The 56057-nt window shown below is 66.5% G+C and carries 54 protein-coding genes (2 of these 54 cut by a window edge); 30 read left to right on the forward strand and 24 right to left on the reverse strand.

Translation table 11 applies throughout. From position 1 onward, the window contains the following. Positions 1-489 carry the 3' portion of a flavin-containing monooxygenase gene (locus tag KQ910_RS18020; RefSeq protein WP_216963297.1) on the forward strand. It extends 1011 nt beyond the left edge of the window, so the window shows 489 of its 1500 coding nt (coding positions 1012-1500); the start codon falls outside the window, past its left edge; it ends in the stop codon at positions 487-489. A 128-nt stretch (positions 490-617) separates the two neighbouring features. Further along, positions 618-1874: an MFS transporter gene (locus KQ910_RS18025; RefSeq protein WP_216963300.1), complete on the forward strand. Its 1257-nt coding sequence runs from the start codon at positions 618-620 to the stop codon at positions 1872-1874. An 8-nt stretch (positions 1875-1882) separates the two neighbouring features. Here KQ910_RS18025 and KQ910_RS18030 read toward each other — a convergent pair whose 3' ends face one another. The 5 genes from KQ910_RS18030 to KQ910_RS18050 form a co-directional block, all read right to left on the reverse strand. Continuing rightward, positions 1883-2668 carry a transglutaminase-like domain-containing protein gene (locus KQ910_RS18030; RefSeq protein ID WP_216963301.1) on the reverse strand — a complete coding sequence of 262 codons (786 nt, stop codon included), beginning with the start codon at positions 2666-2668 and terminating at the stop codon, positions 1883-1885. A 184-nt stretch (positions 2669-2852) separates the two neighbouring features. Beyond that, positions 2853-3830 carry a Bug family tripartite tricarboxylate transporter substrate binding protein gene (locus KQ910_RS18035; RefSeq protein WP_216963305.1) on the reverse strand — a complete coding sequence of 326 codons (978 nt, stop codon included), beginning with the start codon at positions 3828-3830 and terminating at the stop codon, positions 2853-2855. Then, positions 3827-4798: an NAD(P)-dependent oxidoreductase gene (locus tag KQ910_RS18040; RefSeq protein ID WP_216963307.1), complete on the reverse strand. Its 972-nt coding sequence runs from the start codon at positions 4796-4798 to the stop codon at positions 3827-3829. Before KQ910_RS18040 ends, KQ910_RS18035 begins: the two co-directional genes overlap by 4 nt. A gap of 11 nt (positions 4799-4809) precedes the next feature. Continuing rightward, positions 4810-5775 carry a peptidyl-alpha-hydroxyglycine alpha-amidating lyase family protein gene (locus KQ910_RS18045; protein WP_216963308.1) on the reverse strand — a complete coding sequence of 322 codons (966 nt, stop codon included), beginning with the start codon at positions 5773-5775 and terminating at the stop codon, positions 4810-4812. A 9-nt stretch (positions 5776-5784) separates the two neighbouring features. Further along, positions 5785-7488, reverse strand: a complete 1704-nt coding sequence (locus KQ910_RS18050; protein WP_216963311.1) for a GMC family oxidoreductase — start codon at positions 7486-7488, stop codon at positions 5785-5787. 119 nt (positions 7489-7607) lie between these two features. Here KQ910_RS18050 and KQ910_RS18055 point away from each other — a divergent pair, with 119 nt between their 5' ends. The 5 genes from KQ910_RS18055 to KQ910_RS18075 all read left to right on the forward strand — a co-directional run bounded on the left by KQ910_RS18055 (position 7608) and on the right by KQ910_RS18075 (position 13792). Continuing rightward, positions 7608-8018: a nuclear transport factor 2 family protein gene (locus KQ910_RS18055; RefSeq protein ID WP_216963314.1), complete on the forward strand. Its 411-nt coding sequence runs from the start codon at positions 7608-7610 to the stop codon at positions 8016-8018. Continuing rightward, positions 8018-9736, forward strand: a complete 1719-nt coding sequence (locus KQ910_RS18060) for an N-acyl-D-amino-acid deacylase family protein (RefSeq protein ID WP_216963316.1) — start codon at positions 8018-8020, stop codon at positions 9734-9736. Before KQ910_RS18055 ends, KQ910_RS18060 begins: the two co-directional genes overlap by 1 nt. 111 nt (positions 9737-9847) lie before the next feature. Beyond that, positions 9848-10564: a class I SAM-dependent methyltransferase gene (locus tag KQ910_RS18065; RefSeq protein ID WP_216963319.1), complete on the forward strand. Its 717-nt coding sequence runs from the start codon at positions 9848-9850 to the stop codon at positions 10562-10564. 10 nt (positions 10565-10574) lie between these two features. Then, positions 10575-11633, forward strand: a complete 1059-nt coding sequence (locus KQ910_RS18070) for a glycosyltransferase (RefSeq protein WP_216963322.1) — start codon at positions 10575-10577, stop codon at positions 11631-11633. Further along, positions 11630-13792, forward strand: a complete 2163-nt coding sequence (locus tag KQ910_RS18075; protein ID WP_216963325.1) for a hypothetical protein — start codon at positions 11630-11632, stop codon at positions 13790-13792. Before KQ910_RS18070 ends, KQ910_RS18075 begins: the two co-directional genes overlap by 4 nt. On the opposite strand, the gene KQ910_RS18080 is transcribed toward KQ910_RS18075, so the two are convergent. Then, positions 13789-14820: a uroporphyrinogen decarboxylase family protein gene (locus tag KQ910_RS18080; protein WP_216963328.1), complete on the reverse strand. Its 1032-nt coding sequence runs from the start codon at positions 14818-14820 to the stop codon at positions 13789-13791. The genes KQ910_RS18075 and KQ910_RS18080 overlap by 4 nt on opposite strands. A gap of 67 nt (positions 14821-14887) precedes the next feature. Here KQ910_RS18080 and KQ910_RS18085 point away from each other — a divergent pair, with 67 nt between their 5' ends. Then, entirely contained in the window at positions 14888-16678 is a 1791-nt protein-coding gene (locus KQ910_RS18085; protein WP_216963331.1) for a phospholipase D-like domain-containing protein, read from the forward strand. Positions 16679-16684: 6 nt separating this feature from the next. Here the strand turns inward: KQ910_RS18085 and KQ910_RS18090 are convergent, their stop codons facing one another. From KQ910_RS18090 to KQ910_RS18100, 3 genes are read right to left on the reverse strand one after another with little or no spacing between them, the layout of a single operon-like run. Further along, positions 16685-18091 (reverse strand): amidase, encoded by a 1407-nt coding sequence (locus KQ910_RS18090; RefSeq protein WP_216963334.1) that lies wholly within the window; start codon positions 18089-18091, stop codon positions 16685-16687. A gap of 11 nt (positions 18092-18102) precedes the next feature. Then, positions 18103-18465 carry a VOC family protein gene (locus tag KQ910_RS18095; RefSeq protein ID WP_216963337.1) on the reverse strand — a complete coding sequence of 121 codons (363 nt, stop codon included), beginning with the start codon at positions 18463-18465 and terminating at the stop codon, positions 18103-18105. After that, the gene (locus KQ910_RS18100; protein WP_216963340.1) at positions 18462-19334 is read right to left on the reverse strand and encodes a LysR family transcriptional regulator; all 873 of its coding nucleotides are present in this window, start codon (positions 19332-19334) and stop codon (positions 18462-18464) included. The genes KQ910_RS18095 and KQ910_RS18100 overlap by 4 nt, the downstream gene beginning before the upstream one ends. 93 nt (positions 19335-19427) lie before the next feature. On the opposite strand from KQ910_RS18100, the gene KQ910_RS18105 reads away from it, so the two are divergent. From KQ910_RS18105 to KQ910_RS18115, 3 genes are all read left to right on the forward strand, one after another. Continuing rightward, entirely contained in the window at positions 19428-20501 is a 1074-nt protein-coding gene (locus KQ910_RS18105; RefSeq protein WP_216963343.1) for an NAD(P)H-dependent flavin oxidoreductase, read from the forward strand. A gap of 239 nt (positions 20502-20740) precedes the next feature. Continuing rightward, positions 20741-22345: an arylsulfatase gene (locus KQ910_RS18110; protein WP_216963345.1), complete on the forward strand. Its 1605-nt coding sequence runs from the start codon at positions 20741-20743 to the stop codon at positions 22343-22345. 86 nt (positions 22346-22431) lie between these two features. Beyond that, on the forward strand, positions 22432-23379 hold the full coding sequence (locus KQ910_RS18115; protein ID WP_229600445.1) for a formylglycine-generating enzyme family protein: 948 nt from the start codon (positions 22432-22434) through the stop codon (positions 23377-23379). Here KQ910_RS18115 and KQ910_RS18120 read toward each other — a convergent pair. Next, positions 23357-23953, reverse strand: a complete 597-nt coding sequence (locus KQ910_RS18120; protein WP_216963347.1) for a TetR/AcrR family transcriptional regulator — start codon at positions 23951-23953, stop codon at positions 23357-23359. The genes KQ910_RS18115 and KQ910_RS18120 overlap by 23 nt on opposite strands. Positions 23954-23998: 45 nt before the next feature. Between KQ910_RS18120 and KQ910_RS18125 the strand changes: the two genes are divergently transcribed. Then, positions 23999-24466 (forward strand): VOC family protein, encoded by a 468-nt coding sequence (locus KQ910_RS18125; protein ID WP_216963349.1) that lies wholly within the window; start codon positions 23999-24001, stop codon positions 24464-24466. Here the strand turns inward: KQ910_RS18125 and cutA are convergent. The 4 genes from cutA to KQ910_RS18145 are packed head-to-tail and all read right to left on the reverse strand — an operon-like array spanning position 24463 to position 28664. Next, complete coding sequence (gene cutA, locus KQ910_RS18130) at positions 24463-24777, reverse strand: divalent-cation tolerance protein CutA (RefSeq protein ID WP_216963351.1); 315 nt, start codon at positions 24775-24777, stop codon at positions 24463-24465. The two genes, KQ910_RS18125 and cutA, sit on opposite strands and share 4 nt — an antisense overlap. 29 nt (positions 24778-24806) lie before the next feature. Further along, on the reverse strand, positions 24807-26237 hold the full coding sequence (locus tag KQ910_RS18135; RefSeq protein ID WP_216963353.1) for a glutamine synthetase family protein: 1431 nt from the start codon (positions 26235-26237) through the stop codon (positions 24807-24809). Between the two features lie 2 nt (positions 26238-26239). After that, a complete protein-coding gene (locus KQ910_RS18140) occupies positions 26240-27571 on the reverse strand; it encodes an aromatic ring-hydroxylating dioxygenase subunit alpha (protein ID WP_216963355.1) in 1332 nt (443 codons plus the stop codon). Positions 27572-27602: 31 nt separating this feature from the next. Continuing rightward, the gene (locus tag KQ910_RS18145; RefSeq protein WP_216963358.1) at positions 27603-28664 is read right to left on the reverse strand and encodes a protein kinase family protein; all 1062 of its coding nucleotides are present in this window, start codon (positions 28662-28664) and stop codon (positions 27603-27605) included. 44 nt (positions 28665-28708) lie between these two features. Between KQ910_RS18145 and KQ910_RS18150 the strand changes: the two genes are divergently transcribed. From KQ910_RS18150 to KQ910_RS18180, 7 genes are all read left to right on the forward strand, one after another. Next, a complete protein-coding gene (locus tag KQ910_RS18150) occupies positions 28709-29593 on the forward strand; it encodes an alpha/beta fold hydrolase (RefSeq protein WP_216963361.1) in 885 nt (294 codons plus the stop codon). Further along, positions 29590-30609, forward strand: a complete 1020-nt coding sequence (locus KQ910_RS18155) for a zinc-binding dehydrogenase (RefSeq protein WP_216963364.1) — start codon at positions 29590-29592, stop codon at positions 30607-30609. Before KQ910_RS18150 ends, KQ910_RS18155 begins: the two co-directional genes overlap by 4 nt. Positions 30610-30649: 40 nt before the next feature. Further along, entirely contained in the window at positions 30650-31264 is a 615-nt protein-coding gene (locus KQ910_RS27275; RefSeq protein WP_216963367.1) for a glutathione S-transferase family protein, read from the forward strand. A 23-nt stretch (positions 31265-31287) separates the two neighbouring features. After that, positions 31288-32451, forward strand: a complete 1164-nt coding sequence (locus tag KQ910_RS18165) for a COG1470 family protein (protein WP_216963370.1) — start codon at positions 31288-31290, stop codon at positions 32449-32451. 9 nt (positions 32452-32460) lie between these two features. Next, positions 32461-33414 (forward strand): ABC transporter ATP-binding protein, encoded by a 954-nt coding sequence (locus tag KQ910_RS18170; protein ID WP_216963373.1) that lies wholly within the window; start codon positions 32461-32463, stop codon positions 33412-33414. Between the two features lie 162 nt (positions 33415-33576). Continuing rightward, positions 33577-34557, forward strand: coding sequence for an ABC transporter permease (locus KQ910_RS18175; protein WP_229600446.1), 981 nt, complete (start codon positions 33577-33579; stop codon positions 34555-34557). Then, positions 34554-35216: a hypothetical protein gene (locus KQ910_RS18180; RefSeq protein WP_216963376.1), complete on the forward strand. Its 663-nt coding sequence runs from the start codon at positions 34554-34556 to the stop codon at positions 35214-35216. The genes KQ910_RS18175 and KQ910_RS18180 overlap by 4 nt, the downstream gene beginning before the upstream one ends. Here the strand turns inward: KQ910_RS18180 and KQ910_RS18185 are convergent. The 3 genes from KQ910_RS18185 to KQ910_RS18195 all read right to left on the reverse strand — a co-directional run bounded on the left by KQ910_RS18185 (position 35188) and on the right by KQ910_RS18195 (position 38669). Beyond that, positions 35188-35880: an RluA family pseudouridine synthase gene (locus KQ910_RS18185; RefSeq protein WP_216963979.1), complete on the reverse strand. Its 693-nt coding sequence runs from the start codon at positions 35878-35880 to the stop codon at positions 35188-35190. The genes KQ910_RS18180 and KQ910_RS18185 overlap by 29 nt on opposite strands. Positions 35881-35945: 65 nt before the next feature. Beyond that, positions 35946-37367: an amidase gene (locus KQ910_RS18190; RefSeq protein WP_216963379.1), complete on the reverse strand. Its 1422-nt coding sequence runs from the start codon at positions 37365-37367 to the stop codon at positions 35946-35948. A gap of 165 nt (positions 37368-37532) precedes the next feature. Continuing rightward, the gene (locus KQ910_RS18195; RefSeq protein ID WP_216963381.1) at positions 37533-38669 is read right to left on the reverse strand and encodes a fumarylacetoacetate hydrolase family protein; all 1137 of its coding nucleotides are present in this window, start codon (positions 38667-38669) and stop codon (positions 37533-37535) included. Positions 38670-38728: 59 nt separating this feature from the next. On the opposite strand from KQ910_RS18195, the gene KQ910_RS18200 reads away from it, so the two are divergent. The 3 genes from KQ910_RS18200 to KQ910_RS18210 all read left to right on the forward strand — a co-directional run bounded on the left by KQ910_RS18200 (position 38729) and on the right by KQ910_RS18210 (position 41071). Then, a complete protein-coding gene (locus tag KQ910_RS18200; protein ID WP_216963384.1) occupies positions 38729-39670 on the forward strand; it encodes a dihydrodipicolinate synthase family protein in 942 nt (313 codons plus the stop codon). A gap of 314 nt (positions 39671-39984) precedes the next feature. Beyond that, positions 39985-40440 carry a GNAT family N-acetyltransferase gene (locus KQ910_RS18205; RefSeq protein WP_216963388.1) on the forward strand — a complete coding sequence of 152 codons (456 nt, stop codon included), beginning with the start codon at positions 39985-39987 and terminating at the stop codon, positions 40438-40440. Between the two features lie 112 nt (positions 40441-40552). After that, entirely contained in the window at positions 40553-41071 is a 519-nt protein-coding gene (locus KQ910_RS18210) for a hypothetical protein (RefSeq protein ID WP_216963391.1), read from the forward strand. Positions 41072-41074: 3 nt separating this feature from the next. Here KQ910_RS18210 and KQ910_RS18215 read toward each other — a convergent pair whose 3' ends face one another. The 3 genes from KQ910_RS18215 to KQ910_RS18225 all read right to left on the reverse strand — a co-directional run bounded on the left by KQ910_RS18215 (position 41075) and on the right by KQ910_RS18225 (position 44927). Continuing rightward, the gene (locus KQ910_RS18215; RefSeq protein WP_216963393.1) at positions 41075-41719 is read right to left on the reverse strand and encodes a glutathione S-transferase family protein; all 645 of its coding nucleotides are present in this window, start codon (positions 41717-41719) and stop codon (positions 41075-41077) included. A 116-nt stretch (positions 41720-41835) separates the two neighbouring features. Then, positions 41836-43368, reverse strand: a complete 1533-nt coding sequence (locus KQ910_RS18220; protein WP_216963396.1) for an acyl-CoA synthetase — start codon at positions 43366-43368, stop codon at positions 41836-41838. Further along, on the reverse strand, positions 43368-44927 hold the full coding sequence (locus KQ910_RS18225) for an acyl-CoA synthetase (protein ID WP_216963399.1): 1560 nt from the start codon (positions 44925-44927) through the stop codon (positions 43368-43370). The genes KQ910_RS18220 and KQ910_RS18225 overlap by 1 nt, the downstream gene beginning before the upstream one ends. Before the next feature lie 60 nt (positions 44928-44987). Here KQ910_RS18225 and KQ910_RS18230 point away from each other — a divergent pair, with 60 nt between their 5' ends. Genes KQ910_RS18230 through KQ910_RS18250 form a run of 5 tightly spaced genes read left to right on the forward strand, consistent with a single transcriptional unit; the run spans position 44988 to position 49992 of the window. Beyond that, positions 44988-46223 (forward strand): cytochrome P450, encoded by a 1236-nt coding sequence (locus KQ910_RS18230; RefSeq protein WP_216963402.1) that lies wholly within the window; start codon positions 44988-44990, stop codon positions 46221-46223. Between the two features lie 17 nt (positions 46224-46240). Beyond that, the gene (locus tag KQ910_RS18235) at positions 46241-46948 is read left to right on the forward strand and encodes a PP2C family protein-serine/threonine phosphatase (protein ID WP_216963405.1); all 708 of its coding nucleotides are present in this window, start codon (positions 46241-46243) and stop codon (positions 46946-46948) included. After that, on the forward strand, positions 46945-47946 hold the full coding sequence (locus tag KQ910_RS18240; RefSeq protein WP_216963408.1) for an asparaginase: 1002 nt from the start codon (positions 46945-46947) through the stop codon (positions 47944-47946). The genes KQ910_RS18235 and KQ910_RS18240 overlap by 4 nt, the downstream gene beginning before the upstream one ends. 8 nt (positions 47947-47954) lie before the next feature. Then, a complete protein-coding gene (locus KQ910_RS27280) occupies positions 47955-49208 on the forward strand; it encodes a class I SAM-dependent RNA methyltransferase (RefSeq protein WP_216963411.1) in 1254 nt (417 codons plus the stop codon). A 16-nt stretch (positions 49209-49224) separates the two neighbouring features. After that, positions 49225-49992 carry an SDR family NAD(P)-dependent oxidoreductase gene (locus KQ910_RS18250; RefSeq protein WP_216963414.1) on the forward strand — a complete coding sequence of 256 codons (768 nt, stop codon included), beginning with the start codon at positions 49225-49227 and terminating at the stop codon, positions 49990-49992. Positions 49993-50174: 182 nt separating this feature from the next. Here KQ910_RS18250 and xth read toward each other — a convergent pair whose 3' ends face one another. Beyond that, a complete protein-coding gene (gene xth, locus KQ910_RS18255) occupies positions 50175-50963 on the reverse strand; it encodes an exodeoxyribonuclease III (protein WP_216963417.1) in 789 nt (262 codons plus the stop codon). A gap of 132 nt (positions 50964-51095) precedes the next feature. Between xth and KQ910_RS18260 the strand changes: the two genes are divergently transcribed. Continuing rightward, positions 51096-51803, forward strand: a complete 708-nt coding sequence (locus KQ910_RS18260; protein WP_216963420.1) for a substrate-binding domain-containing protein — start codon at positions 51096-51098, stop codon at positions 51801-51803. A gap of 29 nt (positions 51804-51832) precedes the next feature. After that, positions 51833-52495: an aspartate/glutamate racemase family protein gene (locus KQ910_RS18265; RefSeq protein WP_216963422.1), complete on the forward strand. Its 663-nt coding sequence runs from the start codon at positions 51833-51835 to the stop codon at positions 52493-52495. Between the two features lie 71 nt (positions 52496-52566). Here KQ910_RS18265 and KQ910_RS18270 read toward each other — a convergent pair whose 3' ends face one another. From KQ910_RS18270 to KQ910_RS18280, 3 genes are all read right to left on the reverse strand, one after another. Further along, the gene (locus KQ910_RS18270; protein ID WP_216963425.1) at positions 52567-53547 is read right to left on the reverse strand and encodes a Bug family tripartite tricarboxylate transporter substrate binding protein; all 981 of its coding nucleotides are present in this window, start codon (positions 53545-53547) and stop codon (positions 52567-52569) included. Positions 53548-53760: 213 nt separating this feature from the next. Beyond that, a complete protein-coding gene (gene erpA / locus KQ910_RS18275; RefSeq protein WP_216963427.1) occupies positions 53761-54099 on the reverse strand; it encodes an iron-sulfur cluster insertion protein ErpA in 339 nt (112 codons plus the stop codon). A gap of 49 nt (positions 54100-54148) precedes the next feature. Next, entirely contained in the window at positions 54149-55045 is an 897-nt protein-coding gene (locus KQ910_RS18280; RefSeq protein WP_216963431.1) for a DMT family transporter, read from the reverse strand. A gap of 70 nt (positions 55046-55115) precedes the next feature. On the opposite strand from KQ910_RS18280, the gene KQ910_RS18285 reads away from it, so the two are divergent. After that, positions 55116-56057: the 5' portion of a CHASE2 domain-containing protein gene (locus tag KQ910_RS18285; RefSeq protein ID WP_216963433.1), read on the forward strand. 1302 nt of this gene lie beyond the right edge of the window; the window shows 942 of its 2244 coding nt (coding positions 1-942); its start codon is at positions 55116-55118; its stop codon lies off the right edge, out of view.

Genomic DNA, 56057 nt, shown 5'->3' on the forward strand with positions numbered 1-56057 from the left:
ATCCTCCTCAAGTCCGGCAAGACGCTGGAAGCAGACATCATCGTGACGGCGACCGGCTTCGACCTCTCCGTGATGGGCGACATCGCCTTCGCGGTCGACGGCAAGCCGGTCGACTTCGCCGACACCGTGACCTATCGCGGCATGATGTTCACCGGCGTACCCAACATGATCTGGGTGTTCGGCTACTTCCGTGCGAGCTGGACACTGCGCGCCGACCTGGTGGGCGACTTCGTCTGTCGCCTGCTGGACCACATGGACAAGCACCAGGCCCGCAAGGTCGAGGTTGCCCTGCGGCCGGAGGACAAGGGCATGGAGCTGCTGCCCTGGATCGATCCGGAGAACTTCAATCCGGGTTACCTGATGCGCGGCATGCACCTGCTGCCCAAGCGTGGTGACAAGCCGGAGTGGCAGCACACCCAGGATTACTGGAACGAGAAGAACGTCTTCCCGGCCATCGACCTGGAGGATCGCGCGTTCGTCTACGGTTGATCATCGGCCGATCATTTTGAGACAAAGCGAAGAATCCTTCGCTACGCTCAGGATGACACCAGCGTTCAGCATTCGTGTCATCCCGAGCGTAGCGAGGGATCCTTCTTCATAGGCTCGGGGGAGTGGGTATGGAGCGGGGCAACACGCGCCGGGTCATTGCGGCCGGAGCCATCGGCAACGTGCTGGAATGGTACGATTTCGCGGTTTACGGCTACTTCGCCGCCGCGATCGGTCGCGCCTTCTTCCCAAGCGAAGATCCCGTGGCCCAGGTGCTGGCGGCCTTCGGAATCTTTGCCGTGGGCTTCCTGATGCGCCCCGTGGGCGGCGCGGTGATTGGCGCGATCGGCGACCGGCTTGGACGGCGCGCGGCTCTCACCTTCTCCGTCGCGGCCATGGCCATTCCGACTTTCCTGGTTGGCATCCTGCCGGACTACCACACGCTGGGAATCGCCGCGCCGATCCTGCTCACGCTCCTGCGCATGGTGCAGGGGCTCTCGGTCGGTGGCGAATACACGACCTCCATCATCTTCATCATCGAACAGTCGCCGCCCAACCGGCGCGCCCTGGTGGGGGCGCTGGGGTGCTGCGGTGCCATCGGCGGCATCCTGCTCGGGTCGGCGACCGGCGCACTGCTGGCGTCGGTGATGTCGGAGCAGGCTCTGGAGAGCTGGGGCTGGCGTCTGCCGTTCCTCTTGGGGCTTCTGGTCGGCATTGCAGGCATCGTGCTGCGTCGACACGTCCACGAGGCACCGCGCAGTGCGCCCAAGGCCCGCTCGCCGCTGCTCGACACGGTGCGCAACCACGGCCCGCTGCTCGGCAAGATCGCGGCGCTCTCGGTGTTCAACTCGGTCGGCTTCTACCTGATGTTCGTCTACATCGTGAGCTGGCTGCAGACGGCGGACGGTGTCGAGCCGGCGACGGCGCTGGGCATCAATTCCGTCAGCATGATCGTGATGCTGCCGGTCATGGTCCTGATGGGCTGGCTCTCGGACCGCTACGGGCGGCGGCCGGTGATGCTGAGCGCGGCGGCGCTGGGCTTCGTCGGCGCGCTGCCGTTCTTCTGGCTGATGCACCAGGGCCATCCGTCCCTGATCCTGCTGGGGCAACTCGGCTTCGTCCTGTCTGTTGGCGGCTTCATCGGCGCCCAGCCGGCGCTGATGGTCGAGGCGGTGCCGGCCGAGATCCGCTGCACGGCGATTGCGCTGGGCTACAACGTGACCCTGGGCGTCCTGGGTGGCTTTAGTCCGCTGGTCGCCACTTGGCTCGTTCACCGGACGGAGAACGATTTCAGCCCGGCCTTCATGATCATGGCGGCCGCCGCGGTCTCCTTCGCGGCGATCCTTCGGTTCGAGGAGACCTACAGAGTGGAGCTCCGGGCTGCGTAGGGACGAAGCTAACGAAGGACCATCCTGGTATCACCACGCAGGGGGGAGAAGCTTCGGAGCAAACCGGCAACGGTAAACTCCGGCCGGCTGAAGGTCGATCGAACCGGACCGAGTTCGTCCGGCTTGTCGAGCACCGCTGACAACGCGTCGAGCACGGGTAATTCCCCCGTCGGCAACGTCTCGATCGGCGTTCTGTCGGCGAGGCCCCAATAGTCCCAGGGGAGCAGCTCTACCTTGTTGAGCGCAGCGAGATCCCGCATGAGGCTGCCGCGAATGAACCAGAGTCCCTGGATCCCGATGCTGGGAACACCGAATCGGTCGGGCGAGACCTTGCCTTCGCGGGCCAGTCGCCAACCGTCGGCCGCGACCACGAACTCCTCGCGCGTCAGATCGAGGGCATTGGCCGTTACGCCAAGGCTCGACTTCACGACCGGATCGACGTTGGGGTCGACGAGTACCCAGCGATTCTCCGCCTCATTCCAGTATTCGCAGACGCAGTGGTCGCTGAACGAGTCGGGATTCTTCGAGAAATACGTCGCAAAGCCGAAGCGCAATCGCGCCGGGACGCCCAGATGTCGAAGCAGCGAGCAGAGAAGCAGCGCATAGTCGCGGCAACTGCCGACGAAGCGAACGCCCGGTTCGCGTGGCTTGCGGAGAGGGCGAGGATCCTTCTCGATCAGCCTTCGATAAATGTCGGACGCGTAGCGGGTATCGACCTCGCCAAGACGCGCCTGTGCATCGAGATCCAGGCCGTAGAGCCCGACGAAATCCTTGTCGACGACGAGCCCCTGCACGATCGCGACAAGCGTCTCGATATCGGATGGAAGATCGGCATCGAGGGTCGTGCGCTGGCCGGGATCGGTCGTTGCACTCTGGACGCCATAGAAGGCAAGTCCGTCAGGTTGCATGGAAAAAGAGTAGCACGACGAGCACCGACGGCGCGCGGTGCCCGCTCGACACTTGTCGTGTCTCTTCGTCCTATTGCAGCTTGATGCCGGCCTCGACGATCAGCTTGCCCAGCAGCTCGCGCTGGCCGGCAATCCAGGTCTTGAACTCGGCCGGCGTGTTGGCGACCAGGTCGGCGCCCGTCGGATCGAGCCGTTCCTTCACCTTGGGGTCCTTGATGGCCTCGGCCACCACGGCCTGCATGCGGTCGATCAGGGCGGGCGGCGTGCCGGTGACGGCGAACAGGCCGTTCCAGTCGTTCAGGTCGAAGCCCGGATAGCCGCTTTCGGCGATCGTCGGCACGTCGGGAAAGGCCGAGGACCGCTTGAGACTGGTGACGGCCAGTACGCGCGCGCGACCGGCTGCCACGGGCGGACGGATCGAGTTGGTGGTGATGATCACCGAATCGACGGCGCCCGCGCCGATGTCGCGCGCGGCGTCGGCACCGCCGCGATAGGGGACGTGGATCAGCTTGATGCCGGCGCGGCGCTGCAGTTCCTCGCCGGCCATGTGGGCCATGCCGGCGGCCGGCGGCGTGCCGTAGCTGATCGTTCCGGGCTTGGCCTTGGCTGCCGCGATGTATTCCTGGAAGGTTTTTGCCGGGAAGTCCTGCTTCACGGCGACGACCTGCGGAAAGCTCGCGAGCTGGGTGACGGGTACCCAGGTCTGCGCGTAGTCGAAGGGCAGGTCCTTCATCAGCAGGGTGTTCGTGATCTGGTTGGCCGCGTCGACCAGGAAGGTCTGGCCGTCGCGCGGGGCCTGCAGCACCGCATTGGCCGCCACGACGGCATTGCCGCCGGTACGGTTGTCGATGATCACCTGCTGGCCAATGATCTCGGCCACGCGCACGCCGATGTTGCGGGCCACAGTGTCGGCGGCGCCGCCGGCAGCGAAGGCCACGACCCAGCGCACGGGTCCCTTCGGCCAATCGCCCTGGGCAAAACCCTCGCGGGCGATGAAGGGCGCGGCCAGGGCCGCCCCCAGTATGGTCCTGCGGGCAATCCGGCTCATTTCTTCGACTCCAGCAGTTCAGGCACGACCCAGAGGGCGGGTTCGCCTCGGGCGACGCGCTGGACGTTGTCGAAGCCGTTGCGCAGGCGGGTGATGTTGCTCTCGAACGTCGGACCGGCGAGGTGCGCGGTCAGGATGACATTGTCGAGCTTCAGCAGGGGATTGTCCGGCGGGGTCGGCTCCTCGTCGAACACGTCGAGGCCGGCGCCGAACAGGTTGCCGGCGGAGAGCGCGGCGGTCATGGCCTTTTCGTCGATCACGGGGCCGCGCGAGGTGTTCACGATGATCGCCGACTTCTTCATGGCGGCGAGTTCGTCCTTGCCGATCATGTGCCGGGTCGAGCTGTTCAGCGGCACGTGCAGCGAGACGATGTCCGAGTGCTTCAGGATCTCGGGCAGCAGACGGAAGCGGACGCCGAGCGCGTCTTCCTCTTCCTCCTTGAGGCGGGCGATGTCGTAGTAGTGCACGGTCATGCCGAAGGCGAGCGCCAGCTTGGCGACCTTCTTGCCGATCGTGCCGAGACCGATGATGCCCAGCACGCGGTTGCGCACCTCGTGGACTGTCGGCGGCGAATTGCCGTGCCAGCGGCCGGCGATGACGTTGTTGTGCTGGGTGATCAGCCGGCGCGAGACCGACAGCATCAGCAGCATCGCATGCTCCGACACGGCGACCGAGTTGGCGCCGCCATTGGCGCACAGCGGCACGCCGCTCTTGCGGGCCGCCTCGAGGTCGGCGCGGTCGTAGCCCGCGCTCAGCATCTGGATGAGCTTGAGGTTCGGCGCATCCTTGAAGAGCTGTGGGGTCACGTATTGCTGGATGAAGCCCACGAAATAGTGGGTACCGGGCAGGGCGGCCTTCTGCTCCGGCGAATTGTGCAGCGCCTTGACGATCTCGTAGCCCTTGGGGGCCAGGTCGTCGACCATCGACAGCGTGTCCTTGGGTCCGACGACGAGTACGCGTTCAACCATAACCATTCTCCTCAGACGACTTTCTCGAGTTTCTGCAACGAACGCAGGTATTTCGGCACCGGTGTGCCGGGGAAGGTGCTCGGCCAGTTGGTGTAGCTCACCTCGCCGACATAGATGTCGCCGCGCGAGTCGACCGCGAGGCCATGCGGCGACAGGAAACGGCCGGTCTCGTGACCGGGGCCGTCCTGTCCGCCGAGGCGGGCCAGGGTCTTGCCCTTGCTGTCGACGATGGAGAGGCGCGGGCCGAGATTCGTGTGGTGCGTATTCACAGGCATGCCGGGCCCCAGCTCGCCGATGATGATGGTCGGGTTCTTCGCCCCGCCGCAGCAATAGAGCGCGCAAGGCCGATGCATGTTGTTCCACTGGGCTTCGTACTTGCCGTTGCCGTCGAACACCTGCACGCGATGGTTCTCGCGATCTGCGACATAGACCCAGCCGTCGGCGTCGGTAGCGATGTTGTGCGCGATGTTGAACTCGCCGGGATCGGTGCCGGTCGTGCCCCAGCACATCAGGTGCTTGCCGTCGGGCGAGTATTTGTGGACGCGGGAATTGCCATAGCCATCGGAGACGTAGATTTCGCCCTTGGGCGACAGCGCGGTGTGCGTGCAGCGGTTGAACGGCTTGCCGCTCAGGAAGGGCGCGGGCTGGTTGGGCACACCGATCGTCATCAGCACCTTGCCTTCGGTGCTGATCTTGCGGACCGTATGGTCGCCGTCGTCGGTGCAAAAGAGATTGTCGTCGCTGTCGATATGGATGCCGTGGGCGCGGCTGAACAGGCCTTCGCCCCACGAGCGCAGGAAATTGCCGTCCTTGTCGAACACCATCATCGGATGTTCGCTGCGGTTGAAGACATAGACGCGATCCTTGCTGTCGCAGGCCACGGCCGCGACGTCACGGAACTCCCATCCGTCTGGCAGCTTCGCCCAGTTCTCGACGACCCGATAGCGATGCTCACCCGTACCCAGCACGACCGACATGACTGCTCCTCAGTGACCGGCGAGCATGGCGTCCGAGATCTTCTCGGCCGACATCAGCGTCGGGAAATTGGTGTTGGCACACGGTACGACGGGGAAGATCGAGGCGTCGACGACGCGCAGGCCCTGCACGCCACGCACCCGGCCCTGCGTATCGACCACCGCCATCGGATCGTCGTCACGGCCCATGCGGCAGGTACAGGAGGCATGCCAGACGCCGATCGCGGCCTTGCGCACGAAGGCCTCGAGCGCGTCGTCGTCGTTCAGAACCTGGTCGAAGGTGAAGCCCTCGACCACGTAATTCTCGATCATGTAGCGGCGCAGCGCCGCCGGGCCGTCGAGCATCGTGGCGATCAGCCGGGTCAGCCACTTGTTCTTGGTATTGACCACGCCGATCTGGCGCACCCTGTCGCTGTAGGAGGCTGGGAAGGGCACTTCGGTCACCGCCCGCAGCGCGTCGGTCATCTGAACGGCAGCCATCAGCTTGAAGCCGCTCATCAGCCGGTCGAGATCGCGCTTGTCGGACAGGAGGTTGAACTCGACGACCGGCTCGCTCCGCCAGTCGCGCGAGGCGAGCTTGACCTGGCCGGTCTCGGAATAGGTCTTGTTGATGAAGGTGAGCAGTGAGGCGAGCTGCTCGCCCATTGCATGCCAGGCCGACTTGCTGACCACGGCCACGAACATGTCGCCCTTGGGAATGCCCGGCAGGTTCGAGGAGTAGCGCAGGCCGACATGGATATGGCGCCGCGTGTGCTCGCGCAGCCGCGCGCCGCGCTTGATGAAGGAGGAGAGCGCGATCGACGGATGGTCCATCAGGCGCTGGCCGACGCCGGGCAGGGCGGAGACCACGGGAATGCCGAGTTCGGCGAGCTGGCCCACCGGACCGATGCCCGCCCGCATCAGGTGCGCCGGCGAATGGATGGCGCCGCTGGACAGGATGATCTCGCGGCCGCGGAATTCCTGCTCCTTGCCGTCGACGCGGGCCATCACACCGACGCAGCGCGTGCCCTCGAACAGCAGCGAGGTGACCTGCGTGTCGGTCGAGATGGTGAGGTTCGCGCGCTTGCGCGTCTCGCTATCGAGATAGCCCATGGCCGCCGACACTCGGCGTTCCTCGGCATTGGAGTGGGTGACGGGAAAGTAGCCGTCGACGAACTCGCCGTTCTGGTCGGGCAGGTACTTGAAGCCCTTGGCCTCGAAGGCCTTGCCGACCGCCTGGGCGTGGCCGGCCCACTTTTCACGGGGGATGCGGCGCACGGGGATGCGGCCGTCCTTGCCGTGCAGCGGCCCGTCGAAGTCGAGGTCGCGCTCGACCTTCTTGAAATAGGGCAGTACGTCGTTCCAGCCCCAGCCGGTGGCGCCGCGGCTTTCCCACTCGGCGTAGTCGGTCGGCGCGCCCCGGTTGGCCATCTGGCCGTTGATCGAGGAACCGCCGCCCAGCACGCGCGCCTGTTCGTACTTGCGCAGTGGTGGCCGGGCCTCGTGCGGATTGTTGTGGCTGATGACCTGGGTATGAACCTTCAGTTCGGTCCAATGGAAACGCGGATCGAAGTAGGCTGTGCCGGAGTAGCTGTCGGCGATCTCCTTCGGCTCCTGGCCGGGCGGCGTGTCCTGGCCGGCCTCGCACAGCAGTACCTTGTTGGCGCTGCGGGCGGACAGGCGATTGGCCATGACCGAGCCCGCCGACCCGCCGCCGACGATGATGTAGTCGTACACTTGGCGTTTCCCCGTTTGTTGCGGCCACGCTAGCACGGTTGGAGCCGTTTGTGGTTGTCCGCTTGCCGGGTTGTGCGAAGCCTGCAATCGTCGGGAAAAGCCAGCGAGGGAGGTTTCGTATGCCGGACGTTGCAGCCGCAAACGACGATGTCGCCACGCCCGAACTGATGAAGGCCGTCTCAGCCGCCTTCAACAGCCGCGACGTCGATCGCATCGTTTCCCACTTCACCGACGACGCCACCTTCTGGCTGGCGCGTGGGCCCGAACCGGTCGGCCGCACGCTCAGGGGCAAGGAGACGATCCGCAAGACGCTCGCCGAGCGCTTCAAGGTGATCCCCGACATGCGTTGGGACCACAAGGAGTACATCTTCGCCGGCAACCGGGCGATCTCGGTCTGGACCGTCATCGGCAAGGGCGCCGACGGCGAGGAGCTGAACTACCAGGGCTGCGACATCTATACGTTCCGCGGCGGCAAGATCTCCGCCAAGGACACCTACTGGAAGATCGTCGAGAACAAGGATCGCCTGTGATGGCACACGATATCGTCATCCGTGGCGGCACCGTCGTCGACGGCTCGGGCAGCAAGCGTTTCTCGGCCGATGTCGGCATCAAGGACGGCGTGATTGCCGAGGTCGGCCGGATCACCGCGCCGGCTGCGCGCACGATCGATGCCGACGGGCTGATCGTCTCGCCGGGCTTCATCGACGGCCACACCCACATGGACGCGCAGGTCGCCTGGGATCCGCTGGGAAGCTGCTCGTGCTGGCACGGCGTCACCTCGGTTGTGATGAGCAATTGCGGCTTCGCCCTGGCGCCCTGCAAGCCCGAGGACCGCGATCTCTATGCGCGCTGCCTCTCGGCGGTCGAGGACATCCCGACCGAAGCAATGGCGGCCGGCATCGACTGGACGTGGGAGACCTTCCCGGAATATCTCGCGACCGTGGAGCGCCTGCCCAAGGCGATCAACTACGGCATGTATATCGGCCACTCGGCGCTGCGCATGTATGCGATGGGCAGGCGGGCTTTCACCGAGAAGGCGACCGAGGACGAGATGGTCCGAATGGCCGATCTCGTGAAGGAAGCGCTTCGTGCAGGGGCCATGGGCTTCTCGAGTTCGCGCGCGTCGACCCATGTGACGCCGGACAATACGCCCGTCGCCAGCCGCATCGCCGAATGGGAGGAGATCGATCGCATCGTGGCGGCGATGGCCGAGCTCGACGCCGGCATCTTCCAGGTCGGGCCCGACATCGCGAGCGGCGCGGCGCATCGTGCGTTCCTCGCGCGGCTGCGTGAGGTGGCGCTGGCCTACAAGCGTCCGATCATGTTCGGTGTGCTGGCCACCAAGCAGGGGGACGATCCGACGGGCTGGGCCTATCAGACGCGCTACATCGACGAGACCGTGGCGGCCGGCGGCCGCATGTTCGGCCAGGGCACGACACGCTCGATCAACGCGATCTTCTCGTTGAAATCCTATCTGCCGTTCGACGTATTGCCGGCATGGCGCAAGGTCCGCGACTTGCCGCTCGACGAGCAGAAGCGGCGCCTGGCCGATCCGGAGGTACGCCGCGAGCTGGTGGCCGCCGAAGAGCGTATGAAGCCGCGCGACAACGTCTTCCAGGGCGGCGGGGCGGCAACGACCGATCCCCGCAAGCCGGACTATTCCAATCTGTACGTCCTGAACGGCGTCGACTGGGATGATCCTACGGTCGAGCAGCTTTCGAAGGCGCGAGGCAAGCATCCGGTCGAGGTGATGATCGACCTCTCGTTGGCCAACGAGAACCAGGTTTATGTCCAGCCGCTGGTAAACGAGACGCCGGACGACGTCCTGGGCATCCTGAAGCATCCGCGAACTCTGGCGACCTTCTCGGACTCCGGCGCCCACGTGGCCCAGGAGATGGGCTCGTCACTGCAGACGCATCTTCTGAGTTACTGGGTGCGTAAACGAGGCGCCTTCACTCTGGAAGAAGCGGTCAAGAAGATCACGCACGACAATGCCGTTGCCTGGGATATGACCGATCGCGGTATGGTTCGGGAAGGATTCAGGGCCGATCTGAACCTGTTCGAGGAGGATCGGATCCGCCCGAGCCTGCCGACGGTCGAGCGCGACCTGCCCGGCGGGGCGAGGCGCCTCGTGCAGAAGGCCGAGGGCATCAGGGCCACCCTGGTCAACGGCGCCATGGCCTTCGAGAACGGCGAGGCGACGGGCGCTTATGCCGGCACCGTACTCAAGGGAAAAATCGGACGCTGACGGGTACTTGCGGCTTCGACGGTTGCGGTCCAAGACACACGCCTCAACCTGTCGAGAAGACGGCTTTGCAGCATGCATGAAGAAAAGGTCGGGGGCGGCCGGAAAACAGCGATGCAAGATGCCGTCTACGACTATGAAAACCGGATCCCGGCCGGCTTCTACGACAAGATCTACCAACGCAGAACCGGCGTTCGCTTCTGCTGGCACGACCTGAAATTCCGGACGGTCGTTGCCCATCTGGCAGCCCCGCGCCGGCTGCTCGACATCGGCTGCGGCCCCGGCACGTTCATCGGCAATTACCTGCCTGGCATGGAGGCGCTCGGCGTCGATCTCAGCGCCTCCCAGGTCGACTATGCGACCCGAACCTACGGAAGTGCGGCCCATCGCTTCTCGACCCGCTCGCTGGCCGATCTCGCGGAGGCGGGCGAGCGGTTCGATGCGGTCACCGTGATCGAGCTGATCGAGCATCTCGTGCCCGAGGATGCCATTCGGCTGCTGGCCGAGGCGCGCTCGCTGTTGACCACTGACGGCGTTCTGGTCGTGACGACCCCGAACTATCGGTCGCTCTGGCCGATCATCGAGCTCGGCGTGAACGCCCTGTCGCCGGTGAGCTACATCGAGCAGCACATCAACAAGTACCGGCGCGACCTGCTCGCGGCGCATCTCTCTGCTGCCGGTTATCGCGACGTGACGGTCGGTTCGGCGGTGGGCCTGGCGCCCTTCACCGCCGTGTTCGGCCTGGGTACTGCCAATACGATGCACGCGATCGAGAGGGGGATGAAGTATCTCGGCGCAGGCAATCTGCTTGTGGCCACGGCCCGCCCGTGACGATGGGCCGATGACCAGCCTCTCCATCGTCGTGCCGACCTTCAACGAGGCGGCCAATATCGGCCTCGTGATCGAAGGTCTTGCGGCGACGCTCGGCGACCGGTCGTGGGAGGTGATCGTCGTCGACGACAATTCGTCCGACGGTACCGGCGACATCGTGCGGCAGTTCGCAGAGGACAGACCGAATGTCCGCTGCCTGCAGCGCATCCAGGATCGGGGCAGCGCGTCGGCGGTTCACTGGGGCGTCCAGGCCGCACACGGTGAGACCGTCGTGGTGATGGGCGGCGACCTGCGGCACGACCCGGCACTGATCCCGTCGATGCTCGATGCCCTGAAAGAGGGCAGTGACATCGCATCGGGCGCGCGGCCGATGCCGGCGAACCTCGCGAACAGGCTGATAAACCTCTATCTCGGGCGCGACCTCGCCGATCCGCTGACCGGCTTCTTCGCGACGTCACGGGCGTTCTTCCTGCGCTCGATCCCGCGCATGCAGGGCGATGCGTTCCGTGTCTTCTTCGATCTCGTGCATCTCAACCGCAAGGCCAGCCTGCGCGAACTGCCGTCGAACGTCCGCGCGCCGATCGGCGGGCGGCCCTTGCGGCAAACCCATATCCTGTGGGCACTGCTCTGTGACGTGATCTCCAAACTGTCGGCAGGCCTGGTGCCGCCGCGGCTGGTGAGCTTCGTTGGCGTCGGCGTGATCGGCTCGAGCGTCCACTTCTCGATGCTCTACGCCTGCCTCGCCGCCGGAGCGGTCTTCTGGGTATCGCAGGCGCTGGCCACGATCACCGCGATGATCTTCAACTTCACGATCAACAATATCCTGACCTATCCGACGACGCGGCTGAGAAGCGGCAACTATTACAAGGGGCTATTGCTCTACAGCGTCATCGCCTCGTTCGGCATCGTGGCCAATGTCAGCACCGCGCAGCTCACCTACGTCCATTTCAAGGGACATACGTTCATCGCGGCCTGCACCGGCATCTTCATCGACGTCATCTGGCGCTTCGTGGTCTCGAACCGGCTGATCTGGGGCAGGTCCTCGGTCTTCCGGAAGGCGGCGGCGTGATCGCGCGCGAAGGCCTGATCTGCCTCGCCGCGGCGATCCTGATGATCGTCGAGGTCGCCATCCTCGATTCGCGTGGTTTGTTCCTGCTGACGGGATTTGCGACTGGTCTCGTGGCGCTCGGACTAGTTCATCTGAGTACGCGGCAGCGCGGGGCAGGGGCGGGTCCCTTGCTCTACGCCGTGGGCGTCGTCGGCGCGATCGGCGGCTTCTGCTATCTCGCGCTCGCACCGTCCGGCGCCATCGCGCCGGGCGACGAGGTGATCGACTGGGGTCGCATGGACAAGCGCGCCCTCGTGTTCGGCTATCTCGGCGGCGGCGCCTTCATCGCCTTCCATTGGCTCTGGGTGGCCGGCGTGGAGGGGGCACCCGCCGTGGTCCGTCCGGACGTGGGCGATGGGCGAAGCAGATGGCCGCTGCAACTCCTCGGCGCCCTTGCCATTGCGGTCATCGCCTATTGCTGGCTCGGCCTGCCGGCATTGCGCGGTGTCGGCGTCATCAACGACACGGCGTTGGCGCCCTTCTACGACATCCACTCCCATGTCCATCTGAGTTCGCTGCAGCAGATCAAGCTTGGCGCGGTGCCGTATCTCGAGGCGCAGACACAGTATGGGCCGGGCAACCAGGTGCTGCTGAGCGGTCTGATCGACCTGGTTCATTTCAGCAATCACGGCTTCTTTGCCGCCAACGTCCTGCTGAACGTCGTTTGCATCGTCGTTTTCTTTGTGGTCGTGCAACAGTTCCTGGGCTTCGGCTGGGCCGTCGCCGGCTTGATCGGATGGACGCTGTGGCCCAGCCCGGCCGAACGCATCGATTTCGCGGGCTGGGCGGTGCTGACGCGCTGGCTGATGATTCCCGTCCTGTCGCTTGGGCTCGCCTGGCTGCTGCTCGGCGCCGGCTCGGCGCGTCGAGGCTGGCTGGCGCCGGTACTGGCGGGTGCCGGCTGGGGCATCGGCGGCTTCCTCAGCCAGGAGAACCTGACGGCGGGCTTCCTGGTGTTCGCCTTCTCGCTCGCTTTGTTCGGTCCGGCATCCGGCATGGGGCTGAGGGCGATCGCACGGTTCGCGGCGCTCTTTGCCGTGACCGGGATCGTTCTCTTCGTCGGGCTGGTCTCGGCCTTCGTCGGGCCGTCGCACTTCTTCGAGGTCATGGCGCTGGCCAACGCAAAATCGAGCCTGGTGACCGCCGGCGTCTCCAACTCGATCTGGTCGGACAATCTCGGCATCGAGATCACGCTGAAGGTCGTCCACGGACGGTTCCAGTCCGCTCTGTCGGTGTCGGGTGACGAATTCAGGCCGCTATTGCTGACCTATGGACTGGTCGTTCTGCTGCTGGTCACGCTCGGCCTGCTGGCGGCCTTCCTGGGCCGCAAGTGGGGATCCTCCGATGAGAATACTCGGATCTTCGTGCGGAAGTTCGCCGGCGTGCTGGTGGGCGCTTTCATCCTGCATCTGTTCGCCCTGATGCGGGCGGACGTTTCCCACCTTGCGGGACCGTCCTTCCTCTTGCCGCTGCTCCTGTTGATGATGCCGGTATTCATCTGGCGCTGCGTGGGCCCGGGAGCCGGACGGACCGCATTGATGGCCGTGTCGCTGGCGCTGATCGTCGAGGCGGCAATCGACGAGCGGAACGATTTCGCGGGCAGGGTGGCAGGGCTAGGTGGCACGTGGCGCGACACGGTCGCGACGGTGGAGCTCTATCGCGAACTGCGAAGCAACCGGGGACAGGTTGCCGACCTGGCGTCGCTTTACTCACCGATCCCGCGCTACCAGACGGCCTTCCGGAACCATCCGGACTTTGCCGAGGCCGAGGAGTTCTTCCGTCTGCTGCGCGAACGGCTGCGGGGTCGTCCCGTCGAACTGGGGTCGTACAAGTTCGACGATCTCATCGCGCATCCGGATTCGTCCTACTTCTTCGGTGGCCTAAGGTCGCTCTCCGGCATCACGTCGCCCAAGAACAGCCTCTGGCTCCGATCGGAGCAGGAGGCGTGGATCCGCAAGGTCGCGAGCGTCAGGAGCGGCTGCCTGTTCTTCGACGCGAACTCCAACAAGGCGCTCGTCGACGCCTGGATGAAATCGGTGACGCCACCCGCGAAGATGGCCATTGAGCCGATCAAGGGCAAACGTGACTACGGCACACTGGCCTGCAAGGTCGCCTCCTAACCGAGTTCCTTGCGGACGATCGCCGCGCCTTCGCTGAGCGCCTTCAGTTTCCCGAATGCCGTGGCCCGCGGCAGGTATTTCATGCCGCAGTCGGGCGCCGGCAGGAGCTTGTCGGGGCCGATATGCTTCAGCCCGGCGCGGATGCGCTCGGCGACCTTTTCCGGCGTTTCGATTGCGGGATCGCTGAGGTCGATCACGCCCAGCATCACTTTCTTGGGCGCCAGGTCCTTGAGCACGCCGAGGTCGATCTTCGGCTGTGCGGACTCGATGGAGATCTGCTGCGCGATCGTGTCGGAAAGCTGCGGCAGGAAGGAATAGCCGGTGGGCTTCAGGCCGGTCACGACCGCCGCATAGCCGAAGCAGAGATGCACGACGGTCGGCACCGTCAGACCCTGCAGGGCGCGGTTGATCGCCTTCACGGCATAGCGCTGCGCTTCGTCAGGATTGTTACGCAACCACGGCTCGTCGAGCTGGATCACGTCCGCGCCCGCCTTGACGAGTTCGTGTGCCTCCTCGTTCACGGCCTGCGCGTAATCCATGCACATGGCCTCGGCATCCTTGTAGAACTCGTCCTTCACCTGCTGCCCCATGGTGAAGGGGCCGGGCAGGGTGATCTTGGCCAGCTTTCCGGTGTTGGCGCGCAGGAACTGCATGTCGCGCAGCTCGACGGGCCGCGTGCGCCGGATTTTGCCGACGACCCGAGGGACCGGCGTGCGATTGCCGGTACGGTTCACGATCTCCGCCGGATTCTCGTCGTCGATGCCCTCCAGCGCCGTGGCGAAGCGGTTGGAATAGCTTTCCCGCCGCATCTCGCCGTCGGTGACGATGTCGATGCCGGCCCGCTCCATGTCGCGGATGGCGAGGAGCGTGGCGTCATCCTGGGCCTGCTCGAGCCAGGGCTCGGGAACACGCCACAGTTCTTTCAGGCGGGTGCGTGGGACGACCTTGCTCAGCATCTCGCGGTTCACCAGCCAGTCCGGTTGCGGGTAGGAGCCGACGACGGTGGTCTGCAGGAGCGTTTCGCCCATGGTGAATTTCCATTTCTCTCGAAGCCGTGATTGCGCGCCAGTCTGGGACTCGATTATGTCCCTGTCCATGTTCCGACGCCTTGCCTCGCTGCTGATTCTTGTCGTGGCCGGTTCCTGCAGCGGTGACATCCCGAGCAGCGCCGTCAGCGACAGTCAGGCCGAACGCGATTTCGGCATCCTGCGCTCATCAACTTCCATCGTGTCCCTGATGCGCGAGCGCAACATCAGGTCTCCCGACCTGTCCGCGCCGGATCCACTGCTGCAGTTGCAGCGCGAGCTGGCGAAAAGCGACCCCGACGGCACCTTCGCCGGCATCACTTACGACCTGACGCGCGGCAACAGCCTCGCGGTCGACTGGTTGGTGCAGACTCCCAATCGCTGGGGCCGCAGGGCCGACGACCTCACCTGGTTCGAGATGGGTTGCACGGATTGCGAACCCGACATCTCGTTGCCGGCCTGCAGCACGGATGGCGACTGCAGGGGCGGCACCTGCAGCACGATCTGGCCGCGCACCCCGGGCTTGCGCACCGCGGCGCGCAAAGTCTGTCTCGGTCACTCCGATGCGCTCACGCTTCGAATTCACGCTCTCGTCGCCAGTGCGCGGCAGAGCGTCGACATCGTCCAATTGCAGCCGGCGCCAACGGGGCGCTTCACCGCCGCGCTGCGGGCCGCCATTGCCGAGCTGGCGTTCAGCCGTCGCCAGATCGAGGTCCGGTTCTTGATCGGGCAGTTTCCGCCCAAGGGCGTCGATGCGGCAGCCTTCCTCAAGGAGCTTACGGAAACAGCGCGGGACATTCCGGGATCGCGTGTCACGGTCAGCGTCTCGGCGATGCGGACCTGCACCGTCCTCGAATCCTGCAACAGCTTTTCGTGGAACCACGGAAAATTCATCGTGGTGGACGGCCGCGAGGCCATCGTCGGCGGCCACAATCTCTGGACCGAGGACTACCTCACCGACAACCCGGTCCACGACCTGTCGATGCAGGTGAGGGGCCCCGCTGCGGCCAGCGCTTCGCGCTTTGCCGACCGGCTGTGGAGCTATGTCTGCAGCAATCTCAACTACAAGGACTCGATCTCGCTCGTGACCTATGTCCCGGGTCGGAGCGAGCCCGGCCAGCGCTGCCCGGCGGCCCTGGCGGCGCGCCGGGTCACCGCAGGCACGGGCGGCGTCGAGATCATGGGCATCGGTCGCCTCGGCGCCGGCATCACCGAAGACTTCGCCAACCAGAGCGAGTTGGCGCGCGATCTCATGTTCGGCGCCGCACGCAAGTCCATTCGCATCGCCCAGCAGGATCTGGGTTTCCGTCTGGGGCGCTCGGATACGCTGTTTGCCGAGAGCGCGCTCGACGAGATGATCGACCTGATGGAGCGGGATGGCGACGTCTACGTCGTGCTCTCTAACCCTGGCTCGATCGGCAATGGCGGGAGTCCGTATTACAACGACGTCCCGCTGCAGGTTCTGGCGAAGCGCCTGAAGGACATCGTGCAGAAACGCATCGACACGGCCGACCCTCGATCTCGGTACGCCATCCGCAAGGGCCCCGATCCCGTGAACGCGCTGCTGTGCAGCCGTTTCCACCTCGCGCCCTTCCGTTTCGGGCCGGACGATTCCTGGCCTGGCGGCAAGACCATCGCCAACCACTCCAAGCTCTGGATGGTCGACGACCGCATCTTCTATATCGGCTCCGACAACATGTACCCGGTCAACCTGCAGGAGTTCGGCTTCATTATCGACGACCGCAAGGCCGTCGACGCGCTGATCGAATCCTACTGGAACCCGCTCTGGCAGTGGTCCAGGCGGGCCGCGGTCTCGGGTGAGGGCGCCGAGAAGTGCATCTTCCGCGAGATCATCAAGTAAGCGAGGTCAGGCGCCCGCAGGATCGATCGGCGTCACGATCCCTTCGGCCGCCTCGATCACCTCGCCGGCGTCGAGACAGAGGTCCTCGCGGTTGCGCATCGCCATGATCTGTACGCCGGTCCGCAGCTTGCCGTGGCTTCCGACCGGCACGGCGAGGCCGGGCAGGCCGAACAGCGGCGCGACCAGGGCGGACCGCATGGATTCCAGCACACCCCGCTGGCCGTCCGGCGTGATGTCGGCCACCTGCTTGGGCGGCAGGTCGCACAAGGTCGGGAAGATGACCAGCGGCCATTGCTGCATAAAGGTCATCCACTTGAACAGCAGCGCCTCGCGTTCCGTCAGGGCGCCGATGTAAGTCGCGAGATCGACCGGCTTGTGGATGGCGAGCCAGGCCTGCATGGCGGCGATCCCATCCGGATCGCCCATCTTCTGCATCATCGGCCACAGGCCTCCGAACACATCGGTGACGCAGATCTGGTGCCACAACTCGACGCAGCGCTCGATGTCGGGCGGCAGGATCTCTTCCACGACATAGCCGGCCCCGCGGAGATGCTTGCCGGCCAGCCGCACCGCCGCGACCTGGGCGGGGTGGCTTTTGCCGCCGGGCACTTCCGGCACGATCGCGACCCTGATCGGCCGCGCCGGAGGGGCGCCGCGCATCGGCACGTCGTTCCATCGCCAGTCGCGCCGATCGCCCCGCGCCATGACTTCGAGGGCCAGGCGTGCATCGCGCACGGTGCGGGTGTGCGGGCCCTGGGTCGCCATCAGGATCGCACCGATCGGGCGGCCGGAGGCGGCCCCGGTCGGATTGAAGGAGGGAATACGGGCAAACCCGGTGCGCAGGCCGACCACGCCGTTGCAGTAAGCGGGGATGCGCACCGAGCCGCCAATATCGTTGCCGTGGGCGATCGCGCCGATGCCGGTTGCCGTTGCGGCCCCCGCGCCGCCGCTCGAGCCACCGGGCGTCACACTGGGATCGCGCGGATTGAGCGTGCGGCCGTGCAGGGCATTGTCGGAGAAGATGCGCATCGAGAAGGCGGGCGCATTGGTACGGCCCACGATGATCGCGCCGGCATGCTTCAGGTTGGCGACGACGGGACTGTCTTCCTGCGCGATCAGGTCCTTCAGCGGAATGACGCCGTTGTCGGTTGGCAGGCCGGCCTGGTCGACGTTGATCTTGGTTGTGACGGGAACGCCGTGCAGCGGCGGCAGGGCGTGGCCGCGCGCGCGCGCGGCGTCGGCTGTCTCAGCCTCGGCGCGGGCTTCGCTCTCCAGCACGCGCACGACGGCGTTGATCGCGGGATTGACCTTGTGCAGGCGGGCGAGGACGGAATCGACCGCTTCCCGCGCCGAGGCCTGCCCGGTGCGGATCAGGCGCGCCAGGTCGGTCGCGTCGTACTGCCAAAGCTCCATTTTACCCTCGCTCAACGCTGCTTCGTTTCGGTGCCGAAGAAGATCATGTTGCCGTCGGCATCCGCAATGCCGAAGTCGCGCAGTCCATAATCCCGATCCTCGGGCGGATTCAGAATGATCGCACCCCGGCGCAGGAGATCGGCATGCAGCGCGTCGACATCGTCGACGAAGATGACGACGGCTCCATGGCCGGGCGGGCGCGGGGCCTGCGCGGCCGCGATCAGGTGAAGGGAAACCTCGCCCGAGCACAGACCGGCATAGAAGGTTGGAGCGCCGTACTCGAAAGCGACGTCGAAGCCGACGCGGTCGCGATAGTAGGCGAGGCTGGCCGCCACGTCCGCGACGGTGAAGACCGTGGTGCTGCCGCGCATCATTTGGCGTCTCCCCTGGTAACGTGCTTCTGGAAGGCCAGCAGGGCGCTGGAGGGAAGCATGTCGCGGCGGCGGACGAAGACCGTCTGCACACGCGATTCCGATGCGGGCAGGCGATGTGCCCGCACGGATCCGCCGCGCCATGCGGGGCCGATCAGGGTGCGCGGCAGCAGAGTCACGCCGAGCCCGGCCGCCACGGCACCCAGGATGGCCTCCAGCGTGCCGAATTCCAGGCGGCGCAGGCCGACCACGCCGCGCCGCGCCAGCAGCTCCTCCAGACGCTGCCGGTAGGAGCAGCCCGCCCGTAGGATGACGAGGCGCAGGTCCGGATGTTTCAGCGCCGATGTCAGGGACGATTCTGTCGGGGCGGTCAGGAACGCGAGTTCCTCGGCGAAGGAGGGCACGGAGACGAGTTGCGGATGGACGACGGGCCCGCAGACGAACGCGCCTTCGAGGTCGCGGCTCAGAACGCGTTCCACCATCTCGGCCGTCGTGCCGGTGCGCAGCACGACATCGACGCCGGGGTGGGCGCGTACATAGGAGGCGAGCAGGGGTGAAAGCCGCAGTGCCGCGGTCGTTTCCAGCGAGCCGACGGTCAGCGTGCCGCGGGGCGCGCCATCGTCGCGGGCGGCACGGCCGGCTTCATCGAGCAGCGCGCCCACGCGTGTCGCATAGGGCATCAATCGCTGGCCGGCCGGCGTGAGGCGGGCGCCCGCCCGGCTGCGCTCGAAGAGGGACACCCCCAGCGCGTCCTCGAGGCGGCGTACGCGCTGCGTCACGTTCGACTGCACCGTATTCAGTTCGCGCGCGGCGCGACCCATGCCGCCGAGACGCGCCACCGCTTCGAAAGTGGCGAGATCCTTTGCATCCATGGCATCAGATTATCAGATGGTATTGATTAATATAAATCACTGATTGGAATGCCGCATGTCGCCTAGACTGCAACGGTGAACAGGAGAACAGCCATGAACTGGCAGGACCGCCGCCTTCTCGATCTTTTCGGCATCGAGCATCCCATCCTCCAGGCGCCAATGGCCGGCGTGACCTCGCCACAGATGGCTGTCGCGGCCTCCGAGGCCGGTGCGCTGGGCTCGATTGCGGGCGCGATGCTGACGCTGGATGGCCTGCGGCAGGAATTCCAGATGGTGAAGCAGGGCACGGCCAAGCCCTTCAACGTGAATTTCTTCGTGCACAAGCCGCCGACGGTCGATGCCGCGCGCGACGCGGCGTGGCGCAGGAAGCTCGCGGGATACTACGAGGAGTTGGGCGTGGCACCGGGCACCAAGGGACCGTCGCGCGCCGCCTTCGATGCCGCCGCCTGTGACCTGGTGCTGGAATTCATGCCCAAGGTGGCGAGCTTCCATTTCGGCCTGCCTGGGAAGACGCTGATGCAGCGCCTCAAGGCCGCCGGCATCGTCGTCATCGCTTCGGCGACGACGGCCGAGGAAGCAAGATGGCTCGAAGGCGAGGGCACCGATGCCGTCATCGCCCAGGGCGCCGAGGCGGGCGGCCATCGCGGCATGTTCCTCGACGACGATATCGCACGTCAGGCGGGCACGATGGCACTGGTGCCCCAGGTTGTCGACGCAGTGAAGGTTCCGGTGATCGCGGCTGGGGGCATCGGCGATGGCCGTGGCATCGCGGCGGCGCTGGCGCTGGGCGCGGCAGGCGCACAGATCGGGACGGCTTTCATGCTGTCGCCGGAAGCTCGAACGGGCGCGCTGCATCGCGCAGCGCTGAAGAAGGCGGGCGACAACAGCACGGTTCTCACCAACGTCTTCACCGGCCGGCCTGCGCGCGGCATCGTGAATCGGATCGTCCGCGAGGTGGGACCAATGAGCCTGGAGGCGCCGGCCTTTCCGCTGACGGCCGAGGCCACCCAGCCGCTGCGGGGGCCGGCCGAGTCCACAGGCTCGACCGACTTCACGCCGCTGTGGAGCGGGCAGGCGCCGACCTTGGCGCGCGAGATGCCGGCGGGCGAGCTGGTGAAGTCGATGGTGCGCGAAACCGAGGCCGTCCTCAGCCGCGTCCGCGGCTGACCAGCCGCAACGCAGGGCTGCAGACGGCAAGGGCGGCCTGCCGCACGCGTGGTCGTCCGTCGAGATCAGGAGCGCCTTGATGGATCTCTCTTCGCGAGCGACGCGGCTCGTCCGAAGTGACGGTGCTTCGCGAAGACGAGAGCGTGAGGTCGATATCCATTCATAAACCGCATCGTTCGTTGTGTTGCTCTGCATCGCCCAACAGAACATATTTCCGCTGATAAACAGGAGGGCGGACTATGGCAAAAAACTCGATCAGGCGGCTGTTGTCGGCGGCGGCGCTCCTCGTCGGCATCTCGGGCGGGGTGGTCCCGACACAGGCCCAGACCCCGGCCAAGCCCAACATCTTGGTCATCTTCGGTGACGACATCGGCTACTGGAACATCAGCGCCTATAACCGCGGCATGATGGGCTACCGCACGCCCAGCATCGACCGCATCGCCCGCGAAGGCGCGATCTTCACCGACTATTACGGCCAGCAATCCTGCACGGCGGGGCGCGCGGCCTTCATCACCGGCCAGTCGCCGATCCGGACCGGCCTGCTCAAGGTCGGCCTCCCCGGCGCTCCCGAGGGACTGTCGGAGAAGGATCCGACCATCGCCGACCTGCTGAAGCCGCAGGGCTACGTGACCGGGCAGTTCGGCAAGAACCATCTGGGCGACCGCAACGACTTTCTGCCGACCGTGCATGGCTTCGACGAGTTCTTCGGCAACCTCTACCACCTCAATGCCGAGGAGGAGCCCGAGAACATCGACTATCCCAAGGATCCGACCTTCAAGGCCAAGTACGGCCCGCGCGGCGTGCTGAAGTGCGTTGCCACGGCGACGGAAACCCCGGGCGAGGACCCGCGCTTCGGCAAGTGGGGCAAGCAGAAGTGCGAGGACACCGGTCCGCTCACAAAGAAGCGCATGGAGACGGTGGACGAGGAATTCGTTGCGGCGTCGCTCGACTTCATCGACCGCGCGAATCGCGACAAGAAGCCGTTCTTCGCCTGGGTCAATTCCTCGCGCATGCACATCTGGACGCACCTCAAGCCTTCGTCCGAGGGCAAGACCGGTCTCGGCGTCGTCGCCGACGGGATGGTCGAGCATGACGGGCAGGTCGGCCAACTCCTGAAGAAGCTCGACGACCTCAAGATCGCCGACAATACGATCGTGATCTACACGACCGACAACGGCGCCGAGGTCATGAGCTGGCCCGATGGCGGCACCACTCCGTTCCGCGGCGAGAAGAACACCAACTGGGAGGGCGGCTATCGCGTGCCCGCCATGGTGCGCTGGCCGGGCCTGGTAAAGCCCGGCACCGAGATCAACGAGGTCTTCTCGGCTGAGGACTGGCTGCAGACCCTGTTGGCCGCGGCTGGCGAGACGGATCTTGCGGCCAAGCTGAAGCAGGGCGCCACCTTCGGAGCCAAGAGCTTCAAGGTCCATCTCGACGGCTACGACCAGCGCGAGCTGCTGAAGAACGGCACCGGCAGCGCGCGAAAGGAGTTCTTCTACTGGACAGACGACGGCGGACTGGCGGGCCTCCGCTACGACAAGTGGAAGCTGGCCTTCATGGAGCAGCGCAAGCACGGGTTCGACGTCTGGCAGGATCCGATGGTGACCCTGCGCGTGCCGAAGCTGTTCGACCTCAGGGCCGATCCGTTCGAGCGCGCCGACCACGAGGGGATGGGCTACGGTCGCTGGCGCATCGATCGCATCTTCCTGCTGGTGCCGGCGCAGGTGTACGTGAACAATTTCATCAAGACGCTGGTTGAGTTCCCGCCGCGCCAGAAGCCCGGCTCGTTCAACCTCGAGGGCGTGCTTAACAAACTCACCGCTCCCCCGCAGGGCGCGAACTAGGAAGGCCGTCGCCCGGCCATTCGCCATCCGACCTCCCTGCCGCCTCGCGTGGCGGCAGGGCCGAGAGGCGTGTAGGACTGAGCGCCATGAGCCACGTTACCGGAGCCGCCACATCGCACCCCGGGATGGTCCGCATTCCCGGCGGCACGTTCCGCATGGGCTCAGACCATCACTATGTCGAGGAGAAGCCGGTTCACACCGTAACGGTGTCCGGTTTCTGGATGGACGAGACGCCTGTCACGAACGCGCAGTTCCGCGGGTTCATCGAGGCGACCGGCCACGTCACCTGGGCCGAGATCGACCCCGACCCGAAGGACTATCCCGGCGCACGTCCCGGGATGCTGAAGGCCGGCGGCCTCGTATTCACCCCGCCGTCGAAGCCCGTCGATCTCGTCGACTGGAGCCAGTGGTGGCGCTTCACCTTCGGGGCGACGTGGCGGCGGCCCTACGGCAAGGGCAGCCATATCGGCGGGCTCGACGAGCATCCGGTCGTGCAGATCGCCTATCGCGATGCCGAGGCCTATGCGAAGTGGGCCGGCAAGGAACTGCCGACGGAAGCCGAATGGGAGTTCGCCGCGCGCGGCGGGCTCGACGGCGCGGAGTTCGCCTGGGGTGACGAACTCACTCCCGGCGGCAAGCACATGGCCAACACCTGGCAGGGCGCTTTTCCACACGAGAACACCCGCGCCGACGGCTTCGCGCGCACCTCGCCCGTGAAGGCCTATCCGGCGAACGGTTACGGCCTGTACGACATGATCGGCAACGTCTGGGAATGGACGACCGACTGGTATGCTGCCAAGCACGCGCCCGATGCCGCCAAAGCCTGCTGCGTGCCGGAGAATCCGCGCGGTGCAACACTGGAACAGAGCTACGATCCGCGCGATCCCGTGCGCATCGCGCGCAAGGTGCTGAAGGGCGGCTCGCATCTTTGTGCCCCCAGCTACTGCAAGCGCTATCGCCCCGCGGCGCGCCACGCCGAGCAGATCGACACGACGACGAGCCATGTCGGCTTCAGGTGCATCGTGCGCGGATGACCTGGTCTACGAGCCGATCGACGAAGCTCCGCGTGATAGGCGCGTGGCCCATCAGCAGGCGATAGAAAAGCGGACCGAACACCAGGTCGAGCGTCAGCTCGATGTCCTCCGGCGGCTCGATCGCCTTGTCGGCTACGCATCGTTCCAGGAGAGCGCGGGTAGCGTCGCGGTTGCGCGCGATGAACTCGTTGCGGAAAGCCTTGGCGAGTTCGGTCTCCGATTGGGCGGCCGCCACCATGGCCGCGACGCTTCGGCCGGCAGGCGCGGCGAAAGCATCTGCCAGCGCATGAAGCTGCGCGCGCAAGGCGGAGAGGGCGTTTCGCGGCTTGCTGGACGCCTCGGCGGCGCCAGTCGTCTCAAGGAACGCCGCCATGGCCACGGCGGGGGCGTTCGGCCAGTAGCGATAGATGGTGGGACGGCTCACGCCGGCGCTCTGCGCGATCGCCTCGATGGTGACGGCTGTCAGGCCGCCACGCTCGAGCAACGCCCGCGCTGCGATGAGGATGGCGGCACGGGTCCGCGGATCGCGGGGACGGCCGCGGACCGGTGGGGCTGAGGAGGCTTGACGAGGCATCTATTAACGTTACGATACGTAACGTAATATAACACAGGTGATGCCATGACCGCAAAGACCGCACCCGCGGGTCAGACTGTGCGGGCGCACATGACGGTGCACGACGCAAAAGCCGCGATCGATTTCTATGCCAGGGCCTTCGGCGCAGTGGAGTTGTTCCGGCTGGTCGAGCCGGCGGGCCGGGTCGGGCATGCCGAGATCCGTATCGGCGACACGGTGCTGATGATGAACGACGAATATCCTGACTTCGGGGCGAGGAGCCCGGGCGCCATCGGTGGTTCTCCCGTTGCGTTCCACATCGCCGTGCCCGACGCCGACGAAGCCGTCGAGCGCGCGGTTGCGGCAGGGGCGACCCTGGTGCGGCCTGTGCAGGACCAGTTCTACGGCGACCGCTCCGGCATGATTGCCTGCCCCTTTGGCTATCGCTGGTTCCTCGCCGCGACGAAGGAAGTCGTAAGTCCGGAAGAAATGCAGAAGCGCTGGACGGAAATGCTGGAGAGCGGCCGGGCCTAGACGGCCACGCTCTCCTCGATCCACGCGGCGTAGGCCGGAGAGACGTGCACCATCGGGAAAGCGTGGATCGCAGGCACCTCGTAGGGATGCAGGTCCAGGATCGCGCGCTCGACGGCGGCGTAGTGCTCGTCGAGCGTCTTGAAGAGGATGCGATATTCCTTGCCGCTCTCGACGGTGCCTTTCCAGGTGTAGACACTTTCGATCCGGGAGATTTGCGCACAAGCGGCGAGCTTCGCTTCGACCAGGGCCCGCGCGAGCGAACGGGCGTCCTTGCGGTTGGCGACGGTGGTGACGACGGCGATGGCGCTCATGGCGGTCTCTTCTGATCCAGACGGACGAATCAGAACAGCGAAAAATACTCCCGCTGCTCCCAGTCGCTGACTTCCAGCTCGAAGCGGTCGATCTCGGCCTGCTTGAGGCGCGTGTAGTAGTCGACGAAGAAGTCGCCGAGCCCGGCGCGCAGCACGTGGTTCTCCCTGAGCGCCGCCAGCGCCTCGGCAAGCGACCTCGGCAGCAGCGGCGCCAAGGCTTCGTAGGGCTTGTCGGCCGAGGGGCCGGGATCGAGCTTGCGGTCGAGACCGTCGAGACCGCAGACGATCTGGCTCGCCATGTAGAGGTAGGGATTGGCGGCGGGCTCGCCGACGCGGTTCTCGAGATGCGTCGCCGGATCGCCCGGTCCGCCCAGCACGCGCACCATCACGCCGCGATTGTCGCGGCCCCAGATGGCGCGGTCGGGCGCGAGCGAGAAGGGGCGATAGCGTTTGTAGCCGTTGAGCGTCGGTGTGCTGAAGGCGGCGGCGGCGCGTGCATGTTCGAGCAGGCCGGCCATGTAGTGGCTGCCGGTCGCCGACAGGGTCTCGTTGGTGTCGACGAAGGCGTTGGCGTGCGTCTTCCGGTCGGTCAGCGACTGATGCAGGTGCCAGCCGCTCGACATGACGTTGGCGAGCCTCGGCCGGCACATGAAGGTGGCATGGAAGCCGTTGCGCTGGGCGATCTGCTTGGTGGCGCTGCGGAACAGCACCATCGTGTCGGCGGGCTCGAGGCCGGCGCCGGTGCGGAAGGTGAACTCGACCTGGCTTGGACCGAACTCGACTTCGAGCGAGCGCAGCGGCAGGCCGAGATCGACCAGATTGGTGCGCAGGATCTCCAGGATCGGATCCATCTCGTCGTAGCGCTGCTCGGTCAGGTACTGGTAGCCCTGGTTCAGCAGCGACACGTCGGGCGGCTCGCCCGGCTGGCCGGCATCGCCGACGCCCAGCTTCGCCTTCTCAAGCTTGAACAGATGGAACTCGACTTCCAGGCCGGCGACGAAATCGTAGCCGCGATCTCCCAGGGTCGAGAGCGTCCTGCGCAGGATATAGCGGGTGCAAAGTGGCATCGGCCGGCCGTCGGCGAAGTAGATGTCGCACAGCATCCAGCCGGAGTGCGGCGCCCAGGGCAGGGCGCGGAAGGTCGTGGGATCGGGCAGCATGACCACGTCGGCCGCGCCCTCCAGCTCCTTCATGCCGAAGCCGCCGCCCGGCTGCCAGACCGGGAAGACCGTCCGATGCGACGTGTCCTTCAGCAGCATCGTCGTCGTGAAGCCGACGCCGTTCTTCAGCGCCGCGTCGACTTCCGACGCCACGATCGTCTTGCCGCGCAGGATGCCGTGCTGGTCGGCGAAGGCCAGGCGTACGACGGACATTTCGCCCGCCTTCATGCGCCGCTCGGCCTCGCGCGTAGCGGCCTTGCGTTCCTCGTTCCAGAGGCCCGCGCGTTCGACCAGCGTCATGGCTACGCGACCAGCGGAGGGACAGTGTCTGCCGCCCAGCTCGAGGAGCGGCGGCGACGCACATCGACGTCCTTCCAGTAGGCTTCCCAACCTTCCGTAGGTCCCATCCCGTCGATCGCGACGGGACCGCGGATCGTGGCGGCGCGCTGGCAGTCCAGCCACATGATCGGCCGCTCGCCGTTGCCGACCTGGCCGATGGCCGACAGCAGCATGCGGCGGTAGGCGACGATCGCCTTGTCTGTCGTACCGAGATGCTCGCGCGTGCGGTCCTGGATGCGGCCCTGGCTCTCGACCGCCCACTGGTCGTGTACGTTGATGTCGAAGCCCATGCCGGTGAAGGTCTGGTTCTTCTGTTCGGCGACGCTGTAGCCGTAATCGTTGTGACGGCCGATCAGCGGGCGATAGTCGGGAAGCTGGTAGAGCTTCAGCCGCTGCTCGCGCATCGCGGCATGGTCGACCGGCTTACCGAAGCTGGTGAAGATCGCGTACCAGTAGCAGCTCGTATCGTCGATCGGCACATGCCACTGCGTGATCGTCATCTCCGCGCTCATCGGGATCACGAAGGCGTAGGGGAAGACGAGGTTGGTGACGCGCACATGCGTGTGCTGCTCGTTCAGCTTGCGCAGCGCGAAGAGGCGCAGGCCGTAGTCGGTCGCCTCGACATCGAGCTTGGGCCGGGGGAAGTCGCGCAGCAGGCGGGTCATCGGGATTTCGGAATCGGCGGAGGCGGAACGGAACTGCTTGCCGTAGGCCGCGCCAGTATCCTCGTCCTCGTAGAAGCGATGCAGGTAGGAGGCGTGCGCCGGGTCGATGCCGACCTCCAGCGCCTGCAGCCAGTTGCACTCGATCAGTCCCTTGAAGGCAAAGGCGTGCGTACCGGGCGCGAGAAAGCAGTCGAAGTCGGGGAAGGCGGGCGCTTCGCCTTCACCGAGATAGGCGAAGACGATGCCGTTCTTCACCACGACCGGATAGCTGCGCTGGCGGACGCGCTGGCAGAGCACGCTGCCCTCGGGTTCGGCGGGCGTCTCCAGGCACTTGCCGTCGACGTCGAACAGCCAACCATGGAACAGGCAGCGAAGGCCGCCATCCTCGAGGCGGCCGAAGGCGAGATCGGCGCCGCGGTGCGGGCAGTCGCGGTCGAGCAGGCCGTGCCGGCCGCGCTCGTCGCGGAACAGCACGAAATCCTGCCCCAGCACGCGCACCGCCTTGGCTGGCCGTTCGGCGGGAAGCTCGTCGGCGAGGGCCACGGGATGCCAGTAATGGCGCATCAACGCGCCGCACCGGGTGCCCGGACCGACGCGGGTCATCAGCTCGTTCTGCTCGGGGCTCATCATGCGGAAAGTTTCGCGCAAACGCCCCTGCGTGTCACGATACCAGTGCGCGGCAGTCGAGATCGTCGGCAGCCAGGTGAATGCGCTCCAGATGGTTCCACCAGATCACCGGCGGGATCCCGGCGGACTGCATCCAGATCGGGCGGGTCGTCAGCCACAGAACGGCCAGTCGATAGTCGTCCTGCAGCGACGACCGGTCATAGCCCGTCACGCCAAGTTTGGTCAGTTTGGCATGGAAACAATCGAGCAGATGGCCTTCCGCACGCTGGCGCAGGTCCGGATACCAGTGCATCGCCATCATGTAGGCGAGATCCTCGGCGCCGGAAGCCGGCCGCCAGGCATCCCAGTCGAACAGCCTGGCCGTGTCCGATGAACCGTCGCGCGGCAGGAAGCAGTTCCAGGTATGGGAATCGCCCTGTACGAGGGTCAGGTTGCGCCGCGTACGATAGCGCTGGAGTACGCGAGGCGCCTGGTCGAACAGTCGCTCGTAGAATGCGCGCCGTTGCGCCGACAGGCGGTCGCCCAGCATGTCCGCGAACTTTGCATAGGACGCTGCGAGATCCTTCAGCCAGTCCCGGACGGCCTTCGGCTCGGGCCAGGTGCCGATCGTCACGCCCAGTCGCGGATCGTCCCACCACGCGGCCTGGAATCTTGCATGCGTCCGAACGATCGCCTCGCTTTGCGCGATCGTCGGCGGTACCGGCCATTGCGTCGCAACCAGGTGCGAGTCGGTCAGGTCCTCCAGCAGTAGGTGCCATGCGCCGCTTGCTGCATCGTGGTGCGCCTCGAAGCAGCGGAGCAGGAGGCCATCCGGCGTTGCAGGGGCGACGGTGGTATAAAAAGCGACTTCCTTTCGGCCGCTTTCCCAGTTTGCCCCGGGACGATTCGGCAGGTCGGTCTTGAAGATGAGCGACGTCGGCGCATCCGGGGAGGCGCCTTCGTAGGTGAGCCGCAGCCGCTGGACGAGGGACAGTATTGTCGGGAACGTCCTGTCGACCGAGACGGCGGAGACGCGGCCGCTGCCCAGCGCGCCATTCCGGTGAAGCACGTCGGTAAGGTGTTCTGCGCTGGCGGCCGAGGGCGGAAGGGGCGTCATGTCCTCCATTGTGCCGAAGCGACCGCAGCCGGTAAATTGACCGGATGAATACCTTGAATGGCATGCCCGGTCCCACCTCGCGGGTCTTCTTCTCACAGCGTCTGCGTTTGCATTATGTCGACTGGGGCAACCCGGAAGCGCCGCCGCTTCTCCTCGTTCACGGCGGGCGCGATCACTGCCGGAACTGGGACTGGGTGGCGCAGGCGTTGCGCAAGGACTGGCACGTGATCTGCCCCGATCTCCGCGGGCATGGCGACAGCCAGTGGTCGCCGGACGGCAATTACTCGATGGCGGCCTACATCTACGACCTGGCGCAGCTCATCCACCAGCAGAACCTGGCGCCGGTGACGATCGTGGCGCATTCGCTGGGCGGCAACATCTGCCTGCGCTACACTGGCATCCATCCCGACAAGGTGCGCAAGCTGGTGGCGATCGAAGGCCTCGGGCCGTCGCCCAAGGTGATTGCCGAGCGCGGCAACAAGCCGATGAGCGAACGCATGACCGAGTGGATCGACGAGCAGCGGAAGCTGTCGGCCCGGGGGCCGCGCAAATACCCGACGATCGAGGACGCCTTCAAGCGCATGCAGGAGGAGAACAAGCATCTCTCAGCCGCGCAGGCCCGCCACCTGACCGAGCAGGGCGTCAACCAGAACGAGGACGGCACCTACAGCTGGAAGTTCGACAACTATGTGCGTGTCAACCAGCCGTACGACATGAGCTACGAGGCGATCGAGGAGCTGTGGTCGCGGATCACTTGCCCGACCTTGCTGGTCTACGGCAAGGAAAGCTGGGCCTCCAATCCGGAGAAGGACGGCCGCATCAAGCATTTCAAGACCGCCCAGGTCGTGGAGTTCGAGCGCGCCGGCCACTGGGTCCAGCACGACCGGCTCGATGATTTCGTGGCCACCACGCGGGAGTTCATCAAATGAGGGCGGCGGTCCTGCGCGGCGGTGACATCGTCGTGGCCGAGGTCCCGGCGCCGGTGCCGGCGGCGGGGCAGGTGCTGGTCAGGACGTTGTGCTGCGGCATCTGCGGCTCCGACCTGCACTATGCCAAGCATGCGCCGCACATGGTCGAGATGTCCAAGCGCATTCCCGGCCGCGTGCCGCTCGACCTCTCGCGCGACGTGGTGTTCGGCCACGAGTTCTGCGGCGAGGTGTTGGATTACGGTCCCGGCACCGAGCGCAAGCTGAAGCCGGGCACGCTGGTCTGCTCGATGCCGGTGATCCCGCAGGCCGACGGCCACCGCACGGTCGGCTACTCGAACGACTTCCCCGGCGGCTATGGCGAGCAGATGGTGCTGGCGGCGCCTCTGCTGCTCGAAGTGCCGAACGGCCTGTCGGCCGACCATGCCGCGCTCACCGAGCCGCTCGCGGTCGGTATCCATGCGGTCGAGAAGGCGGCGCTGCAGGACAACGATGCGCCGCTGGTCGTCGGCTGCGGGCCGGTAGGCCTGGCCGCCATCGTCGGGCTGCGGCTGAAGGGCATCCATCCGATCATCGCGGCGGATTTCTCTCCCAAGCGGCGCGAGCTGGCCGCCAGGATGGGCGCCGACATCGTGATCGATCCCAAGGTCGAATCGCCGTACGCGAAACTGGCGCCGGGCAAGCGCGCCGTGATCTTCGAATGCGTCGGCGTGCCGGGCCTGCTGCAGCAGGTTTTCGAGGCGGCGCCGCGAGATGCCCGCATCGTCGTGGCTGGCGTCTGCATGGAACCTGACCGCATCGAGCCGCTGTTCGGCATCGTGAAGGAACTCTCGATCCAGTTCGTGCTGGGGTACACGCCGGACGAGTTCGCGCGCTGCCTTCGCCTGCTGGCCGAGGGACAGGTCGAAGCCGATGCGCTGATCACCGGCAAGGTCGGCCTCGCCGAGGTGAAGGGCGCCTTCGAGGAACTGGGCAATCCCGAGCGCCACACCAAGATTCTCGTGGAGCCCTGGCGCTGACTTTGATAGCGCTTCGGGGCATCGAGGGAGGAAAAGCAAAGTGAAATTCTATAATTCGGTCGGCCCCAACCCGCACATGGTCCGGATGTTCATGGCCGAGAAGGGCTTCGACGTGCCGAGGGTCGAGGTCGATCTGCGCGGTGGCGAGAACCGGCGCGAGCCCTTTCTCAAGATCAATCCGGCCGGCCAGTGTCCTGCTCTCGAACTCGACGACGGCACGGTGCTGGCCGAGATCACCGCGATCTGCGAGTACATCGACGAGATCAAGAAGGACACGCCCTCGCTGATCGGCGACACGCCGGAAGAGCGCGCGGCGACGCGCATGTGGGTCCGCCGCATCGATCTCAACATCCTCGAGCCCGCGGCCAACGGTTTCCGCTTCTCGCAGGGGCTGAAGATGTTCCAGGACCGCCTGCATTGCATTCCCGAGGCGGCGGATGGGCTGAAGGAGAGCGCGCGCAAGAAGCTCGTCTGGCTCGACGGGCAGATGGGATCGAAGCCGTTCGTTACGGGCGACAAGCTCACGATGGCCGACATCCTGCTGTACACCTTCCTGGAATTCCTGGGGAAGGTCGGCCAGCCGCTCGATCCCGCGAACAAGAACCTGACGGCCTGGATGGGCCGCATGAAGGCCCGGCCGAGCGCCACGGCCTGAACCCGGCACGCAGGAACCCGACCATGCGCCGACTGATCGCCCTCCTGTTCGTCCTCTTCGTCCTGCCGGTCGCGGCCGTGCATGCGCAGGGCGATCCGTCGGGGGTGAAGGGGCTGTTCCTGCTCACCGACTATCCCTCGCAGACCGTGCGCGCGGGCGAGGTCACGACCATCCGTGTGAAGGTGAACAATGCCGGTCAGATGCCCGAGCCCCTGGCTCTGGCGCTGGCCGGTGTTCCCGCCGGCTGGAAGATCGACCTGCTGGGCGGCGGCCAACCGGTCGGCGCCGTGATGGCGGGCGTCAACCAGGACGTCACGGTGCAGCTCCGCGTCGAGGTGCCGAAGGATGCCCCGACCGGCTCGCAGACGGTCACGCTGACGGCGAAGGGGCCGATGCAGCAGGCCAGCCTGCCGATCACGCTCACCGTCGGCACCGAGGCGCCTGCCAGGCTCAGCCTGAAATCGCGCCTGCCATCGCTTCGTGGCACGCCGCGCTCGGCCTTCGAGTACACGCTCACGGTGGGCAATGATTCGGGCAAGGACCTGACCGTGGCGCTGGCCGCGCAGGCGCCGGCCAACTTCCAGAGCGTCTTCACGGAAGGCTTCGGCTCGAACGAGATCAGCTCGATCCCCATCGAGGCCGGGCAGACCAAGGACATCAAGCTCAAGGTGACGCCGCCGCGCGACGTGAAGGCCGGCGACTATCCCGTGTTGGTGAAGGTCGCCGCCGAAGGCGCCACCGCGGAGATGCGCGTCACCCTGCAGCTGAGCGGACAGGGCAAATTGGTTCTCTCGGCCAAGGACGGTCGCCTGAGCGGCGAGGCCGAAATCGGCAAGACCTCGACCTACACGCTGGTGCTGAACAACGACGGCACTGCGCCGGTCGACGAGGTCGAGCTGTCGGGAACCGTGCCGGCCAACTGGAAGATCGAGTTCAATCCCAGGTCGCTCGCCGCCATCGCGCCGGGCGACAAGAAGGAAGTCCAGGTGCTGGTGACGCCGGCCGACAAGGCGGTGGCCGGCGACTACATGGCGTCCTTCCGCGCCGCCGCACGCGGCGAGCAGGCGTCCGCCGATTTCCGTATCAGCGTCACCACCTCGACCCTGTGGGGCATCGCGGGCATCGGCATCATCGCCGTGGCGCTGCTGGTCCTGCTGGGCGCGGTCGCCCGTTTCGGCCGCCGCTAGCAGCAGCCGATGGCCGATACCGTCATCGAGGCGCGCGGGCTGACCAAGCTCTACGGCAGCCATCGTGCCGTGGATGCGATCGACTTCACCATCCGGCGCGGCGAGATCTTCGGCCTGCTTGGACCCAACGGCGCCGGCAAGACGACCACCATCCTGATGATGCTCGGCCTCACCGACACCAGCGGCGGCTCCGTGGACGTGCTGGGCTTCGATCCGGTGCGCCAGCCGCTCGAGGTCAAGCGCCGGGTCGGCTACCTGCCCGATGCGGTCGGCTTCTACGATCACCTGACGGCGCGCGAGAACCTGCGCTACACCTCAAGGCTTCTCGCCATCCCGCGCCGCGAGGCCGAGACGCGCATCGCCGACGCCATGGAGAGCGTGAAACTGGCCGACGTGCTCGACAAGCGCGTCTCGACCTTCTCGCGCGGCATGAGGCAGCGTCTGGGCATTGCCGAGATCGTGATGAAGAAGGCCGAGGTCGCCATCCTCGACGAGCCGACGTCGGGCCTCGATCCGCATTCGACCTTCGAGCTGCTGGAGATGATCCGCGGCCTCAAGCGAGCGGGCGTCGCCGTGCTGCTCTCGTCGCACTTGCTCGACCGCGTGCAGAGCGTCTGTGATCGGGTGGCGCTGTTCAACAAGGGACGGATCGCGCTGATGGGCACGGTGGTCGAACTGGCCAACCAGGTGCTGGGCGCTGGTCATCCGATCCTGGTCGAGGCCTCGGGTGCCGACATTCCCGGCATCCTGCGCGGTATCGAGGGCGTGCAGACGGTCATGCCCGAAGGCCCTGCGGGGGAGAAGGGTGGCGCCTGGCGCGTGGTGGCCAACCGCGACGTGCGGGCGGCTGTGGCCCATCGCATCGTAACCTCGGGTGGTTCGCTCACCCGGCTCGCCGACCTGCAGCCCAGCCTCGAAGAGGTCTACACGCACTACTTCGAGGAGGCACGCCGTGCCGCCTAGTGTCTCGTCGAGCAGAACAGAATCAAACTCCCAACCTCATGCTGAGGAGCGCTCCGCAGGAGCGCGTCTCGAAGCATGTGCACGAGCACCATGTTTGTCGCCCATCCTTCGAGACGGCGCTTCGCGCCTCCTCAGGATGAGGAGGTTCGGTTGCAGGACGACATGAGACGGACAGACCAAGGCGCCGTGCGCCGTAAGGGTTCGCCTTTCACCGGTCTCGGCCCGGTCTTCATGAAGGAGCTGGCGGATCATCTCAGCAGCGTCCGCATGATGGTGCTGACGTTGTTCGTGCTCGCCTTCGGCGCGTTTCCGGTGGCCTCGTCGCTACAGACATTGCGGACAGTCGTCGACCCCAACTCCTTCCTGTTCCTGCGCATCTTCACCCTGGAGCCGGAGCAGGTCGGCATCTCCTTCATCGCAGCGCTGAACTTCATCATTCCGCTGATGGCCATCGGGCTGGGCTTCGATTCGGTGAACAGCGAGTTCAATCGCCGTACCTTGAGCCGTGTCCTGTCGCAGCCGATCTATCGCGATGCGCTGCTGCTCGGGAAATTCCTGGCGGGCCTCGCGACCTTCGCCGTGGCGTTGGTGGCGCTGTGGCTGATCGTGGTCGGCGCGGGCCTGCTGCTGCTCGGCGTACCGCCGCGCGGCGTCGAGGTGGCGCGGGGCCTCGGATTCCTTATCGTGGCCATCGCCTATGGCGGCGTGTGGTTGGCCATTTCCATGTTCTTCTCTGTCGTCTTCCGCTCGACCGCGACCTCGGCACTCTGCGCGCTTGGCCTGTGGCTGTTCTTCTTCCTGCTGTGGCCGCAGCTTGCCTCGGCGATCGTCTCTGGCGTGGCGCCCAGCGAGATCAGGAGCCTGGAGGAGTACGCCGCCGTCCAGGATATCGCCATGGGCCTGATGCGCCTGTCGCCGGGCACCCTGTTCAGCGAGGCGGTGCTCGGCCTGCTGAGCCCGGAAACGCGGACCCTGGGGCCGATGCTGCCGGCGCAGATGCGCGGTGCGATCATGGGCGCGCCGCTGCCGTTCGACCAGAGCCTGCTCTTGATCTGGCCACAGATCACCGGTCTCATCGCCGGCATGATCGTGGTCTTCGCGGCCGCCTACGTGGTCTTCCAGCGCGAGGAAGTGCGCGCATGAAGGACTGGACCGTCGCGGCCGCCTTCAACAATGCGCGCTGGTGCGATGCGGTCTGCCGCGCGCACGGCCCTGCGGGCCGCATGCTGCCACATATGTGGGTCAATGCCGCGACCGTGCCGCGCTTCTATCCCAATGCCGTCACTCTGGCCGTCGGTGATACGGCGCTGGAGGAGCAGCGGAGCACCGTCGAGATCCTGCAGAAATCGAACCTGCCCGGCCGCTGGTCGGTGAAGGACAGTTTCAACAAGCTCGACCTGTCGCGCCGCGGCTTCGAGGTGCTGTTCGAGGCGAACTGGATCCGGAGCGAGATGCCGGGCGAGGGACCGTCCAGCGACATCGTCTGGACCCGCGAGGAGAAGGGCACCGCGGACCTGCCGTTCGACGATCCGGCCTTCGCGATGTTCAAGGGGCGCCGCGGCTTCAAGGTCGTGGCGGGCTTCATGCTCTACCGCGCCGAGGACGTCGTCGGCGTCACGAATGTCGTAGCTGAGACATCCGATGCGGCGGCCGTGTGGCGATCCCTGACCCTGCTTTCCGCCCAGACCTTCCCGCGCCTGCCGCTGGTCGGCTACGAGTCCGGCCGGGAGCTCAAGGCGGCGGTGAAAGCCGGCTTCGAGGCCGGCGACAAGCTCAGGGTGTGGGTGACGGCTCGGGACTGAAGCCGCATGCTTTCAGCGCCGCCAGCATGTGCGCGGGTGGCGGGGCGGTCACGACGATCGACGGCTTGCTCTTCGACAGCGGCAGCACGATGCCGTGCGATTGCAGGTGAAGCTGGTTGTTCGGCTCGGCCCGGCCGTAGAGCCGGTCGGCGATCACGGGGCAGCCGGCGGCGGCGCAATGCACCCGGATCTGGTGGGTGCGGCCGGTCTCGGGATTGAGTTCGAGCCAGGTCATCCCGGGTGCGCGCCCCAGCACCTTGTAGCGCGTCACCGAGGGCTGGCCGTCGGGCGACACCTTTACGGACCAGCCGCTGCGCGTGTTCACCTTGAGCAACGGCATGTCGAACACGCCTTCGTCGGCGGGAGGTTCGCCTTCGACGACCGCCCAGTAAGTCTTCTCGGTGTCGCGGCCGGAGAACAGCCGCCCGAGCTTCGCCAGTGCCTTGGGATGCCGTCCCAGCACCAGCACGCCGGCCGTGTCGGCATCCAGCCGGTGGGCCAGCGACGGCGGCCGCGGCAGGCCGTAGCGCAGGTCGTCGAAGCATTCTTCGAGGTTCGGCGCGCCGCTGGGACCGGCATGCACGGCAAGGCCGGCCGGCTTGTCGATTACCAGGATGAGCCCGTCGCGGTGGAGAACGCGGGCCTGTATCTCCTCGGCGGTCAGCGGCGGCGGGCGCCGTCGGGGTTGAGCCGGTTTGGTAAAGGCGGCCCGGGGCGGGGAACGACGGTTCACAGGTCGGGCCAGCGGTCGAGCCAGCTCTCGCTCGCCTCGTAGAGGGCGGCCGCCCGCAGCACCGAGGCCTCGTCGCGGAAGCGGCCAACGATCTGAAGGGCGATCGGCAGGCCGTCCGCATCGTAGCCGTTGCAGATCGAAAGGGCGGGATGGCCGGTGATGTTGAACGGCATCGTGTATGGGAACCAGTTGCGCCGCAGCTCACCCGCCTCGACGCCGTCGATGGTGATCGGATCGAACAGGTCCTGGTCGATCGGCAGCGCGGTGCGCGAGACGGTCGGCGTCACCAGGAAGTCGGCCTTTTCGAACCAGCCCTGCACCATCCGGAAGAGTTCGCTGCGCTGGAACATGGCGCGCTGGTAGTCGGCGCCCGACCAGTCCGCCGCCTCGGCCACCTGCCGTACCAGCGAGGGGGTCATGCGGTTGCCGTCGCGCTTGATCATCTCGTCGAAGCGCGCTTTCCAGGTCGTATGGTTGATCACCTTCCAGGCGGAACTCAGGTCCGGCAGCGTGTCGGTGAGTTCGACCAGCTCGGCGCCCAGCTCGCGCAGCCGCACGAGCGATTGTTCGAAGGCGGCGCGCACGTCCTTCGCGACCATCGTGTTGCCGAGCGTTGCGCTGTAGAGGATGCGCCGGCCCTTGAGGTCGCCCTCGGCGCGCGCGGCGGCGAGATAGTCCGGCGGCTCGATGCCGATCGACCACGGGTCGGAGGGATGCGGGCCGGCCATCGCCTGCAGCATCAGGGCGGTGTCCATCACCGTGCGCGTCATCGGCGTCACGTAGGTGTAGTTCCCGAACGCATCGGCCACCTGGCTGTGCGGGATCACGCCGTTGCTCTGCTTCAGCCCGACCATGCCGTTGATGGCGGCGGGAATGCGCGTCGAGCCGCCGCCGTCGGTGGCGATGCCGATCGGGCCGATGCCGGCCGCGACCGCCACCGCCGCGCCGCCGCTCGATCCGCCGGACGTGTGGTTGGCGCTCCAGGCGTTGCGCGTGCGGCCGAACAGCGGACCGTCGGTCAGCGACTTGTGGCCGAACTCCGGCGTCGTCGTCTTGCCGAACAGGATGCCGCCCGCGGCTTTCACGCGCGCCGCGCACACAGCGTCCTCCTTCGGCACGTTGTTCTCGTAGAGCAGCGAGCCGAAGGTGGTGCGAACGCCCGCCGTGTTCACGAGATCCTTGGCGGCGAAGGGAATGCCGTGCAGGAGGCCAAGCGGCTTGCCCTGCATCACCGCGTCTTCGGCTGCCTTTGCGGCCGCGCGCGCCGGCTCGGGCACCAGGGTGACGAAGCAGTTCAGCACCGGCTGCAGCTTCTCGGCCCGCGCGAGCACGGCGTCGGTCAGCTCGACGGGCGAGATTTTCCTTGCGGCGATCTGCTCGCGCAGTTCGGAAGCGGGCAGGCGGGTCAGGTCGGTCATTTCTTCTCTCGCATCCATGCTCACCAGGGTTGAGGCACCGAACATGAGGAAGGATCCTTCGCTACGCTCAGGATGACACCTGTTTTCAGATCTGCGCACTGCGCCGATTCCAACAACGGTGTCATCCTGAGCGTAGCGAAGGATCTTTCCAGCTTCTTGTCCGTATTACCGCAGCAACCCTCGTGCCGCGAGGTTACGCATCAGCGCTCCCGCGCCGAAGGTCCAGGGCGGGATCTTGTCGCAATGCGCCACCTTGTTGGTGAGCGTGCCGAGCTTGGGCGAGCTGATCGAGACCATGTCGCCCACCATGTGCGTGAAGCCGGTGCCGCCGGGCTTGCGCGGCTCGGTCGGGGCGAACAGCGTGCCGGTCATCAGCGCCATGCCGTCGGGATACTGATGCGCGCTCATCGCCTGCGCGACGAGATCGGTGGGATCGCGGCTGATCTTCGACAGGTCGCTCGACCCGCGCAGGCGGAACTGGTCGGGGCCGGTGACTTCGAGGTCGACCTTGGCCTGGCGCACGTCGTCGAGCGAGAAGGTCTCGTCGAACAAGCGGATGAACGGGCCGAGCGCACAGGAGGCGTTGTTGTCCTTGGCGATGCCCAGCAGGAGCGCGCTGCGGCCCTCGATGTCGCGCAGATTGACGTCGTTGCCGAGGGTCGCGCCGACGATCTTTCCCTTGGCGCTGACGATCAGCGTCACCTCGGGCTCGGGATTGTTCCAGTCGGAGTCCGGCCGGATGCCGATCTCGGCACCGTAGCCGACGGCGGCCATGGGCGGCGCCTTGGTGAAGATCTCGGCATAGGGGCCGATACCGACTTCGAGGTAGGGCGACCAGGCGCCGCGCGCCATCAGCGTCTTCTTCAGCGCCTCGGCCTCGGGCGAGCCGGGTTTGATGGCGCTCACGTCGGCGCCGATGATCGAGTTCAGTTCGCCGCGCACCTGCTCGGCGCGGGCGGGATCGCCCTTGGCGTGCTCCTCGATCAGGCGTTCGAGCAGGCTGACGGCGAAAGTGACGCCGGCCGCTTTCAGGGCCTGCAGGTCGACCGGCGCCAGCAGGTCGCCCACGAGGTCCTGCAAGGTGCCGATGCGTTCGCCCGGCGTGTTGCGCGCGAGGCCCGTGGGATCGGGCGCGTTGCAGAGATCGGCCATCGTCGCGACGGTCGCGGAGAGGTCGAACACGCCGTCGCCCCGCAGCGCCACGACCGACGGCCCGGCCGGCGTGCCGGCGCGCCAGACGCGGCCGACCAGGGTGCCCGAAGTGCCGTCTTCGGGCAGGATTTCGCTGAGAGATGGTGACACTGGACGTCTCCGGCGCTTCGTTGCAGAAAAGGCGCGCCATTCCCGGGAGAAATAAGATCATGGTCGCAGCACGGATCAAAGGCGTTCTTTCGCCCGTCGTCACGCCCTTCAAGCGAGACCTGTCGCCCGATGTCGGCCGCTTCATCGCTCACTGCAAGTGGCTGATCAGCCAGGATTGCGGCCTCGCGGTCTTCGGCACCAACTCGGAAGCCAATTCGCTGTCGGCGAAGGAGCGCATGAGCCTGCTCGAAGCCGTCGTCGCGGCTGGCGTGCCGACCGCGCGCATGATGCCCGGCACCGGCGCGTGCTCGATCACCGAGGCGGCCGAGGTGAGCGCGCATGCGGTGAAGCTCGGCGTCGGCGGCGTGCTGATGCTGCCGCCTTTCTATTACAAGGGTGTTCCGGAGGAGGGGCTGTTCCGCTTCTACTCGGAAGTCGTGCAGCGGGTCGGCGACGACCGCCTGCGCGTCTATCTCTATCATATCCCCGGGGTCTCGGGCGTGCCGATCACGCACAAGCTGGTCGAGCGGCTGATGAAGGCCTATCCGAAGCAGATCGCCGGCATGAAGGATTCGTCGGACGACTGGCCCCACACCAAGAGCATGATCGACGCCTTCGCCAAGGACGGTTTCGACGTCTTCTCCGGCAACGAGAAGCCTATCCTGGAGAACCTCAAGGCGGGCGGCGTCGGCTGCATCAGCGCCACGGCCAACATCAACCCGGGCAAGATCGCCGAGACGATCAAGGCCTATGGCACGCCGGAAGGCGACAGGCTGCAGGCGTGGATCAACGAGGTCCGCGGCGTCATGCAGGGCTATGTGATGATCCCGGCGCTGAAGTACGTGATCGCGCATTACGGCGCCGACCCACACTGGAACCCGGTGCGTCCGCCGCTGGTCGAGATCGACGAGAAGACCGGCCGCGACATGATCGAGAAGCTCGACAAGCTCGGCTTCACCATGCCTGGCCTCAAGCAGGCGATGGCCGTCGCGGCGGAGTGACGGCCTGAGGCCTCATAAATCTACCACGTGTCATCCTGAGCGCAGCGAAGGATCTTTCGTCTACAGCAAGGATCCCTCGCTTTCGCTCGGGATGACACGGGTGGATGGAATACCTGTCGTCGTTGACAGGCCCACGACCGGAAGCTTATAGAATCTCCATGTTCACGACCTGCACCCGCAACGCTTGGTATTTTACGCCCCTGACATAGGCGGCGCGAAGGGTCATGACTCAACGAAGCCGCCGCATCCCGGCGGCTTTCGTGTTTTAGGACTGGCCTCCGGGCCGCGGCGGAACCCGCAAACCGGAGGACGACATGTCGATCATCGAAGCAGACATTGAACCGCAACACCTGCCCCTCGCCATCCGCGTGAGGCTGGCGGGGCCACGCGACATCGACGATCTCGCCGATCTGCTCGACGGCGGCGAGAACGCGCGCGAGCAGGTGCTGACATGGCTCGAAACGCCCGGCACGACGTTGCTGGTGGCGCAAAGCGAGATGGGCGTGCTCGCGGTTGCGGTCCTCGTGACGAGGCTGGTCCCGCTCGAAGGCGTGGGCGTCCACAAGATCATCGAGGTCGACAATCTCGTCGTGCGCGCCGACCACCGCGGCCGCCGCATCGGCCGTCGTCTCCTCGCAGCCGCCGTCGAATGGTCGCGCCAGCGCCGCGCGGTGCAGGTCGAGGCGGTGGTGGGCGAGGGCGCAGCCAAGCGCTTCTACGAGAATTTCGGCTTCGCGGTCGCCAACGACCGGCTGGTACTGGCGGCGTGATGCCCCAGACGGGCCGCTTTCGCCTCGTGAACTATCCGGTTGCAGGTCGAACAATGTGCTATGGTGATTTTTCTTGCACACAAAGTGCCGGACAAATGTGCAGGAGTAGCCCGTGGCCAAGAATTCATCGAAGCGCGGTCGCGCGCCCGTCGAGAAGGCGCCGCAGGTCATCAAGCAGACGATGGCAAAGGCGGTTTCGACCTATACCGATCAGGGCCAGTTGCGGACTCTGATGGAGAACGCCAAGCGCATGGGGCGTGAGGATATCTGGCGTCAGGCGTTCGACCAGCTCTGCGCGCTGGAAGGCGCGGACCAGGCCGATCCTCTGGATCGGGCCTTCTACCGGACCCTGGCGGCCTACGAGCAGTTGCTGACACAGAAGAACCGGCGGGCGACCCGCGCCAGCCGCACGCGCCTCAAGCTCAAGAGCAAGGGCGTCGTCGCCTGCCTCGAGGACTGGGCCCGCAGCAAGGACGCGCCGGAATCGTTCGATCTTCTGGTCGCCCACGGAATGGTCGAGATGTCGGGAGAGCAGCTCGTGCTAACCTATCCCGACCGGTTCACCGCCGAAGCGGTCGCGGGCGCCACGGCGCGTCTGGCGACGCTCACCATTGCAGCGCCCGCAGCCTGATCCCTACGCGGGCTCGGCGTCGCGCGCGGCCCACATCTTCTTGAAGCCCGGACGCGCCTGACAGGCAGCGAGCCAGGCCTTCACGCGCGGCGACGTCTCGAACAGCTCCGGCGCGGCCTGCGCATAGCGCACGATCTCTGCGACGTTCAGGTCGGCCACGGTGAAGCGGCCGCCGACCAGCCAGCCGCTCTTCTCGAGCGCCTTCTCGAGCACGGCGAAGGGGCGGCGCAGCGCCTCGACGGCGGCATCGGCCACCTTCGGATCCTTCTCGCCGGTCGGGTTGCCGAGCCGGTGGTAGAGAACGTTGATGGCATGCGGCTCGACTCCCGTCGCCGCCCACAGCGACCACATCGCGATCTCCCCGTCCTCGGCGATGTTTGCCGCGGCGAGCGGACCGCCATGCTTGCGCGCGAGGTACAGGTTGATCGCCAGCGATTCGTGCAGCACCACGCCGTCGTCGTCGATCGAGGGGATCATCCCGTTCGAATTGACCTTCAGGAATTCCGGCGACTGGGTGTGCAGCATGCCGGCCGGCACGGTGCGATAGTGCTGGATCACCGGCACCTGCTTGAACGGGATGCCGAGTTCCTCGGCCAGCCAGATGTTGCGGGACGCGCGGGAGCGATAGACGCCATAGATCGTGAGCATTGAACTTCCTGTTTTGGCCGATGGTACTCGTATCGAAGTTTCTTAGGGCCTGCGGACTTCGCGGCACAGTGAAAATCCGGCACCTGGAAGTATGATTACTCGTCGCTGGCCTGAGCCTAGCTAATCGACGGCGCGTCGCGTCCGACGAACTGGACCCGCAGCTCGCGCTTCAGGACCTTGCCGGTGGCGTTGCGCGGCAGTGCGTCGACGAAGGCGACGGACTGCGGCACCTTGAACTTGGCGAGACGGCCGAGGCAGTGCTGGATCACGTCGCCTTCGGCCAGCGGCTGGTCAGGCTTGCGCACGATGACGGCCATGCCGACCTCGCCCCAGCGCTCGTTCGGCACGCCGATGATCGCGGCGTCGGCGACGGCCGGGATCTGGAACAGCACGTTCTCGACCTCGGCGGGATACACGTTCTCGCCGCCCGAGATGTACATGTCCTTCCAGCGGTCGACGATGTAGACGAAGCCTTCCTCGTCGAGCCGCGCGGCATCGCCGGTGTGCAGCCAGCCGTCGGTGAAGCTCTTCGCGGTGGCCGCCTCGTTGTTCCAGTAGCCGGGCGTGATGTTGGGCCCCTTGATCAGCAGCTCGCCGATGCCGCCCGCGGGCACGTCGCGGCCCTCGTCGTCGATCACGCGGATGGCGGTGTGCATCATCGCCTTGCCCGCCGAGCCCACCTTGCGGATCGCGTCGGCGGCGTCGAGCATGGTGCCGGCGGGGCTGGTCTCCGTCATGCCCCAGCCCTGCACCAGCGGCACGCCGCGCGCGATCCAGGTTTCGAGGATGGGCAGCGCGCAGGGGGCGCCGCCGACACCGGCGATCCGGAGCCGCGACAGGTCCGCGGCCTGGAATTTCGGATGCTGCATCATGAACTGATAGGGCGCGGGCACCGCGAAGAAGTGGGTGATGCCGAGCGCGGAATCGGAGATGCAGTCGAGCGCCTGGCCGGGATCGAAGTTGCGCATGATCACGATGGTGCCGCCGGCATGCAGCACCGGGTTGGCGTAGCAGTTGAGCCCGCCGGTGTGGAACAGCGGCAGCACCACGAGCTGCACGGTCTCCGGCGTGATCAGCGCCGGGATGCCGAGGTTCACGCAGTTCCAGAACACCATCCCGTGGGTGATGATCGCGCCCTTCGGGTGCCCGGTGGTGCCGGACGTGTACATCACCATGCCGATATCGTCGTGCGTCAGCGGGACGGCCGCGGGCGGCGGGCCGGCCTCGGCCAGCGCGCGCTCGTAGGCGCTGTCGGCGCGGTCGTGGTCGATTTCGAGGAGGCTGGCGGAGAGGGCGGTGGCCTGGGGGGCGAAGGACCGGTCGTGGATCAGCAGCTTCGGGCTCGAATCGCCCAGTATGTATTCGAGTTCCGGCACCGTGAGCCGCCAGTTGAGCGGCAGCATGATGGCGCCCAGCCGGCCGCAGGCGAATTGCAGCTCGAAGTATTCGGCGCAGTTCGGCGCGAGCAGGGCGATGCGGTCGCCGCGGGCGATGCCCCGCGCGGCGAGGGCCGAGGTCAGTCGGCCGATGCGCTCGTCGAGCGCGGCATAGGAGATCTTCCGGCCTGTGTGCAGGTCGTGGATCGCGAGCTGGCGGGGACGCCGTCCGGCGTGGTGGGCGATCCAGTCGTAGTAGGGAATCGTCGGCATCAGTTCACGCCCCGGGTGAAGCCCTGCCAGTAGGGCTCGCGCAACTCGCGCTTCAGAATCTTGCCGGCGCCGGAGAGCGGCAGCGGGGTGTCGCGGAAGTCGACGCTGCGCGGGCATTTGTAACCCGCGATCTGGCCGCGGCAATGCTCCATCACCGCGTCGGCGGTGAGGGCCCAGCCCTGCTTCGGGACGACGATCGCATGGACCCGCTCGCCCCAGCGCTCGTCGGGCACGCCGATCACCGCCACCTCGGCCACGCCGGGGATCGTCGAGATCGCATTCTCTACCTCCGCCGAATAGACGTTCTCGCCGCCCGAGATGATCATGTCCTTCAGCCGGTCGACGACGAAGACGAAGCCTTCCTCGTCCATGTAGGCGCCGTCGCCGGAATAGTACCAGCCGTCCTCAAGCACGGCCTGGGTCTCCGCCGGCTTGTTCCAGTAGCCCTTCATGATGTTGGCGCCGCGCACCGCCAGCTCGCCGGTCGTACCGCGCGGCACCTCCACTCGGTCGGCATCGACGATCCGCACCTCGCAGGCGAGCACCGCCTGGCCGCAGGACTTGAGACGGCCGGCGAAGGGGCCGTCGAGCACCGTATAGCGCGGGTCGAGCAGGGTCACGATGGGCGAGGCCTCGGTCATGCCGTAGCCGTGCATCAGGCGGACATGCGGCATCGCCTCGATCGCCTTGCGCAGCACGCCCTCGGGCATCGGCGAGGCGCCATAAAGGATGAACGAGAGCGTGCCGATGTCGAACTCGGCGAAGCGGTCGTGGTTCACCAGCATGTTGATCATGGTCGGCACGAACTGCGCGTGCGTCACCTTCTCGGTCTGGATGGTGAGCAGCACCTCCATCGGCTCGAAGCGCGGCACGAAGGCATGGCGTCCGCCCGACAGGGTGACGCCGAAGGTCGAGGCGCCGTCGGCCAGATGAAACATCGCGCCGGAATGGAGATAGGCGGTGTCGGCATCGAAGCCCATGCCGGCCACGCCGTTCAGCGCGTTCACCACCAGATTGGTGTGCGTGAGCATCACGCCCTTCGAACGGCCGGTGGTGCCGCCGGTGTAGAACAGCCCGGCCAGGTCGTCGTCGTGGGCGCCGGCATCGTCCACTGCCTCGTAGCTGGTCAGGTCCTCGTAGCGCAGCAGGCCCTCGGGAGCGGCCAGATCGTCGAGCCAGACGACCTCGCGCAGGGCCGGCGTCCGGCCGTCCAGCGCCTTCAGATGGTGCGACATGCCGGTGTCGACGAACATCGCCACGGCGCCGGAATCGTTCAGGATGTATTCGATCTCGGGCGCAGCCAGCCGCGTGTTGAGGGGCACCATCACCGCGCCCAGCCAGGGCAGGGCGTACATGAGTTCGAGGTAGAAGTCCGAGTTGAACGCCAGGATCGCCACCCGGTCGCCGCGGCGCACGCCCAGTGCGGAAAGCGCACTGGCCACCCGGCTCACGCGATCCTCGGTCCGCTGCCAGGTCCGCCGGCGGCCGGCGAAGGAGGTCGAGATGCCGTTGGGCCTGGTCTGGACGGCGCGGCGAAGTCCCTGGGTCAGTGCAAACATGGGACGATGCTAGGGGCTCGCTCGTTCGCACGGCAAGGGGCTTCGTGGTAGGAGGAAAGGATGGACACCATCGCCCAGCCGACCGCCCCAGCGAAGGACCTCGAGTTCAATCCGCTCGACCCGGCCTTCATCTCCGACCCCTATCCGTTCTACCGCCGGCTGCGCGAGGCCGCGCCCGTCCTGAAGACGCCCCAGGGCTTCTGGCTGATCACGCGCTACGAGGACGTGGCGCTGTCGCTCCGCGACCGGCGCTTCGGCAAGGACTTCGAAGGCAACATGCGCCGCCGCTATGGCACCGACCGCATGAACGAGCCAGCCGTGGCGAGCCTCGCCAAGACGATGCTGGTGCAGGATCCGCCGGACCATACGCGCCTGCGCGGCCTGGTGACGAAGGCCTTCACGGCGCGTCGTGTCGCCGACATGCGGCCGCGCATCAAGCAACTGGTGGACGAGCAACTCGACCGCGTCGCCGACAAGGGCGAGATGGACGTGATGCGGGACCTGGCTCATCGCCTGCCGGTGATCGTGATCTGCGACATGCTGGGCATTCCCGAGGAGCATCGCGCGCCGTTCCTTGCCGGCAGCAACGTCAACGGCCGCATCCTCGAACCGGTGCCGATGACGCGCGAGGAACTCGACCTGGCCAACCGCAACACCCAGATGGCCGGCGTCTATTTCAACCAGCTCTGCGAACTGCGGCGGCGCGAGCCGAAGGACGATCTCACGACCGAACTGGTGAAGGCGGAGGAGGCGGGCGACAAGCTGACCGCCGAGGAGCTGCAGGCGAATATCGGCCTGCTGTTCGGAGCCGGGCACGAAACCACCACCAACCTGATCGGCAACGGCCTGCTGGCCCTGCATCGCAATCCCGACCAGTGGGAGCGGCTGAAGGCCGACCCGTCGCTGATTCCCAACGCCGTCGAGGAGCTGCTGCGTTACGATTCGTCGGTGCAGATCACCGGCCGCGTCACCCATGCGGAAGTCGAACTGGGCGGCGTAACGATCGGCGCGGAGCAGAGCATCGTCGCCCTGCTGGGCGCGGCCAATCGCGATCCGGCGCAGTATCCCGACCCGGACCGTCTCGATGTCGGTCGTGAGCACATCCGCCCGATGTCGTTCGGTGGGGGCATCCATCATTGTCTCGGCGCGCAGTTGGCCCGGCTCGAGGCCGAGCTGGTCTTCACCGCGCTGGTCGAGCGCATGCCCAACCTCACGCTGCCCGAAAAGGACACCCCGGCCTGGCGCCGCAGCTTCACCCTGCGCGGCCTCAGCAAGCTCCCGGCGGTCTGGCACTAGAGGACGTGGCATCCGACATGGCGACGCGGTGGCGGGGCGAGGGCGGCCAGCATCAGGGCGCCCGCCCTTATCAGGAGGACAGTTGGCATCTCGCGACGCTGGGCGATGGCTCGCTGCTGGCGGTGGTGGCTGACGGCATGGGCGGCCATGCGGGTGGCGCCGTCGCCAGCCGGCTCGCGGTTGAGGCCTTCATCCATGCGGTCGAGCAGGGCGGCGGCCTAGGCGACGGGCTGGCCGACGCCAACGCGGCGGTGGGCAAGGGCGCGGCAGGCAAGCCGGAACTCACCGGCATGGGCGCGACCCTGGTAGCGGCGCAGGTACGCGGCGACGAAGTGCGCTGGATCAGCGTCGGCGATTCGCCGTTCTATCTGATCGAGGCCGGGCAGATCTCACGCCTCAATGCCGATCATTCGATGGCGCCGCAGATCGACGCGCTGGTGGCGCGCGGCATGCTGACGGCGGACGAGGCGGAGCATCATCCCGGGCGCCACACGCTGCGCGAGGCCGTGATGGGCGAGCCGCTGACCCTGATCGACAAGGGCACGCGCCGGCTCGGACCGGACGCCAGGCTGCTGCTGTGCAGCGACGGCGTGCAGAGCCTGAAGAACGAACAGATCCTGGCGCAGGCTGCGCTGCCGGCCGACCGCCTCATCGAGGCGGTGCTGGCGACGGCCCGCGAGCATCAGGACAACATCACCGTGGTCAAGCTGGAGCGAGTTCGATGAGTCGTGGTCCCGTGGTCGTCGAAGTCACCCGCGGTCCCGTCGTGGAGAGCCGGCACGAGGGCATCGCGGCGGTGGTGAAGGCCGACGGCACGGTCGTCGAATCCTGGGGCGACATCGACGCGGCGATCCTGCCGCGCTCGGCCAACAAGCCGATCCAGGCGATGGCCTTCGTCGAAAGCGGCGCGGTCGAACGCTTCGGCCTCGGCGACGAGCACATCGCGCTGTCCTGCGCCTCGCACAGCGGCGAGACGCGGCATGTCGAGACGGTGCGCGCGTGGCTGGCCCATGTCGGCCTCAGCGAGGCCGATCTCGAATGTGGCACGCACGCGCCCCGCCTGCAGTCGAGCATCGAGGCGCTGGCCCGCGCCGACGCCCTGCCGACGGCGGCGTTCAACAACTGCTCGGGCAAGCACAGCGGCTTCCTGACGACGGCGGTGCAGTACGGCGAGCCGACGCAGGGCTATATCCGCTACGACCATCCGGTGCAGCGCCGCCTGCGCGAGACGATGAGCGCGCTGTGCGGCCTCGACGCCAACAGCTTTCCCCACGGCACCGACGGCTGCGGCATCCCCACGCTGGCGACACCGCTCAAAAGCCTCGCCCACGCGATGGCCTCGATGGCCGATCCGTCGGGCCTGTCGAGCAAGCGGGCCGATGCCGCAAACCGCATCCGCAAGGCGATGAACGCCGAGCCGTTCATGGTCGCGGGCTCCGGCCGATTCTGCACCCGCATCAACGAAGCCGCGCCCGGAATCATCCAGGTCAAGACCGGCGCCGAAGGCGTGTTCTGCGGCATGCTGCCGACACTGGGCCTCGGCGTGGCGCTGAAAGTGTGGGACGGGGCGGGGCGGGCGGCCGAGGTCGCGATGGCGGCTCTGCTCGACCATCTCGGGGTCCTGCCTGCAGGGCAACGGGAAGAGGTCCTGCATCCGCCGATCAAGAACGTCGTCGGCTTGCTGGTCGGCGAGATGAGGCCGGCGAAGAGCTGGCTGGGCTGAGGCCCATCGTGAGCATCACTCTCGATATTCTTGAGGTCGGCGCCCGCGGCGACGGCGTCGCCGACCTCGAAGGCAAGCGCTTCTTCGTGCCGTACTGTCTGCCGGCTGAGACCGTCGAAGCCGAGCCGCTCGACAAACGCGGCGACGGCACCGCCTGCGATCTCGTCGAAGTGCTGGCGCCGTCGCGCCACCGCGTACCGGCACCGTGTCTCCATTTCGGGACCTGCGGCGGCTGCGCGCTGCAGCACTGGCGGCGCGACGTCTACGCCGGCTGGAAGAACGACCTGATCGCCAAGGCGCTGGCGCAGCGCGGCGTCAAGGCGCCTACGTTCGAAGCGCCGGTCACCTGCGAGCCGGGGGAACGCCGGCGCGCCGACATTGTGCTGCGGTGCCAGGGCAAGCGGATCCTTGCAGGTTACCATGAACGCGGAAGCCAGAACGTCGTCGACGTCGGCACCTGCGTTGTGGCGCGCCCGAAGATCAACACCGCGATCGCGGCGTTGCGGTTGGCGATCAAGGCCATTCTCCGCGACGGAACGTCGGCCGATGCCGTCGTCAACGAAACCGACACCGGGCTCGACGTGCTGATCCGTCCGCACAGGAAGTTCGAACTGACGCTCGCGATCCGCGAGACACTGATCGCGCTGGCCGAGAGCGCGGACATCGCGCGCGTGAGCTGGGGCGACCGCGCGACCGCCGAGCCGGTGATCGTGCGCCGCACGCCGCAGCTGATCCTGGGCGACGTGACGATCGAGCCGCCGCCCGGTGCGTTCCTGCAGGCGACCAAGCGCGCCGAGCTGGTCATGCGGGCCGGTGTGACGGCGTGGCTGGGCGAAGCGGCCCGAACGGCGGACCTTTTTGCAGGCATCGGCGCGCTGTCGCTTGGCAAGCCGGGCAAGCTCAGCCTGTTCGAGTACGACCGCCCGTCGGTCGCCGCCGTCGACGCCACGGCGCGCAAGCTGGGCGGCAACCGCGTCGCCGTGCAGCTGCGCGATCTCTTCCGCCGGCCGTTGAGCACCAAGGAACTTGACGCTTTCGACGCCATCGTGCTCGACCCGCCGAGGGCCGGCGCCGCTGCGCAGTGCGCCGAACTTGCGGCCTCGAAGGTCAAGCGCGTGGTCTACGGCTCCTGCGACCCCGGCAGCTTCGCCCGCGACGTTCGAACCTTGCAGGACGGCGGGTACCGACTGGAGAAACTCATGCCTATCGACCAGTTCCTCTGGTCGGCGCATGTTGAGCTGATTGCACTTCTGACCAAATGAATCGAGGAGACGACCGATGATGTTCGACCTGACCGGCAAGGTGGCCGTCGTGACCGGCGGCAGCCGCGGCATCGGCCGCTCGATCTGCGAGCAGATGGCCGCCCACGGCGCCAAGGTCGTGGTGTCGAGCCGCAAGCTGCCGGCCTGTGAGGAGGTGGTGAAGGCGATCAAGGACAAGGGCGGCGAGGCGACCGCCGTCGCGGCCAGCATCTCCGACAAGGCCCAGCTCGAGAACCTCGTCGCCGAGGCGCGCAAGGCCTATGGCCGCATCGACATCATGGTCTGCAACGCAGCCTCCAACCCGTATTTCGGCCCGCTCAGCGGCCTGAAGGACGAGGTGTTCCAGAAGATCATGCAGAACAATGTGATGTCGAACCTGTGGCTGATGAACATGGTCGGCCCGGAGATGGCGGAACGGAAGGACGGCGCCTTCATCATCGTGTCGTCGATCGGCGCGCTGGTCGGCTCGGCCCATATCGCCGCTTACAATATGAGCAAGGCCGCCGATCTCTCGCTGGTGAAGTCGCTGGCCATGGAGTGGGGCAAGCACAACATCCGCGTCAACGCGATCGCGCCGGGCCTGATCCAGACCGACTTCGCCAAGGCGCTGTGGGACAATCCGCAGATCCGCGCCGCCCAGGAGAGCAAGGCGGCGCTGAAGCGCATCGGCCAGCCCGACGACATCGGCGGCGTGGCGGTGTTCCTCGCCTCCAAGGCCGGCAACTTCGTCTGCGGCCAGTGCATCATCGCCGACGGCGGCGTGATCGGCGCCGGCGCGGAGTAGCCAAACCACTCCGTCGTCCGGGGTGGCGACATCAGACTCCGAAAAAACCACCGTCATCTCGACCGGAGCCGAGCGTAGCGAGGCGGAGTGGAGAGATTTTCTCTCCACCATTGGCCAGCTTTCGGTTGAGGGAAGGTCTCTCCACTCGGGCCTTCGGCCCTCGGTCGAGGCGACGGCAATTATTAAGCCGCCACGTCCAGTTCGCACCACACCGGGACGTGATCCGACGGCTCCGTCTTGCCGCGCTCGGCCTTGTCGATGCCGACCGCGGTGAGCCGGTCGGCGGCCTGCGGTGACAGCAGCAGATGGTCGATGCGCAGGCCGTGGCCCTTGGGCCAGGCGCCGGCCTGATAATCCCAGAAAGTGTACTGCTCGCCGTCGGGATGGAAGGCACGCACCGCGTCGGTCAGGCCGAGATTGAGCAGCTTTCGGAACGCCGCGCGCGATTCGGGCTGGCAGAGCGCGTCGTTGGCGAAGGCCTTGGGATCGTAGACGTCCATCTCGGTCGGGCAGACATTGTAGTCGCCGCACAACACGAACATCTCCTCGCGCGCCAGCAACTCGCGGGCATGCCCCAGCAGCCGCTCCATCCAGGCGAGCTTGTAGGTGAATTTCTCGGTGGCGATGGGATTGCCGTTGGGAAGATAGAGCCCGCCCACCGTCAGCGGCCCGTGTGGCGTGTGGACACGGCCTTCGACATAGCGAGCAGGCTCGTCCTCGACGTGGCCGGGCAGGGCGCGCGCCGTCACGTCGAAGGCATGACGCGAGAGAAACGCAACCCCATTGAAGCCTTTCTGCCCCACGATGGCGCACTTATAGCCGGCCGCCTCGACCTCGAGCGTGGGGAACGTCGGCTCCTGCGCCTTGATTTCCTGCAGCACGACGATGTCGGGCTGTGTTTCGCCGAGCCACGAGACGAGGTTGCCAGTGCGCTTGCGCACGGAGTTCACGTTCCAGGTCGCGATCTTCATTGACGCAGATTCTCTATTATTTGCAGTTGGTTGGTGAAGTCTCACCATTCCTGTGTTGGAATCAACTTTTACCGCCGTGCCCGGCTGCATCACGCTATATTGCGGCGTTCATTGTTCGAGGGGTGGGATCAAGTGGCATCGTCGTCCGTCGCCGTCATGAGCGGTCTCGCCCTCGAGGTGGCCGTCAATCGCTGGCTGAAGCCGGCCTTCGAGGCCGCATCGCCCTATCACCTGGAGATCGACTGGCGTCCGACCACGGCCATCATGAAGTCGATCGCCGAAGGGCAGCGCGCCGACGTCGTCATCGCCATTAACGGCTCCATGGACAAGCTCTGTGCCGACGGCATCGTGCGTCCCGAGACCCGGGTCTGTCTCGCCGACTCGATCCTGGGCGTCGGCGTCCGCGAGGGCGCGCCGAAACCCGACGTCTCGACGGTCGAGGCGTTCAAGCGGGCGCTGGTCGGTGCAAGGGGCGTGGCCTACTCCAAGGCCGGCGCGAGCGGCATCTACTTCACCGGGCTGGTCGAGCGGCTGGGTATCGCCGCGGAGGTCAACGCGCGCGCCGTCACGATCCCGATGGGTTTCACCGGCGAGAAGGTCGCGAGCGGCGAGGCTGACATTGCGATCCAGCAGGTGAGCGAACTGATGTCGGTCCCCGGCGTCGCCGTCGCCGGTCCGTTTCCGCCGGAGGTCCAGACCGTCTCTACCTTCGATGCCGCCATCTTTGCCGATGCCGCGAACCCCGAAGGTGCCGCCGCGTGGATGGCGCTGCTCGCCTCTCCTGCCGCGACCAAGGCCTATGGCGATGGTGGTCTGGTATCCCGCCTGTCCCATTCCTGAAGAACGCTCTCCTTCCGAAAGACCGTCGCATGTCGAAGAAGCCCCGCGTCGTCCTCCTGCATGGGACGCCCGTCGCCGTGGAACCCATTCAGCGCGCGTTCGCCACGCGTTGGCCCGAGGCCGAGATCGTTGACCTGCTCGACGCCTCACTGTCGATCGATCGCGCCAAGGATCATGACCTGACGCCGCGCATGTTCGAGCGCTTCGTCGAGCTCGGCGACTACGCGCATCGCATCGGCGCCGAGGCGATCCTCGTCACCTGTTCGGCGTTCGGGCCGGCGATCGAGCGCATGGCAAAGGAACTGCCGGTGCCCGTGCTGAAGCCCAACGAGGCGATGTTCCGGGAGGCGATCGGCCGGGGGCGGCGGATCGGGATGCTCGCGACCTTCGCGCCGTCGGTGCTGACCATGACGGAGGAGTTCGAGCAGTTCGTCGGTGAGGCCGGTGCCCAGGCGACGCTCGAGACGATCGTCGTCGAGGGCGCCATGGATGCGTTGCGCAAGGGCGACGCCGACCGGCACAACGCGCTGATCGCCGCGCGGGCGCCCGAACTCGCGCACTGCGATGCCATCATGCTCGCGCACTTCTCGACGTCGCGGGCGCTGGCGGCCGTCACCGAAGTGGTCAAGACACCGGTCCTCACGGCGCCCGATGCCGCGGTCGACCGCATCCGGGCCGCCATCGCGGGCTGACGCCGGGCATCGTTCGGACAGCGCCCGGACTGCGGCCGGCGAAACCGGTCGCTAACGTCTGGCCGGCCGCCTCAGTCCTGCGGCTCTATCTTCGCCTCCTGCACGACCTGCCGCCATTTCTCGCTGTCGGCGCGCACGAAAGCGGCGAAGTCGGCGGGGCTGTTTCCGGTGAAGATTTCCAGTCCCTGTTCGAGCAGCTTGGCCTGCGCTGCCGGAATGACGGCCCGCACCGCGCCGTTGAGGCGCTCCACGATCGGCGCCGGAGTCTGGGCCGGGCCGAACAGGCCGACCCAGCCGCCGGCATCCATGCCGCGTAATTCGGGCAGGCCCGATTCGGCCAAGGTCGGCATGTCGGGCAGGGTGGGCGAGCGCTTGAGGGTCGAGACGGCGATGCCCTTCGCCTGTCCCGCCTTGATGCGGGCCAGCGCGCCGGGGGCGCCATCGAACAGGAACTGGATGCGCCCCGCGGCGAGATCGAGTTGCGCCGGGCCGCTGCCGCGATAGGGGACATGCACCATGTCGAGGCCGAGGCGCAGCCGCAGCATCTCCATGATCAGGTGGTTGAGATTGCCCTGGCCGAACGAGCCGTAGCTCGTCTTGCCGGGATTGGCCTTCACGTAGGCCACGAACTCGGCGGTGGTGCTGACCGGCACGTCGGACGCGGCGAGCAGGACGAGGGCGCCGCGCGCCACGCCGGCGATCGGCGTGAAGTCGCGCTCGACGACGTAAGGCACGTTCTTCGTCACCCACGGGCCGCTGGCGATCGGCGAGTTGGATGTGAGCAGGAGCGTGTAGCCGTTGGGCGTGGCCCGGGCGACGCTGGCGCTGCCCATGATGCCCGAGGCGCCGGCGCGGTTGTCGATGATCAGGCGCTGCCCGATCTCGGTCGACAGCGGTTCGAGCAGGATACGGCCGCTGATGTCGGCGGCGTTGCCCGGCGGATAGGGCACCACGAGGGTGACAGGACGGGCCGGCCAGGCCTCCTGCGCGGTCGCGGGGAAGGCAAGAAGGCTAGCCGCCGAGAAGGCGAAGGTCCGTCGTCCGATGTTCATGAAAGCTCCCTGTCGGCCGGGACGCTATCAGCCGATCCGGCAGGGAAGAAGAAGCCGCAGCCGCAAAGCGGACGGGATCGACGGCTTTCCCCTTCACAGGGGGGAACTGCCCCGTTTCACGCGGCGATGAGCTCAGAGTGGGCGCTCCATCTTCGGCGCTCCCGGACATCGCTTCACGATGTCCTGACGCTCAGCAGCCGAGCTTCGCTCGGCTTAGACGCTGAACGAGTTTCCGCAGCCGCAGGAAGAGGTGGCGTTCGGGTTCTTCACCTGGAACGCGGCGCCGACCATTTCCTCGACATAGTCGAGCTGGCTGCCCTTCAGGAACTCCAGCGAGGTGGCGTCGACCAGGACGGCGGCGCCGTCGCGTTCGATGACGAGGTCGTCCTCGTTACGCCCTTCCTCGAATGAGAAATTGTACTGGAAGCCCGAGCAGCCGCCGCCCAGGACCGCCACCCGCATCATCACGGGCTTGGGCTCCCGGGACGCCAGGAAGGCGATCCGCTTGGCCGCGCTGGAGGAGACGGAGAAGGTCGTTGCTTCGGTGGTCATGACCACAAGATGTGGTTGGCGAAGCGATTCGTCAATCCCGACAAGAACCCTAGGGAATTAGGGATTTCTTCCGTTCCCGGGCCCGGACCCGCTCGCGGTGGAGGATGTAGAGGCCCGATCCCATGACCAGCGGCAGGCCGTACCACACCGTCCAGGAGGGCTCTTCCTTGAACCAGAGATATCCGAAGGCCACGGCCAGGACGATCGACACATAGTCAAAGGGCGCGAGAACGGCCGCGGGGGCCAGTCGCCAGGCCCTCGTGATCAGGATTTGGGCGAAGCCGCCCAGCAGGCCGAGCGTCAGCAGCCAGACCCAGTCCATCGCCGGCGGCCAGATCCAGTCGGGAATGGCGCAGGCCAGCGAGATCGCGGTGCCCACGATCGCGAACCAGAACAGCGTCACCACGTCGGGATCGTGCCGGCTGAGCAGGCGGACCATCACGGTCGAGAGCGAGTAGCAGAAGGTCGCCGCCAGGATGATGAGCGAGACGGCGTGGAACTCGATGCCCCAGGGATCGAGCATGATCAGCACGCCGGCGAAGCCGACGCCGACGGCGGTCCAGCGCCGCCAGCCAACCGGTTCCCCCAGGATCAGCACCGACAGGGCGACCATGAAGAGCGGGGCGGAAAAGGAGATGGCGTAGGCGTCGACCAGCGGCATGCGCGGAAAGGCATAGAAGAAGCCGAACATGCTGCCGAAGCCGATGGCCACGCGCAGCGCCTGCAGTCCGGGCCGGTTGCTGCGCAGCACCTTGAGGCCGCCGGCGTGCCAGATCAGGACCGCGACCGGCAGCAGGGCGACGCCGCTGCGGAAGACCATGAGCTGGAAGGAGCCATAGGTGCCGCCCAGCCCCTTCACCATCGCGTCCATCGTGCAGAACAGCACGAGGGCGCTCAGCTTGAAGTAGATGCCGTGAAGGGCGGTCTGGCGAGGGGCGTCCGACAAGCTGCGCTATTTGGCTTGGCCGTCATCCTCTGTAAAGTGAGTTCGTGGGAGAGCAGGGGGCGACAGGCACATGAGCTGGTTGATGCGCGGCATCAACGCACCGCGCGCGCCGGTCTTTGTCGCGCTGCTGGTGTTGCTTGGCGCGCTGGCGCTGCGCATTGCCGATCCGGCCGCGGTCACCCGTCTGCGCGACTTCGCCTTCGACAGCTACCAGCGGATCCAGCCGCGGACCTATAATCCCGAGACTCCGGTGCGCATCGTCGACATCGACGAGGCGTCGCTTCAGGAATTCGGACAGTGGCCGTGGCCGCGCACCATCGTCGCGCGCCTGGTCGACAAGCTCACCGAGAAGGGTGCCGTCGTGGTGGCCTTCGACGCGGTGTTCGCCGAGCCGGACCGCTCGTCGATCAGTCGCATGGTGCGCGACCTGGTGGCCTTCACCGATCCCGAGACCGTGCAGAAGCTGGCCGCCGCCGTGCAGGACAACGACAAGGTGCTGGCCGATGCCATGGCCCAGTCGCGCGTCGTCGCGGGCTTCGGCTTCGACGTGAAGGGCACTGGCAAGCCGCCGCGCACCTTCCACGGCGTCGCCTTCGCCGGTGACCAGCCCAGCCAGTTCCTGCCGCAGCAGGGTGGCACCGTGAAATCCATCGACATCCTGGAGGCAGCGGCCAAGGGCAACGGCAGCGTCAACACCGACGTCGACAGCATCGTTATCCGTCGCGTGCCGATGATGTTCCGGGTGGCGGGATACGATGGCCTGTTTCCCGCACTGTCGATCGAGGCGTTGCGCGTCGCGCAGGAGGCCTCGACCTATCTGATCAAGTCCTCGGGCGCCAGCGGGGAGATGTCGTTCGGCGAGAAGACCGGCATCGTCGCGATCAGGACCGGCAATCTCGAAGTGCCGACCGACGCACGCGGCCGCCTCATTGTCTACGACACCGGCCACAAGGAGGAGCGGTTCATTTCCGCCCGCGCCATACTGAACGACGAGGTGCCGGCGGAAAAGATC

The organism is Reyranella humidisoli (assembly GCF_019039055.1).
Lineage (GTDB): Bacteria > Pseudomonadota > Alphaproteobacteria > Reyranellales > Reyranellaceae > Reyranella > Reyranella humidisoli.

Bases quoted from the DNA above. Each gene is read 5' to 3' on its own strand.
- KQ910_RS18040 (WP_216963307.1), bottom strand. From the start codon at position 4,798: ATGGTTGAACGCGTACTCGTCGTCGGACCCAAGGACACGCTGTCGATG.
- KQ910_RS18175 (WP_229600446.1), top strand. From the start codon at position 33,577: ATGAGACGGACAGACCAAGGCGCCGTGCGCCGTAAGGGTTCGCCTTTC.
- KQ910_RS18250 (WP_216963414.1), top strand. From the start codon at position 49,225: ATGATGTTCGACCTGACCGGCAAGGTGGCCGTCGTGACCGGCGGCAGC.
- KQ910_RS18105 (WP_216963343.1), top strand. From the start codon at position 19,428: ATGAACTGGCAGGACCGCCGCCTTCTCGATCTTTTCGGCATCGAGCAT.
- KQ910_RS18090 (WP_216963334.1), bottom strand. From the start codon at position 18,091: ATGGAGCTTTGGCAGTACGACGCGACCGACCTGGCGCGCCTGATCCGC.
- KQ910_RS18120 (WP_216963347.1), bottom strand. From the start codon at position 23,953: ATGCCTCGTCAAGCCTCCTCAGCCCCACCGGTCCGCGGCCGTCCCCGC.
- KQ910_RS18270 (WP_216963425.1), bottom strand. From the start codon at position 53,547: ATGAACATCGGACGACGGACCTTCGCCTTCTCGGCGGCTAGCCTTCTT.
- KQ910_RS18125 (WP_216963349.1), top strand. From the start codon at position 23,999: ATGACCGCAAAGACCGCACCCGCGGGTCAGACTGTGCGGGCGCACATG.
- cutA (WP_216963351.1), bottom strand. From the start codon at position 24,777: ATGAGCGCCATCGCCGTCGTCACCACCGTCGCCAACCGCAAGGACGCC.
- KQ910_RS18055 (WP_216963314.1), top strand. From the start codon at position 7,608: ATGCCGGACGTTGCAGCCGCAAACGACGATGTCGCCACGCCCGAACTG.
- KQ910_RS18065 (WP_216963319.1), top strand. From the start codon at position 9,848: ATGCAAGATGCCGTCTACGACTATGAAAACCGGATCCCGGCCGGCTTC.
- KQ910_RS18035 (WP_216963305.1), bottom strand. From the start codon at position 3,830: ATGAGCCGGATTGCCCGCAGGACCATACTGGGGGCGGCCCTGGCCGCG.
- KQ910_RS18240 (WP_216963408.1), top strand. From the start codon at position 46,945: ATGAGTCGTGGTCCCGTGGTCGTCGAAGTCACCCGCGGTCCCGTCGTG.
- KQ910_RS18220 (WP_216963396.1), bottom strand. From the start codon at position 43,368: ATGCCGACGATTCCCTACTACGACTGGATCGCCCACCACGCCGGACGG.
- KQ910_RS18230 (WP_216963402.1), top strand. From the start codon at position 44,988: ATGGACACCATCGCCCAGCCGACCGCCCCAGCGAAGGACCTCGAGTTC.
- KQ910_RS18110 (WP_216963345.1), top strand. From the start codon at position 20,741: ATGGCAAAAAACTCGATCAGGCGGCTGTTGTCGGCGGCGGCGCTCCTC.
- KQ910_RS18200 (WP_216963384.1), top strand. From the start codon at position 38,729: ATGGTCGCAGCACGGATCAAAGGCGTTCTTTCGCCCGTCGTCACGCCC.
- KQ910_RS18180 (WP_216963376.1), top strand. From the start codon at position 34,554: ATGAAGGACTGGACCGTCGCGGCCGCCTTCAACAATGCGCGCTGGTGC.
- KQ910_RS18165 (WP_216963370.1), top strand. From the start codon at position 31,288: ATGCGCCGACTGATCGCCCTCCTGTTCGTCCTCTTCGTCCTGCCGGTC.
- KQ910_RS18145 (WP_216963358.1), bottom strand. From the start codon at position 28,664: ATGACGCCCCTTCCGCCCTCGGCCGCCAGCGCAGAACACCTTACCGAC.
- xth (WP_216963417.1), bottom strand. From the start codon at position 50,963: ATGAAGATCGCGACCTGGAACGTGAACTCCGTGCGCAAGCGCACTGGC.
- KQ910_RS18225 (WP_216963399.1), bottom strand. From the start codon at position 44,927: ATGTTTGCACTGACCCAGGGACTTCGCCGCGCCGTCCAGACCAGGCCC.
- KQ910_RS18025 (WP_216963300.1), top strand. From the start codon at position 618: ATGGAGCGGGGCAACACGCGCCGGGTCATTGCGGCCGGAGCCATCGGC.
- KQ910_RS18060 (WP_216963316.1), top strand. From the start codon at position 8,018: ATGGCACACGATATCGTCATCCGTGGCGGCACCGTCGTCGACGGCTCG.
- KQ910_RS18170 (WP_216963373.1), top strand. From the start codon at position 32,461: ATGGCCGATACCGTCATCGAGGCGCGCGGGCTGACCAAGCTCTACGGC.
- erpA (WP_216963427.1), bottom strand. From the start codon at position 54,099: ATGACCACCGAAGCAACGACCTTCTCCGTCTCCTCCAGCGCGGCCAAG.
- KQ910_RS18150 (WP_216963361.1), top strand. From the start codon at position 28,709: ATGAATACCTTGAATGGCATGCCCGGTCCCACCTCGCGGGTCTTCTTC.
- KQ910_RS18155 (WP_216963364.1), top strand. From the start codon at position 29,590: ATGAGGGCGGCGGTCCTGCGCGGCGGTGACATCGTCGTGGCCGAGGTC.
- KQ910_RS18215 (WP_216963393.1), bottom strand. From the start codon at position 41,719: ATGCTCACGATCTATGGCGTCTATCGCTCCCGCGCGTCCCGCAACATC.
- KQ910_RS18070 (WP_216963322.1), top strand. From the start codon at position 10,575: ATGACCAGCCTCTCCATCGTCGTGCCGACCTTCAACGAGGCGGCCAAT.
- KQ910_RS18205 (WP_216963388.1), top strand. From the start codon at position 39,985: ATGTCGATCATCGAAGCAGACATTGAACCGCAACACCTGCCCCTCGCC.
- KQ910_RS18080 (WP_216963328.1), bottom strand. From the start codon at position 14,820: ATGGGCGAAACGCTCCTGCAGACCACCGTCGTCGGCTCCTACCCGCAA.
- KQ910_RS18115 (WP_229600445.1), top strand. From the start codon at position 22,432: ATGAGCCACGTTACCGGAGCCGCCACATCGCACCCCGGGATGGTCCGC.
- KQ910_RS18190 (WP_216963379.1), bottom strand. From the start codon at position 37,367: ATGACCGACCTGACCCGCCTGCCCGCTTCCGAACTGCGCGAGCAGATC.
- KQ910_RS18135 (WP_216963353.1), bottom strand. From the start codon at position 26,237: ATGACGCTGGTCGAACGCGCGGGCCTCTGGAACGAGGAACGCAAGGCC.
- KQ910_RS18100 (WP_216963340.1), bottom strand. From the start codon at position 19,334: ATGGATGCAAAGGATCTCGCCACTTTCGAAGCGGTGGCGCGTCTCGGC.
- KQ910_RS18265 (WP_216963422.1), top strand. From the start codon at position 51,833: ATGTCGAAGAAGCCCCGCGTCGTCCTCCTGCATGGGACGCCCGTCGCC.
- KQ910_RS18140 (WP_216963355.1), bottom strand. From the start codon at position 27,571: ATGATGAGCCCCGAGCAGAACGAGCTGATGACCCGCGTCGGTCCGGGC.
- KQ910_RS18095 (WP_216963337.1), bottom strand. From the start codon at position 18,465: ATGATGCGCGGCAGCACCACGGTCTTCACCGTCGCGGACGTGGCGGCC.
- KQ910_RS18085 (WP_216963331.1), top strand. From the start codon at position 14,888: ATGTTCCGACGCCTTGCCTCGCTGCTGATTCTTGTCGTGGCCGGTTCC.
- KQ910_RS18235 (WP_216963405.1), top strand. From the start codon at position 46,241: ATGGCGACGCGGTGGCGGGGCGAGGGCGGCCAGCATCAGGGCGCCCGC.
- KQ910_RS18045 (WP_216963308.1), bottom strand. From the start codon at position 5,775: ATGTCGGTCGTGCTGGGTACGGGTGAGCATCGCTATCGGGTCGTCGAG.